Source organism: Achromobacter sp. F4_2707, from assembly GCF_047501535.1.
GTDB lineage: Bacteria > Pseudomonadota > Gammaproteobacteria > Burkholderiales > Burkholderiaceae_B > Yanghanlia.
Window position 1 is genome coordinate 170,043 of sequence record NZ_JAZDRJ010000005.1, and the last position, 44,550, is coordinate 214,592.

General features: G+C 59.1%; 41 protein-coding genes (1 of these 41 cut by a window edge). 24 read left to right on the forward strand and 17 right to left on the reverse strand.

What is annotated here, in order from left to right; translation table 11 throughout:
* Positions 1-585 carry the 3' portion of a YheT family hydrolase gene (locus VRY85_RS06905; RefSeq protein ID WP_414597870.1) on the forward strand. It extends 507 nt beyond the left edge of the window, so the window shows 585 of its 1,092 coding nt (coding positions 508-1,092); its start codon lies beyond the left edge, outside the window; its stop codon occupies positions 583-585.
* Positions 586-612: 27 nt separating this feature from the next.
* Here the strand turns inward: VRY85_RS06905 and VRY85_RS06910 are convergent, their stop codons facing one another.
* The 3 genes from VRY85_RS06910 to VRY85_RS06920 are packed head-to-tail and all read right to left on the reverse strand — an operon-like array spanning position 613 to position 3,378.
* Complete coding sequence (locus VRY85_RS06910; RefSeq protein ID WP_414597871.1) at positions 613-2,142, reverse strand: M48 family metalloprotease; 1,530 nt, start codon at positions 2,140-2,142, stop codon at positions 613-615.
* A gap of 15 nt (positions 2,143-2,157) precedes the next feature.
* Positions 2,158-3,015, reverse strand: a complete 858-nt coding sequence (locus tag VRY85_RS06915) for a cytochrome c oxidase assembly protein (protein ID WP_414597872.1) — start codon at positions 3,013-3,015, stop codon at positions 2,158-2,160.
* A gap of 27 nt (positions 3,016-3,042) precedes the next feature.
* Entirely contained in the window at positions 3,043-3,378 is a 336-nt protein-coding gene (locus VRY85_RS06920) for a hypothetical protein (RefSeq protein ID WP_414597873.1), read from the reverse strand.
* A gap of 502 nt (positions 3,379-3,880) precedes the next feature.
* On the opposite strand from VRY85_RS06920, the gene VRY85_RS06925 reads away from it, so the two are divergent.
* From VRY85_RS06925 to ruvA, 6 genes are all read left to right on the forward strand, one after another.
* Positions 3,881-5,047: an FAD-dependent monooxygenase gene (locus VRY85_RS06925; RefSeq protein WP_414597874.1), complete on the forward strand. Its 1,167-nt coding sequence runs from the start codon at positions 3,881-3,883 to the stop codon at positions 5,045-5,047.
* Positions 5,048-5,150: 103 nt separating this feature from the next.
* The gene (gene dusB, locus VRY85_RS06930) at positions 5,151-6,161 is read left to right on the forward strand and encodes a tRNA dihydrouridine synthase DusB (protein ID WP_414597875.1); all 1,011 of its coding nucleotides are present in this window, start codon (positions 5,151-5,153) and stop codon (positions 6,159-6,161) included.
* A 25-nt stretch (positions 6,162-6,186) separates the two neighbouring features.
* Complete coding sequence (locus VRY85_RS06935) at positions 6,187-6,426, forward strand: helix-turn-helix domain-containing protein (RefSeq protein WP_414597876.1); 240 nt, start codon at positions 6,187-6,189, stop codon at positions 6,424-6,426.
* A 25-nt stretch (positions 6,427-6,451) separates the two neighbouring features.
* Positions 6,452-8,044 carry a bifunctional phosphoribosylaminoimidazolecarboxamide formyltransferase/IMP cyclohydrolase gene (purH, locus tag VRY85_RS06940; protein WP_414597877.1) on the forward strand — a complete coding sequence of 531 codons (1,593 nt, stop codon included), beginning with the start codon at positions 6,452-6,454 and terminating at the stop codon, positions 8,042-8,044.
* Entirely contained in the window at positions 8,044-8,586 is a 543-nt protein-coding gene (gene ruvC / locus VRY85_RS06945; RefSeq protein WP_414597878.1) for a crossover junction endodeoxyribonuclease RuvC, read from the forward strand. Before purH ends, ruvC begins: the two co-directional genes overlap by 1 nt.
* Positions 8,587-8,613: 27 nt before the next feature.
* Positions 8,614-9,186 carry a Holliday junction branch migration protein RuvA gene (gene ruvA / locus VRY85_RS06950; protein ID WP_414597879.1) on the forward strand — a complete coding sequence of 191 codons (573 nt, stop codon included), beginning with the start codon at positions 8,614-8,616 and terminating at the stop codon, positions 9,184-9,186.
* Between the two features lie 36 nt (positions 9,187-9,222).
* Here ruvA and VRY85_RS06955 read toward each other — a convergent pair whose 3' ends face one another.
* Positions 9,223-10,194, reverse strand: coding sequence for a threo-3-hydroxy-L-aspartate ammonia-lyase (locus VRY85_RS06955; protein WP_414597880.1), 972 nt, complete (start codon positions 10,192-10,194; stop codon positions 9,223-9,225).
* Positions 10,195-10,355: 161 nt separating this feature from the next.
* Between VRY85_RS06955 and ruvB the strand changes: the two genes are divergently transcribed.
* Complete coding sequence (gene ruvB, locus VRY85_RS06960; protein ID WP_414597881.1) at positions 10,356-11,423, forward strand: Holliday junction branch migration DNA helicase RuvB; 1,068 nt, start codon at positions 10,356-10,358, stop codon at positions 11,421-11,423.
* 78 nt (positions 11,424-11,501) lie between these two features.
* Here ruvB and recQ read toward each other — a convergent pair whose 3' ends face one another.
* Together recQ and VRY85_RS06970 are read right to left on the reverse strand one after the other, a co-directional pair.
* Entirely contained in the window at positions 11,502-13,313 is a 1,812-nt protein-coding gene (gene recQ, locus VRY85_RS06965; protein ID WP_414597882.1) for a DNA helicase RecQ, read from the reverse strand.
* A gap of 6 nt (positions 13,314-13,319) precedes the next feature.
* Positions 13,320-14,495 carry a hypothetical protein gene (locus VRY85_RS06970; protein WP_414597883.1) on the reverse strand — a complete coding sequence of 392 codons (1,176 nt, stop codon included), beginning with the start codon at positions 14,493-14,495 and terminating at the stop codon, positions 13,320-13,322.
* Between the two features lie 35 nt (positions 14,496-14,530).
* Between VRY85_RS06970 and VRY85_RS06975 the strand changes: the two genes are divergently transcribed.
* Together VRY85_RS06975 and VRY85_RS06980 are read left to right on the forward strand one after the other, a co-directional pair.
* A complete protein-coding gene (locus VRY85_RS06975; RefSeq protein WP_414597884.1) occupies positions 14,531-15,232 on the forward strand; it encodes a response regulator in 702 nt (233 codons plus the stop codon).
* Positions 15,233-15,243: 11 nt separating this feature from the next.
* Positions 15,244-16,680, forward strand: a complete 1,437-nt coding sequence (locus VRY85_RS06980; RefSeq protein ID WP_414597885.1) for an ATP-binding protein — start codon at positions 15,244-15,246, stop codon at positions 16,678-16,680.
* On the opposite strand, the gene VRY85_RS06985 is transcribed toward VRY85_RS06980, so the two are convergent.
* Together VRY85_RS06985 and VRY85_RS06990 are read right to left on the reverse strand one after the other, a co-directional pair.
* Positions 16,623-17,672, reverse strand: a complete 1,050-nt coding sequence (locus VRY85_RS06985) for a cytochrome d ubiquinol oxidase subunit II (protein WP_414597886.1) — start codon at positions 17,670-17,672, stop codon at positions 16,623-16,625. The two genes, VRY85_RS06980 and VRY85_RS06985, sit on opposite strands and share 58 nt — an antisense overlap.
* A gap of 10 nt (positions 17,673-17,682) precedes the next feature.
* Positions 17,683-19,020, reverse strand: coding sequence for a cytochrome ubiquinol oxidase subunit I (locus VRY85_RS06990; RefSeq protein ID WP_414597887.1), 1,338 nt, complete (start codon positions 19,018-19,020; stop codon positions 17,683-17,685).
* A gap of 123 nt (positions 19,021-19,143) precedes the next feature.
* On the opposite strand from VRY85_RS06990, the gene VRY85_RS06995 reads away from it, so the two are divergent.
* The 4 genes from VRY85_RS06995 (at position 19,144) to minE (ending at position 22,892) form a co-directional block, all read left to right on the forward strand.
* Complete coding sequence (locus VRY85_RS06995; RefSeq protein ID WP_414597888.1) at positions 19,144-20,910, forward strand: glutamine--tRNA ligase/YqeY domain fusion protein; 1,767 nt, start codon at positions 19,144-19,146, stop codon at positions 20,908-20,910.
* Positions 20,892-21,722: a septum site-determining protein MinC gene (gene minC, locus VRY85_RS07000; RefSeq protein ID WP_414597889.1), complete on the forward strand. Its 831-nt coding sequence runs from the start codon at positions 20,892-20,894 to the stop codon at positions 21,720-21,722. Before VRY85_RS06995 ends, minC begins: the two co-directional genes overlap by 19 nt.
* A gap of 78 nt (positions 21,723-21,800) precedes the next feature.
* Positions 21,801-22,616 carry a septum site-determining protein MinD gene (gene minD / locus VRY85_RS07005; protein ID WP_414597890.1) on the forward strand — a complete coding sequence of 272 codons (816 nt, stop codon included), beginning with the start codon at positions 21,801-21,803 and terminating at the stop codon, positions 22,614-22,616.
* Positions 22,617-22,619: 3 nt separating this feature from the next.
* Positions 22,620-22,892 carry a cell division topological specificity factor MinE gene (gene minE / locus VRY85_RS07010; RefSeq protein ID WP_414597891.1) on the forward strand — a complete coding sequence of 91 codons (273 nt, stop codon included), beginning with the start codon at positions 22,620-22,622 and terminating at the stop codon, positions 22,890-22,892.
* Between the two features lie 122 nt (positions 22,893-23,014).
* Here the strand turns inward: minE and VRY85_RS07015 are convergent, their stop codons facing one another.
* The 4 genes from VRY85_RS07015 to ettA form a co-directional block, all read right to left on the reverse strand.
* Positions 23,015-24,373, reverse strand: coding sequence for an anti-phage deoxyguanosine triphosphatase (locus VRY85_RS07015; RefSeq protein ID WP_414597892.1), 1,359 nt, complete (start codon positions 24,371-24,373; stop codon positions 23,015-23,017).
* 154 nt (positions 24,374-24,527) lie between these two features.
* Positions 24,528-24,752 (reverse strand): glycine zipper 2TM domain-containing protein, encoded by a 225-nt coding sequence (locus tag VRY85_RS07020; RefSeq protein WP_414597893.1) that lies wholly within the window; start codon positions 24,750-24,752, stop codon positions 24,528-24,530.
* 126 nt (positions 24,753-24,878) lie between these two features.
* Positions 24,879-25,436, reverse strand: a complete 558-nt coding sequence (locus VRY85_RS07025; RefSeq protein ID WP_414597894.1) for an isochorismatase family protein — start codon at positions 25,434-25,436, stop codon at positions 24,879-24,881.
* Positions 25,437-25,472: 36 nt separating this feature from the next.
* Positions 25,473-27,146, reverse strand: coding sequence for an energy-dependent translational throttle protein EttA (gene ettA, locus VRY85_RS07030; RefSeq protein WP_414597895.1), 1,674 nt, complete (start codon positions 27,144-27,146; stop codon positions 25,473-25,475).
* A 214-nt stretch (positions 27,147-27,360) separates the two neighbouring features.
* On the opposite strand from ettA, the gene VRY85_RS07035 reads away from it, so the two are divergent.
* Positions 27,361-27,894: a hypothetical protein gene (locus VRY85_RS07035; RefSeq protein ID WP_414597896.1), complete on the forward strand. Its 534-nt coding sequence runs from the start codon at positions 27,361-27,363 to the stop codon at positions 27,892-27,894.
* Between the two features lie 11 nt (positions 27,895-27,905).
* On the opposite strand, the gene VRY85_RS07040 is transcribed toward VRY85_RS07035, so the two are convergent.
* Both VRY85_RS07040 and VRY85_RS07045 read right to left on the reverse strand, forming a co-directional pair.
* On the reverse strand, positions 27,906-28,829 hold the full coding sequence (locus VRY85_RS07040) for a glycosyltransferase family 2 protein (protein ID WP_414597897.1): 924 nt from the start codon (positions 28,827-28,829) through the stop codon (positions 27,906-27,908).
* A gap of 184 nt (positions 28,830-29,013) precedes the next feature.
* Entirely contained in the window at positions 29,014-29,142 is a 129-nt protein-coding gene (locus tag VRY85_RS07045) for a hypothetical protein (protein WP_414597898.1), read from the reverse strand.
* 129 nt (positions 29,143-29,271) lie between these two features.
* Between VRY85_RS07045 and uvrA the strand changes: the two genes are divergently transcribed.
* Both uvrA and VRY85_RS07055 read left to right on the forward strand, forming a co-directional pair.
* Positions 29,272-35,055 (forward strand): excinuclease ABC subunit UvrA, encoded by a 5,784-nt coding sequence (gene uvrA, locus VRY85_RS07050; RefSeq protein ID WP_414597899.1) that lies wholly within the window; start codon positions 29,272-29,274, stop codon positions 35,053-35,055.
* Positions 35,052-35,762, forward strand: a complete 711-nt coding sequence (locus VRY85_RS07055) for an aminotransferase class IV (RefSeq protein WP_414597900.1) — start codon at positions 35,052-35,054, stop codon at positions 35,760-35,762. Before uvrA ends, VRY85_RS07055 begins: the two co-directional genes overlap by 4 nt.
* A 4-nt stretch (positions 35,763-35,766) precedes the next feature.
* Here VRY85_RS07055 and VRY85_RS07060 read toward each other — a convergent pair whose 3' ends face one another.
* Positions 35,767-36,603, reverse strand: coding sequence for a ThiF family adenylyltransferase (locus tag VRY85_RS07060; protein ID WP_414597901.1), 837 nt, complete (start codon positions 36,601-36,603; stop codon positions 35,767-35,769).
* A 71-nt stretch (positions 36,604-36,674) separates the two neighbouring features.
* Between VRY85_RS07060 and VRY85_RS07065 the strand changes: the two genes are divergently transcribed.
* From VRY85_RS07065 to VRY85_RS07095, 7 genes are all read left to right on the forward strand, one after another.
* Positions 36,675-37,304 carry a gamma-glutamylcyclotransferase gene (locus tag VRY85_RS07065; protein ID WP_414597902.1) on the forward strand — a complete coding sequence of 210 codons (630 nt, stop codon included), beginning with the start codon at positions 36,675-36,677 and terminating at the stop codon, positions 37,302-37,304.
* 46 nt (positions 37,305-37,350) lie between these two features.
* A complete protein-coding gene (gene pdxH / locus VRY85_RS07070) occupies positions 37,351-37,983 on the forward strand; it encodes a pyridoxamine 5'-phosphate oxidase (protein ID WP_414597903.1) in 633 nt (210 codons plus the stop codon).
* A gap of 45 nt (positions 37,984-38,028) precedes the next feature.
* A complete protein-coding gene (locus tag VRY85_RS07075; protein ID WP_414597904.1) occupies positions 38,029-38,550 on the forward strand; it encodes a flavin reductase family protein in 522 nt (173 codons plus the stop codon).
* Positions 38,551-38,603: 53 nt separating this feature from the next.
* Positions 38,604-39,728 (forward strand): NAD(P)/FAD-dependent oxidoreductase, encoded by a 1,125-nt coding sequence (locus VRY85_RS07080; RefSeq protein WP_414597905.1) that lies wholly within the window; start codon positions 38,604-38,606, stop codon positions 39,726-39,728.
* Positions 39,729-39,894: 166 nt separating this feature from the next.
* Positions 39,895-40,737 carry an SH3 domain-containing protein gene (locus VRY85_RS07085; protein ID WP_414597906.1) on the forward strand — a complete coding sequence of 281 codons (843 nt, stop codon included), beginning with the start codon at positions 39,895-39,897 and terminating at the stop codon, positions 40,735-40,737.
* A 13-nt stretch (positions 40,738-40,750) separates the two neighbouring features.
* Positions 40,751-42,739, forward strand: a complete 1,989-nt coding sequence (locus VRY85_RS07090; RefSeq protein ID WP_414597907.1) for a hypothetical protein — start codon at positions 40,751-40,753, stop codon at positions 42,737-42,739.
* Between the two features lie 19 nt (positions 42,740-42,758).
* Complete coding sequence (locus VRY85_RS07095) at positions 42,759-43,766, forward strand: hypothetical protein (protein ID WP_414597908.1); 1,008 nt, start codon at positions 42,759-42,761, stop codon at positions 43,764-43,766.
* 51 nt (positions 43,767-43,817) lie between these two features.
* Here the strand turns inward: VRY85_RS07095 and VRY85_RS07100 are convergent, their stop codons facing one another.
* Together VRY85_RS07100 and VRY85_RS07105 are read right to left on the reverse strand one after the other, a co-directional pair.
* On the reverse strand, positions 43,818-44,138 hold the full coding sequence (locus VRY85_RS07100; protein WP_414597909.1) for a gamma-glutamyltransferase: 321 nt from the start codon (positions 44,136-44,138) through the stop codon (positions 43,818-43,820).
* A partial coding sequence (locus VRY85_RS07105; RefSeq protein WP_414597910.1) for an integrase core domain-containing protein occupies positions 44,135-44,550 on the reverse strand: 416 nt, incomplete at its 5' end. The genes VRY85_RS07100 and VRY85_RS07105, both read right to left, overlap by 4 nt.

The window sequence follows — 44,550 nt, forward strand, 5'->3', positions numbered from 1 at the left end:
CCACAGGGCCGCTGGCATGCCATCGGCATTTCGCTGGGCGGCAACGCCATGCTCAAATACCTGGGCGAACAAGAACAAAATGCCGCATGGCTGCTCGCAGCGGCGGCCGTCTCTGTACCCCTTGATCTGGTCGCCTGTGGGCGCGCGCTGTCTGAAACGCGTAGCGGCCGTCACGTGTACTGCCGCCACTTTTTACGGACGATGCGCCCCAAGGTGCTCGACAAGGCCCGCCGTTTCCCCGGCACGATCGACGCCCTGCGCCTGAGCCAGGTACGCAGCCTGCGGGAATTCGATGACTTATACACGGCTCCCATGCATGGCTACCGTAACGCTCTGGATTACTGGACCCGTGCCTCCAGCAAACCCTTGCTGAAAACTGTCGCTGTGCCCACCTTAGTGTTGAATGCCCGCAACGACCCTTTCGTGCCGGCCACCTCCCTGCCCGGTTCGCACGATTGTTCTGACGCCATATTGCTGCACCAGCCAGCGCAAGGCGGCCATGCGTCTTTTGTCACGGGAAGCTTTCCCGGCAATATCAACTGGCTGCCCACACGGCTGGCCTGCTACTTCGAAACGAAAACTTGAAAACGACGTACCGGTGCCAGTAAGCACTCAGCTTTTGAAACGCTCCAGTAGCGCACGTTCGGTGGTCAAACGATTCTTCAACTCGCGGATCCGCACATCCAGTGCAGATTGCTCGTAAAAGTCACGCGTCATGGCTCGGGCCTGCTGCAACTGCTCGACAGCGGCAGGCAAAGCACCTGTGAGTTCGTAGAAATGCGCCATAGATTGGCGCGCCTCGGCACGCAACCCTAACCTTTCCTGACTTTGCGCCAGCAACTGCCACAAGCGCGGGACTTCCGGCCACTGCTGGATGCGGGCTTTAAGGACATCAATCGCTTCTTCATAGCGGCCCGCCCCTTGTAAGGCCTCCACCTGCGCCAGCGCAACGCCTTGGCTGCCCGGCCAGCGCGCCGCCGCCTGCCTGCCCAAGCTGACGGCTGCCTCGGTATCGCCACGAGCCAGCGCGATTGCCACTTCCAGCCCGGATATCTGCGCAGAACTCTGCCCTTGAGCGCGAGCCTGTTCCAGGGCTTCTGTGGCTTGATCCAGATCGCGCCGCTTCCACGCTGAGTACGCCAGCCCGTACCACGCCGCCGACCGTTGCACGCCCTGAGCCTGCCGGGCGTCGGCTCGCAACTGATCTTCAGCAGAACGCAACGCTTGGCCCGCCCGGGCTTGCTCTATGCGCAACTTGGCTCTCACATACCAGAAGGCGTCGCTGCTGATATCGGGCCTGCGCTCAGCCCGCAAGGTACGGTTCTGGGCATCCGACATGCGCTGCACCGACAAAGGGTGGGTGCTGGTGTAGGCATTGCCGCCTGTGCCCTGATTGAGGCGGGAGGCATTGCTCAGCAACTCGAACATGCGCGCCATGCCCGCCGGGTCGTAACCTGCCCGCGTCATCATGGTCAGGCCCACGCGGTCAGCTTCTTGTTCTGCTTGACGAGAGAAGCCAAGCTGGCGGTCAACCGCCGCCGCTTGCCCGAAAGCCGCAACCCCCATGACCAGATCTGGGCTGCCAGAAAGGGCCGCCAGCAAGGCGCCGGCCAGGGCGGCCATCATGGCGTGATTAGTCTGAGCGCGCTGGGTCATGCCGCGCGCAATATGGCGTTGCAGCACGTGAGCGATTTCGTGAGCCACCACAGACGCGAGTTCTGATTCCGAGCGGGCTGCAACCACCAAACCACTGTTGATACCGATATACCCGCCCGGCAAGGCAAAGGCGTTGATCTGCGGATCACGCAGGGCAAAAACGTTAATACGCTCCGCCGTGGTATCTGCATGTGAGGCCAGCTTGCGGCCCATGTCAGTCAGGTATTGAAGGACATCGGGGTCGCCAATATACGTCGGGTCGCGCCGCCCCTGCTCCATGATTGCGTCGCCCAGCGTTCGCTCAACTTCTGGAGCAAGCTCTGACGCGGAGGCCAGCCCCATGCTGGGTATGCCCATGGGTTGCGCCGCAGCGGGTGCGACAGCCCAGCCGATCAGCACTGCGCTGATCGCACCACTGACCGCCAAGCGGTGGAACCGGGCCAGGCTGAAAAAACGAAAGCACCGCTTAATAGGGAGGGACTTCATAGTGAACGCAGCCATTCAGGACACCACAGGCATGCCCCGGGAAACCCTCCGCCTGGATCGCTGCGGTAAACGGTTCTTCTCTGACAGACGCATGACAGTGGACAACGCATAAAGCACGCCAAAGACCTCAATAAACCCTGCCAGCACCCACATCGTCAACCCCCCGATGGCCTGATCGGTGATGGCCGTCATGCCGGGAATGGCCCGACCACAGAGGTCGAAAATCGGGTAGAGGTCTTTCTCGGAAAACGTGATGACGGCGCCTACGATGATCTGCGGCACCATGGTGATGATGGGGCAAAAAACCCTGCCGCCAGGCGACAACACAGCAGGGGGGCTGGGGCGGCGATCAAGAATCAGATTCCAGTACATGAAGCCGCTGATCACCACCGACCAGTTCATCAGGCGATACAGGCGCCAATCAAGCATGGAATAGAACTGCACGGTTGGAATCAGGAAGCCCACAACCAGGATGACAAACAGGAAGGGCACCAGAATGCGATGCGTAAGCACGGCCTCAATTCCACGCCCCAGACGTGTGCGGCGGAAGTCGCGCAAGCGGATACGCCAGCGCATGGGCAGGCCGGCCCGCAGCACTTGCCCTGGGTAGGCGCCCATGATGAGCAAGGGCCCTAGATGGTGCAGGACCAGATGCTGCAAGCGATGAATGAAAAACATACGCTCGGCGTAGTAGTCGAGCCGGGTATGCATAGATAAATAAAGAATGAGCATGCCCGACCAGAACAGCGCCTGCCGCCAGCCGGACACTTTATGAACGCGCGTACCTCGTGCGAACAGCCATGCCCCACCCAGGAAAAAGAAGAGGAACAGAGGGGAGAATTCCCACGGGATGAGCCATTCGAGCAAATGCATGGATGTAAATCCGGGAGAGGAACTCCTCTAGTTTAAAACATGCTGGCGCTGCGCACCCCAGTGGATTTCATGAATACCGGGATGAGCTTGCAAGCGACGCGCCCGGGACATGAGTTCTGCACGTAAAACGGGAGGACAATCCACCGTTATGCTGGCGCGCACCATGCCGACCGGTTGACCATAATCGACGCTTAGCTGGGCAACCTGAATGCCGTCAGCGTGAAGATCGCGGTAAATCTGGCGACGCACGGCTGGAAGGTGTTCGCGTGGACACACAACGGTGAGTCGTGATGTGCTGCGCGGTGCGCGCGCAGTGGAAGCCGTTACGCCTGCACGGCGCAGAAAGAGATGAAACAAACGCATAATGACTCCTGCCCCCCGACAGAACACCGGGGAGATGGCCCAATCAAATGGCATGAGCCACAGTTATTGGATACGGCGGGAGTCAGCATGTACACATGCGAGAAGCTCCGCGCCCTGAAGGGAATCCAGGACGCGGGAGAGCAATATGGCTCTAGCGCCTGGAACGATAGGCGTCGATAGGTAATCGACTGCAACTTTCGCCGGGGTCGGTATTCACCACACAGCTCCATGAAGTTTCAACATTCGGAATTCTAACTGAAAAATACTTATTCAACAATGCCTTACGGCACTTTTCCCCATCAAAAAAACTACGCGGTGTGATGCGAGACCGGGCCACGTTGCTGCGCAGAGGGCCGCAACCCTTTAAAACTGAGTCAAGCGCGTAGGATTTTGAATGTAGCTCCCTGAGCATCGTCCATTGAAGCCGTCACGCCGGGAAATTGAAGCGGTCAAGCCGGGAAAGCCATTACAGGGGTAGCGTGAAGGCGTAGAATACGCTGCTATGAACACAGCCGATTTCGACGTCGTCATACTCGGGGCCGGTCCGGCGGGCAATGCCCTGGCGCTGGCTTTGGCACACAAAGCGCGCGACCCATCCCGCATCGCCCTGGCAAGCCCTGCCGCACCGCGGCTGCCCCAATCAGGCAATACGGCTTCAGCCGGGATAGACCCGCGCTGCCTGGCTCTCAATCACGGCAGCCGTGTATTCCTGGAAACGCTTAACGCTTGGCCGCAAGCCGCTGCCGACATTCAGCAAGTGCATGTCTCGCAACGGAACCGCCTGGGCCGCGTCATTATTGATCATCGCGAGCTCAACGTGCCGCGCCTGGGCAGCGTCGTGCGTTATGACGACGTGCTGGTCGCTCTACAGAACGCGCTCGAGAGCAGCGGCGTCACTCGTATCGAGGCGCGCGCCCAACCCCGCCTGAGCGGGCAACACGTCGAGTGCCGCTATGAGGGCGGTGTCGTTACCGCCCGGTTGGCTGTGCAATCCGATGGTGCCCGGCCCGAAGGTTTACAGCGCCACTACGGCCAACATGCCGTACTGAGTAACGTGCGGGCTTCGCGTCCGCAACCCGGCTGGGCTTACGAGCGCTTCACCCAGACCGGGCCACTGGCTGCCTTACCCCACCCCCAGGGTAACGACATCTACAGCATCGTCTGGTGTTGCAGCCCCGAACAGGCCGAAATGCTGCGCGGCTTGCCTGCCGCCGAGTTTGATCGCCTGTTGCACGAGCAGTTCGGCGACCGCTTGGGCTCTTTCGAAAGCGTCAGCCGGCGAGCTGTCTTCCCCTTGGCCCTGCATGCCGGGCCGTCACGCATCAATGCCCGCTGCATCGCCATTGGCAATGCAGCGCAAACCCTGCACCCTGTAGCCGGCCAGGGCCTGAACTTGGGCCTGCGCGATGTAGCTCAGCTTGCGCAAAGCCTGAGCCGTTGGCTGCTACGCCCGGAAAGCAATCCCGACCCGTTCTGTGTGGAGTTCACCCGCCGTCGGCGTGCGGATCGTTGGCTGACCATCGCCATTACCGACTTTTTGCCGCGCGTTTTTTCCACGCGCAACCCCCTGGTAGAACACGCAGGGGGCGCGGCGCTGCTGGCCATGGACATCTTCCCTCCGCTGCGCAACCAGCTGGCGCGCCAGCTCCTGGAAGGGCTGCGCAGTTGACCCTGCCCTAGCCCGCACTTGCTGCGTGCGGCGGCATCGCTTTGAAAGCAACCTTGATCAATCCCTGATCAGCCTTTCCAAAAGGGGGGTTAAAATCCCCCGAATGCGCATCGGCTCCTGGACTCTTTCCCATCCTGTCTTCGTTGCCCCCATGGCGGGGGTCACCGACCGCCCTTATCGACGCTTGTGCAAAGCGTTAGGGGCGGCTTATGCCGTGTCGGAAATGGCTGCCAGCAACCCCAAGCTCTGGAACAGCGTCAAAACGGCACGCCGGCTGGATCACCAGGGAGAAACCGACCCTATCGCCGTGCAGATTGCCGGCTCCGACCCCGAAATGATGGCCGAAGCGGCGCGCTACAACATCGAGAAAGGCGCCCACATTATCGACATCAACATGGGGTGCCCGGTGAAGAAGGTCTGCAATGTGGCTTCGGGTTCGGCCCTGTTGCGCGATGAGGCGTTGGTTGCCGAAATACTGAAAAGTGTCGTGGCAGCCTGCCGCCCCTACGATGTCCCCGTAACACTCAAAACCCGCACCGGCTGGGATCACGCTTCGCGTAATGCCGTACGCATCGGGCAGCTCGCTCAGGATATCGGCATTGCCGCCCTGACCCTGCACGGCCGCACGCGCTGCGACCTCTACCGAGGCGAGGCGGAATACGACACTATTCGCGAAGTCAAACTCAACCTCGATATCCCTGTTATCGCTAATGGGGATATCGATAGTCCCGAAAAGGCGCGCGAGGTATTAGAGTATACGGGGGCCGATGCCGTCATGGTCGGCCGCGCCGCACAGGGTCGGCCCTGGATCTTCCGCGAGATCAGCCATTACCTGGCAACGGGAACGCGCCTGGCGCCGCCTACTTGGGGCGAACTCCGGCACTGCCTGCTGGATCACCTGGAAGATCACTACCAGTTCTATGGCGAATATACGGGTGTGCGCACCGCCCGCAAGCACATCGGCTGGTATGTTGAAGGCCTCCCCCAGGCAGAGCAATTGCGACAACGCATCAACAAAAGTGAAACAACTCGAGATCAGGTTGCAGCACTGCAGTCTTGGCTCGACCAATTCTCCACCAATGAAACCATAGAGATTCACGCCATTGCAGCGTGAACCGCAACTAGAGCACTTCCTTATCATGAGCCACATCAATCCCCTGGAACAATCCGTGCGTGCCCAACTTGAGCGCTACTTCACGGATCTGGGCGACTCCGAGCCCCGCGACATGCTCGCCATGGTCCTGACCTGCGTTGAGCGCCCGGTTCTGCAGGTCGCCTTGGAAAAGTCCAACGGCAATCAATCCAAAGCCGCCACTATGCTGGGTATTACCCGCAGCACGCTGCGCAAGAAACTGCTGGCTCACGACCTGCAACCCTGATTCTTTCTTCCTTCACTGAAATCACATGAAAATCCAGACCGCCCTCCTTTCTGTATCCGACAAGTCGGGCATTGTCGATTTCGCCCAGGCGCTTGTCAGCCGTGGCGTGCGTATTCTTTCTACTGGTGGAACGGCCAAGCTGCTGGCCGAGTCCGGCGTCAAGGTAACGGAAGTCGCTCAGCACACGGGTTCCCCCGAAATTCTTGACGGTCGCGTCAAGACGCTGCACCCAAAAATTCACGGTGGTCTGCTGGCCCGCCGCGACAGTGCTGAACACATGCAGGCACTGGAAGAACACGGCATCGAGCGCATCGACCTGCTGGTTGTGAACCTGTACCCGTTTCGTGAAGCGATCGCCAAGGCGGGCTGCACCTTCGCAGACGCCATCGAAAACATTGATATCGGCGGGCCTGCCATGTTGCGCGCCGCCGCAAAGAATCACGGCACGCAGGTGGGCGGCGCCACTGTGGTCATCGACCCTGCCGACTACCGCCGTGTGCTGGCTGAAATGGACGGGCCACAAGGCGCGCCTTCATACGGCTTGCGCCTGGAACTTGCCGCCAAGGTCTATGCTCACACCGCCGCCTACGACGGTGCAATCGCCAGCTACCTCAGCAGCCTTGTGAGCAATGAGCCTGAACAAGACCAACCGGCGGAACGCAATGACTGGCCACGCGTCCTGACCCTGCAGCTCAAGCAGAATCAAGTACTGCGCTATGGCGAAAACCCGCACCAAAAAGCTGCTTTCTACGTCGACCCTTCCGTAGCTCCCGGCCTGCTGGGCAGCTACACCCAGTTGCAGGGCAAAGAACTGTCCTACAACAATATTGCTGACGCCGATGCCGGCTGGGAATGCGTGCGTGGCTTCGAGTCCGCCGCCTGCGTCATCATCAAACACGCCAATCCGTGTGGCGTCGCAATTGGTGCGACGCCCCTGGAAGCCTATGAAAAGGCGTTCAAGACCGACCCGACGTCCGCATTCGGCGGCATCATCGCCTTCAACCGCCCCATCGACGGCGCCACCGCAGAAGCGATCAGCAATCAATTTGTCGAAGTGGTTCTGGCACCCGAATACTCTTCCCAGGCTATGACGGTATTCGCAGCCAAGAAAAACGTACGCCTATTGCAGATACCGCTGGGCGACGGTCACAACGCCTTTGATGTAAAACGCGTGGGCGGCGGCTGGCTGGTGCAGAACCCCGATGATTTCCGCGTGCCTGACGCCGACTTCCGCGTCGTGACTAAGCTGCAGCCTACCGAGGCCCAAATGCAGGATCTCCGCTTCGCCTGGAAAGTGGCGCAATACGTGAAATCCAACGCCATCGTCTTCGCCGGCGGCGGTATGACACTTGGCGTAGGCGCGGGCCAAATGAGCCGGGTAGACTCCGCCCGCATTGCTTCCATTAAGGCTCAGAACGCCGGCCTGTCTCTGGCAGGTTCCGCTGTCGCTTCCGACGCCTTCTTCCCCTTCCGCGACGGTCTGGATGTCGTGGTCGATGCCGGAGCGGGCTGTGTAATTCAACCGGGTGGCAGCATACGCGACGACGAAGTTATCGCCGCCGCCGACGAGCGTGGCATACCGATGGTGTTTACCGGCACCCGCCACTTCCGCCACTGATGCGTATTCTGGGCATCGACCCTGGCCTGCGGCGCACGGGCTTTGGTGTCATCGACGTCCACGGCCCGCGGCTGCATTACGTAGCCAGCGGCACTATTGTCGTGCCCAGCAACCTTAGTCTGGCCGCTCGCCTCAAGACCATCCTGGACAACATCCGTGAAGTGGCCGGGCAACACCAGCCCGATATCGCGGCCATGGAAAAGGTCTTTCTGAACACCAACCCGACTTCTACCCTGCTATTGGGCCAAGCACGCGGCGCCGCCATGTGCGGCTTGGCCGACTCAGGGTTGGAAGTTCACGAATACACGGCGCTACAAGTCAAGAAAGCAGTAGTCGGCACGGGCCGGGCCGCCAAAGAACAAGTCCAGCACATGGTTCAGCGCCTGCTGGCCCTCAACGGCCTGCCCTCCGCAGACTCCGCCGACGCCCTGGCCTGCGCCATTTGCCATGCTCATACCCAGCCGTTGGCCGCCACCCTGGCTCAAGGCCATCTTGGCCAGAGCAGCATGCGGCGCATACGCAACGGCCGCCTGCTGGGCTGACACATGACTACGCCCTGAGAGAACCCCATGATCGGACGCATACACGGCACATTGCTGGAAAAGAACCCGCCTACCATCTGTATAGACGTGGGCGGCATTGGCTACGAGATCGACGTGCCTATGAGCACGCTTTACAAACTGCCGGACGTCGGCGCTCAGGTCACCCTGCACACCCATCTGCAAGTGCGCGATGACGCTCACATTATGTATGGATTTTCTTCCAAAGCTGAGCGCAGCGCATTTCGTGCACTCATCAAGGTAACCGGGGTCGGGGCACGCATTGCTTTAGCAGTGCTATCCGGCATGAGCGTGGAAGAGCTTTCCAGCGCCATCACGCTGCAGGAAACCGGGCGACTGACTCAAGTACCGGGCATCGGCAAGAAAACCGCCGAACGCTTGCTGCTGGAACTGCGCGGCAAACTGGGAGCGGATATTGGCATAGCCGCTACGCCCGTTGCAGGCGGGCAGTCGGATATTCTTAACGCCCTACTTTCTTTGGGCTATTCCAGCGCCGAAACTCAGAAAGCGCTCAAAGCCTTGCCCGCTGACGTAGACGTGGCGGAAGGCATTCGCTTGGCGCTGAAATCCATGGCGCGCTAAAAAATTGGGGCGCCGTTCGTTCACGCGCCCCATTTTTTATACCTCTTGCGCCATATAGGCCGCATAGCTGGCGAGATCCACATTTCCGCCACTGAGAATCACACCCACCCGCATGCCGCGCACCGGCACAATTTCGCGCAGCACTGCCGCCGCGCCCAAGCAGCCGGTCGGCTCCACCACAAGCTTCATGCGCTCGGCAAAAAATTGCATGGCGGCCACGAGCTTTTCATCAGGAACGGAAAGAATATCGTGAGCGTAGCGCTCGATAATGGGAAAGGTGAGTTCACCCAATGCCTGAGTCAGCGCACCATCCGCAATCGAACGAGGCGGGTCGATACGTACGATTTCGCCCTTGTTGAAGGATTGCTGGCCATCATTTCCCGCCTGAGGCTCCACACCGTACACCAGGCATTCCGGCGCCAACGCATGGGCGGAGAGCAGAGAACCCGCCAACAACCCGCCGCCGCCTAAGGGCACGAACAGCGCATCCAGCCCGCCTACGTCTTCGATAAGCTCCATCGCAGCCGTGCCCTGCCCGGCGATCACGTCCGCATGATCAAACGGCGGGATCAGGGTGAGCCCTTCTTTTTCCACCAGATCCTGCGCAACCTGTTCACGACTCTCGGTTTCACGATCGTAGGGAATAATGCGCGCGCCGTAGCTAGCTGCTGCATTGCGTTTGGCCTTGGGCGCATCCAACGGCATAACAATTGTGGCGGTCACCCCTAATGTCCGGGCGGCGCGGGCAATGGCCTGCCCATGGTTGCCGGAAGAATAGGTCACAACCCCTGCGGCTCGCTCGGCTTGGCTTAACTTGGCTATGGCGTTGTAAGCACCACGGAACTTAAAGGCGCCTACCCGTTGCAGGTTTTCACATTTGAAGAAAACTTCGGCATCCAGACGGCCGTTAAGTGTTTGAGATGTCAGTACGGGAGTGCGATGCGCAACACTGCGCAGGCGCTCAGCCGCTTCCTGGACATCTTGAAATTTAGGCAAAGCAAGGGACATTCCGGTTTCCGCTCCAACTTATAAAATTACCTCCATGATATATGAAGGATTGGTGCCGCTTGACCCTTCCCGCCTTTTTACCGCTCTTCCAAACGTATCCAGCCCCTCTCCGGCGTTCTATACTAGGGCGTCTATTCCTGTAAATATAAACAGCTGCTTTCATGGCCATACACTCCGACGCCCTGGCGCCCGCGGCCCAGCCCGAGCGCATCGTCACCCCCCAGAGCGCTTCCCCTAACGAAGACTCCATAGAACGCGCCCTGCGCCCGCGCGCCCTACAGGAATACATCGGGCAGCAGCGGGTGCGAGAACAGCTTGAAATCTTCATTCAGGCTGCGCGCGCACGCCAGGAAGCCCTTGATCACGTTCTGCTGTTCGGGCCGCCGGGCCTGGGCAAAACCACGCTAGCCCACATCGTCGCCCACGAAATGGGCGTGCAACTGCGCCAAACATCCGGCCCGGTGCTTGAGCGCCCCGGCGATCTTGCCGCCTTGCTCACCAACCTCGAAAAGAACGACGTACTGTTTATTGACGAGATCCACAGGCTGTCGCCGGTGGTGGAGGAAATCCTTTACCCCGCGCTGGAAGACTTCCAGATCGACATCATGATTGGCGAAGGCCCGGCAGCACGCAGCGTAAAAATCGACTTGCAGCCGTTCACCCTGGTGGGCGCCACAACGCGGGCCGGCATGCTGACCAACCCTCTGCGCGACCGCTTCGGCATAGTGTCGCGGCTGGAATTTTATTCAGCTGAAGATCTCGCCCAGATCGTTGAACGCAGCGCCCGGTTGCTGAACGCCGGCGCCAGCCGGGAAGGCGCCGCAGAAATCGCCCGCCGTTCGCGTGGCACACCACGCATTGCCAACCGTCTGCTGCGCCGTGTACGCGATTATGCCGAGGTCAAGGCCGAGGGCCGTATTGACACCGAAACCGCCTCGGCCGCACTCACCATGCTAGAGGTTGACCCTATGGGGCTGGATCTCATGGACCGCAAGCTGCTGGAAGCCATTGTGCATAAATTCGACGGCGGCCCGGTTGGGGTCGATAGCCTAGCTGCAGCGATTGGCGAAGAGCGCGACACAATCGAAGATGTCATCGAACCGTATCTGATTCAAACCGGCTTTCTGCAGCGCACTCCACGCGGGCGCATCGCCACGCGCGCCACATGGCAGCACCTGGGCCTGACACCTCCCACGGGCGCAGGCAGCGGCAGCGCAGAACTCTTCTAAGTTGCCTCTGAAATCCTTTGGCGGAAGGCCCACCGCCGCCAAAGACACATGCCGTGCAGTGGCTTATTCAGAGTTTTTTCAGACTTCGGCCACACACCCCAATAAAGCCTCACCATAGGCTTCCAGCTTGCGCACGCCTACCCCATGCACATGTGCCAGTTCACCCAGCGTTTGCGGGTTGCGGCGTGCCACTTCGCGCAGGGTGGCGTCGTGGAAAATAACGTAGGCGGGCACACCATGCTCACGGGCCACCGAAGCACGCCAAGCGCGTAAAGCCTCGAAGCGTTCCAGCTCGTCGGGTTCCAGCGCAGTATCAGCGGCCGCTTGCCGCCGCGTACTCGCCTTGGTCGTGGCGCGGGCAACCTCGCGGCGTAACATCAGAACGGTTTCGCCTTTTAGCACCGAACGGCTGTCGTCAGTCAGCATCAACGTGCCATGCCCTTCAAAATCCACTGCGACCAGCCCCTTGGCCAGCAGCTGGCGCAACACCCCGCGCCAAGCCTGGTCGGAGAGGTCGGCGCCCACACCAAAAACGCTCAAGGTATCGTGTCCTTGTTCGCGCACTCGGGGCGTCAGCTTGCCGCGCAGTATGTCAATGATGTGGCCGGCGCCATAGCGCTGGCCGCGTTCGCGCCACAGCCGGAAAATCGCTGATAGCAGTTTCTGGGCAGCCACCGTGCCATCCCAGGATTCGGGCGGTTCCAGACAGGTATCGCAATTCCCGCAAGGCTGAATATTCTGGCCAAAGTAAGCCAATAACTGCTGGCGGCGGCAATCGACGGTTTCGCACAGCCCCAGCATGGCATCCAGTTGGCGGCCCGAACGGCGCTTGAACTGTTCATCGCCATTGGATTCATCAATCATGCGGCGCTGCTGCACCACGTCCTGCAAGCCGTAAGCCATCCAGGCGGTGGCCGGTTCGCCATCGCGCCCCGCCCGGCCCGTTTCCTGGTAGTAACCTTCCACCGACTTGGGTAGATCGACGTGAGCCACAAAGCGCACATCCGGCTTGTTGACGCCCATGCCAAAGGCAATCGTGGCCGTCATGACCAGCCCTTCTTCACGCAAAAACCTGGCTTGGTGTTCGGCGCGTCGCGCCGCATCCATCCCCGCATGATAGGGCAGCGCCGGGATGCCGTTTTGCGACAGGAAGGCGGCGATATCTTCCACCCGGGAACGCGATAGGCAGTACACAATGCCGCTGTCGCCCATGTGTTCCTCACGGATGAAGGCCAGCAACTGGCGCTTGACCTCGTTTTTCTCAACAATGCGGTACAGAATATTTGGCCGGTCGAAGCTCGACACAAAATGCGCGGCATTTTCGAGAGCAAGCCGCCGGGCGATTTCCTCGCGCGTCGTGCCGGTTGCAGTGGCCGTCAGCGCAATGCGGGGGACGTCCGGCCAGTGTTCATGCAACACCGACAAACCCAGATACTCAGGGCGGAAATCATGCCCCCACTGAGACACGCAGTGAGCCTCGTCAATGGCAAATAAGGCAATACGTGATCGGCTCAGCAAATCCATGCAGCGGTCGGTGAGCAAGCGTTCCGGCGCCACATAAAGCAGGTCGAGTTCGCCATCCAGCATTTGTCGTTCGACTTCGCGCGCCTCCCGCCAGTCCTGCGATGAATTCAGATATGCCGCACGCACGCCCAATTCACGCAAGGCGTCTACCTGGTCTTGCATGAGGGCGATCAGGGGCGACACCACAATGCCGGTACCCCGGCGCAACAAGGCAGGAATCTGGTAGCAAAGGGATTTCCCCCCACCGGTAGGCATGAGCACAAGGGCATCGCCGCCTGCCAGCAATGTGTCGATAATGGCTTGCTGCTCGCCACGAAATGCTTCGTAGCCGAAGACGCGTTGCAGGGTTTCCAAAGGGGTGGACATGCGGATTCAATACAGGGGGACGGAGAAACGTAGCCCTATATCATAGTCGTCTGCCACTGTTTCGCGCTCTGCGTGGATACCGATGCGCAGATTCGGGCTATACCAAAACTGCTGACGCACCCTGAAACGACGCTTCTGAGTGCCTAACTTGTCTCGAGCCGTCTCGAAGCTGCCCGACCATTGCCCCCAAGTGCCCACATTCCAGGAAGCCGCCCAACGCTGCCGCTCGCCGCCCGCCAAGCCTGCACCGGCGGCATAGCGACTCACATCCATAAAGCCATCCGTGCGGCGTTCTCCCGCCCAACTCACGGTCCAATCGTCGGCAAGATCAAAATCCGCCAACGCCCGGTAACGCCATCCTTGATTGCCTCCCATGCTGGAATGAGCAAAGCCCGACTGCCAGCGGCCCCAGCTTCCCAAGTCATATTGCCCGCCCACCTCGGATGTCACCAAGTCGTCTGCAGCCTCGGCATGAGTCACCAGCTTCACCGTCGGGCTGTATTCGTAATTCAATGCAAAACGGCCTGCAGCCGGGCCAAAAGTCAGGTCTGAAGCATTGGCGGCGGATTGATCTACCACCCCAAGCGCCATGGAATAATTCCATTGCGGTGCCTGATCGGCCGGAGCGGGAACGCCTTGCCTGAATTGGATGCCGCCGAGTTTCAGGCTCTCATTCCAGCCCGGCGTTACGATCTCGCTGCTGCCCAAAGCAAAGTCAGTGGCTTCACCCAAGCTGGCTCGCCATTGCGCGGTACCGGCCTGCCACCCGCCGCTATCCGGCTTGGGCTGCCAGCGTGTCTCTGGCGTTTCCACCCCGACTTTCTCAAACCCACCCAGCAAGCCGGTAGAGTGTCTGGAAATGGCAAAGTGGCGCGCATAATCGAACGTTCGCAAACGCAAACCGTCCTCGGGACTCCAGAAATAGGAAGCTGGAATATCCGGTACAAACGGCTCTTCAAACCCATAGCCTATGTCAGACGCCTGGTGGGACGCCCCACGGGCCTGTAACGGCAGTTCCCTGCCCCTGGTCGCAGTGGCTGCTAATTCATCGGCTGGAGCGCCTGCATCGCGTTCTGGCGGCGTCTGCCGAGTGGTATCACTGTTGACGCTGGCGCAGCCGGCAAATAGCGCCATGCCCGCCCCTAATACGCAAGAGACGATTTCAATCCGTTTCCAAGTCATGGCGCATCGGCATCGCAAGAGTAAACTTGACCTCCATGGAAAAGCCACATACCAAAGTCCTTGTCGTGGACGACGACCCAGCCCTGTTGCAACTGTTGGCCGACTACCTGAACCGCCATCAGTACGACACTTTGCTCGCCCCCAACGCCAGCGATCTGGAAGCCCGTATTCAGCGCTACAGCCCGGATCTCATCGTGCTGGACCGCATGATGCCGGACGGCGATGGCGCCGAAGCCTGCCGCCGACTGCGCCAGCAAGGCGAGGATATTCCTATTATCCTCCTCACGGCCAAAGATGAAACCGTCGATCGCATCATCGGGCTGGAGGCCGGCGCTGACGATTATCTCGGCAAACCCTTTGACCCCCGTGAACTGCTGGCCCGCATCGAAGCGGTACTGCGCCGCAAAAAAGGGGCGTCGGCACTCATCAAAGATAAACCCGTCAGCTTCGGCCCGTTCGTGTTCAACCCCGTCACCCGGCAACTGCATCGTGGCGACACCCTAATCAAACTGACAGGCGGTGAGGTCAACCTTTTGGAAGCCCTGATCAGCAACCCGGGTAAACCGTTGTCGCGTGAGCGTCTTTTGGCTCTGGCACGCGATGATGAAGAAGGCGAACGCAACGACCGCGCCATCGACATTGCTGTACTCCGACTACGCCGCGCCTTGGAAGACGACCCAAAACAACCCCGCTGGATACAAACCGTCTGGGGTGTGGGCTATCGCTTCTCTCCCTAAGCGCAAACTCCATGCCCGCCTGGCGATCCCTCCTCCCCCGTTCCCTGCGTGCCCGCATGTTGCTGCTCACGCTGGGCACCATTGTGCTGGTGCAAGCAGCCACATTCGCAACTGTCAGCCATTACCGCAAACAGTTCACTGAAGATATTTCCGTTGAGCTGACAGCCACCACTATCCGCACCCTGCGGGCCGCACTGGCGGAAATCCCCTCAGAGCAACGGCCCGACTTCGTACGCGACGCGTCGCAGAACCAATGGCGGCTGTGGTCGCGTTCATTGCCTGCTAATGCCAGCCTGGAACGTCGTCGCCACCGTGCTCATGATGACTCGAACCGCCCCCCGCCGCCCGACGATATTCGCCGCAACTTGCGCGACTTTGTCGAAGCGCTCAACCAACGGCTAGATGATGACGCCCGCGTCGCTTTGTCGCGCGGCCCCGAGCCACGCCTGTACATCTCGCTGATTGAAGCGCCGGGCGTTGAGGAGAACGTCCGTTCGCGAGAATGGCTGGTGATTCCGTTGGATCGCATCACGCGGCCTGTCGCCACCCCCATGGTGATTGTCTGGCTGTCTGGCATGGCGCTATTGCTACTGGCTTCAGCCGCTTTCGCCTGGCATATCACCCGTCCCCTGACACGCTTGGCCCAGGCTGCCGACCAGCTGGCCGCCGGCCAACCCCAGCGCGTCGTGCCCTCCGGCCCCTCCGAAACGCGCAGCCTGGGAGAGCGTTTCAACGCCATGCTGGACACCCTGGCGGAATCTGCCGCAGTACAACGCACACTACTTGCAGGCCTGCCGCACGATTTAAAAGGCCCGTTATCACGCATGTGGCTGCGGATAGAAATGACGGATGACCCCAACTTGAAAGACGGCATGCGTCAGGACGTCCAGGATATGCAGCGCATGATCGACCAATTCATCAACTACGTCAGGGGTTCCGACCAGGGTTCATACCATTATGTGCCCCTTCCTGTGCGCCCCTGGCTGGAAGAACGTGTCGCAACATGGCAACAGGCCGGGCGCGACGTGCGCCTGCTGCGTATGCCGGAAGAAGACCTGATTCTGCCTGCCGACGAACTTGCATTGGGACGACTGATTGATAATCTTGTCACCAACGCCTTCAACCACGGCAAACCGCCGGTGGAAATTTCCCTGACGCAAGAACGGCAGAACGCCGTGCTGACTCTGCGCGATCATGGAGAAGGCATCTCCAAGGAACGCCGCGCCGAGGCTTTGCGGCCGTTTTCGCGCCTGGACGAAGCGCGGACACGCACGGGTTCAGTCGGGCTGGGCCTGGCATTGGCCGACATGATTACCCGCGCCCATGGCGGCACGCTAAGCCTGGATGATGCTGAAGGCGGCGGACTGCAAGTAAAAATCAGCCTGCCGCTTCAGCGCCCGAATTCCGGAGGCTCAGGCGGCATCGACAAACCGAACATGCGCCAATAGACCCGGGTGTTGAAGACCAGCGCAATCGGCAAAACAACCGCTACACCCACCAGCACCAGCTGCAATGATTCAGTTGCAGCCGCGGCATCCCAGATGGTGAGCTCATCCACCACCAGATAAGGGAAGAAACTGTACGCCAGGCCGCCGAACGTCATGCAAAAAACCAGCAGCGTCAGCACAAAAGGCAGTGCCGTATTGCGAAAGCTGGTGTTGATCATGCGTTGTAAGCGCATTTCTGTGCAAATAAAGGCTGCCAGCATGCAAACCCAGAAACCTGCCACCCCCCCGCGCACCCCGCTGCCGCTCCATTTCAGGAAAATCCCGGGATGCCCCATCGCCAGCACCACCGACACGCCCACCACCCCGGCTGCCGCCCACCGCACGCAACGCCGCGCCCAGAAAATGGCGCGGGCGCGCAATTCGCCGCCTTCCCTCATGATGAGCCAGGAAGCTCCCAGCAAACAATAAGCGGCCACGGCACAGGCTGCGGTAAATACCGCAAACCACACATGCCCGACCCCCCCCTGAGCCAGCCAGGCCATTTTGGCCAGCAGCAAACCATGAGACATGGCGGCCAACAACGCGCCCAGCCCGAACAGGCCTGTCCAATAGGCTTGCAACTCGCGAGGCGCGCGCAGACGCAGCTCGAAGCCTACAGAACGTAGCAGCGTACCAACTGCCAGTAGCGTGACCGGCAGATACAGCTCGCTCATGATGCGGCCCCAGGCCAGAGGAAAGGCTGCCATAAACAGCCCCAAGCCCAAAAACAGCCAGAATTCGTTGGCATCCCGCCACGGGCTGAGTAAGGCCAACATACGCGGCTTGAGATGTGCGGGCGCGAATACGCTCAGACACCCCACCCCGATATCGAAGCCATCAAGCACCGTTCCCGCCAGCACCACGATGAACAGCAGCGCCATGAAGGCCAGCGGTAACCAGAATTCGGGGGCTTGTGGATTTAGCCCCAGCGCTAAAGCGAGGGTATCTACCATATATCTACTCTTATGCTCGACCCCGATGACGTGCGATAGGCACTACGCCATAGCGCATGTAATGCCATAACAACTGGAGAAAACCCGCCATGCACAGTATGTACACGGCCAACAACGCCAGCCCCCCAGCGAGTAGCGAGGCCACAGAGACATCGGCAAGCACTTCGCTCTGCGTCACCGTCCCCGCCACAGCATAGGGATGAGCCCCCATAAAGACGTGCGCAAAGCCCAGCACGGCCACCAACCCGCTGCCAAAACCCGCAAGCACCAAAGCATGTAAAAGCCACCGCGACAGCGCTTGCGGATCGCCCCCGTGGGCGCGTACACGCCACCAGCCGATCGCGGCGACCAGCAACAGCATTGCCGTACCCAATACAGCCAGACGGAGGGTCCAGAACGTCAGCCCTGCGGGCGGCGCCATGCCGGAAAACTGATCCAAGCCCCGGTAACCGCCGTCAGCATCCCGGGCTAGAAAACCGCCGCCTACCCCGTGCCATCGCCAGGCCCAACGGTCACCCGTACCGTGTGCATCGGGTACCGCCAGAATCGCCACGCTGGGCTGCCCTGCCGACTGCCAATATCCCATTGCAGCGGCGGCCCGGCCCGGCTCATGAACCGCCAGCGCGCGTGCGGCCAGAATGGATACCACCGCCAGTGCCAGCAATGACATGACCGCCGCTCGCACCGAAACATTGAAAACGGCTTGTTCCGGCTCGCCCCAAGCACGCCATACCCCCTGCAAAGCCGCCACGCCCAGCATGAACAGGCAAGCTATAGCTAGAGCTAGCAGAATGAGCAGGCTGGCATACCAAGGGAATGAAGGATTGAAGAACACGCTGAACCAGTCGGTCACAACGTATTGGCCGTTGGAATACACCGCCCCCGCAGGGGTGCGCAGCCAAGCAAACAACATGACGGGCCACAAAGTGGCAAGCGTGACCCCTGCCGCTACCACGACCACAAGCGTCGCGTGCAGACGAGGCGATATATGCCTTTGCCCGAACAGCATCACGCCCACGAAACAGGATTTGAACAGAAAAACGGACAGCACTGCCACAGCCAGCAAAGGGCCGGCGACATTCCCGACTCGCTCCATCAGCATGGGCCACAAACTGCCAAATTGGATCATCACGGGCACAGCCGCGCCGAACGCCACGATAAACGCCATGGCGAAAACACGTACCCAGAAACGATAGGCCTCCAACCAGCGGCTATCGCCTCCCAGAGAGCGGAGCTTGAAATACACCAACGCCCACGCCAAGCCGATCTCCAGCAGGAGAAAAAGCAGCATGAACGACAGGCTCACGAAAAACTGTGCCTGCGAGATCCAGAGCGCCAAGTGGGTCATAATGGCCGCCAGTGTAAAGCGACAAGCCACATTCTGACCATGCCCGCGGGGCAAACCTTGACGAACGTGGCAAAATGCTTACTTTGGCATTTATCTCTCTTTTAAGTATTGGCGTCTTCCTGTATGAGTTCTGTACCCAGCCCAGGCGCGGTTTCCAACTTCCTGCGCACCCTTATCGAAAAAGATCTGGCTGAAGGCCGCCATGCGCAAAAATTGTGGGCCGGGCGGCCCGGCCCGGCCTCAGTGCAAAGGCAAGGTACCCCCGACCCTGCGCGTATCCGCACCCGCTTTCCGCCAGAGCCCAACGGCTATCTGCACATCGGCCACGCCAAAAGCATTTGCCTGAACTTCGGCTTGGCAAACGACTATCAAGGCGCCTGTCACCTGCGCTTCGACGACACCAACCCCGAAAAAGAAGAGCAGGAATACGTAGATGCCATCATCGACATGGTGAAATGGCTAGGCTTCGACTGGAAATTCCAGGACGAAGACAACCTGTATTTCGCCAGCGACTACTTCGGCTATATGTACGAGTTTGCCGAAGCACTGGTGCAAGCCGGCCATGCCTATGTCGACGAACAGAGCCCGGATGAAATCCGCGCCATGCGCGGCACCCTCACCGAGCCCGGCAAAGACTCTCCCTGGCGCGACCGCCCTGCGGAAGAGTCCCTGCAACTGCTGCGTGAAATGCGCGACGGCAAGCACCCCAATGGCAGCCTGTGTCTGCGAGCCCGCATCGACATGGCTTCGCCCAACATCAATATGCGCGACCCGGTGCTTTACCGTATTCGTCACGCCACCCACCATCGCACGGGCGACCAATGGTGCATCTACCCGATGTATTCCTGGGCCCATCCGGTGGAAGATGCCCTGGAAGGCATTACCCACAGTTTCTGCACGTTGGAATTTGAAGATCAGCGCCCCTTCTACAACTGGATTCTCGAGCGCTTGGCCGAACTGGACATGCTGTTGCACCCGCTGCCGCAGCAAACAGAGTTCGCTCGCCTGAACCTCAGCTATGTGGTCACCAGCAAGCGCAAGCTGCTGCAACTGGTGCGCGACGGCCACGTCAATGGCTGGGACGACCCACGCCTGCCCACATTGGCTGGTCTGCGCCGTCGCGGCTACACACCAGCCGCCATCCGCTTGTTCTGCGAACGCCTGGGCGTGACCAAGGCCGATTCACGCATTGATTACAGCGTGCTGGAGCAAGCCTTACGCGACGATCTCGACCCGATCGCTCCACGCGCCGTGGCGGTACTCGACCCGCTCAAACTGGTCATCACCAACTACCCGGAAGGCAGCAGCGAGCCTTGCCAGGCGCCTGCCAACCCGCACAACCCCGAAGCCGGCGTACGCCAGTTCTCGTTCGGGCGTGAGCTCTGGATCGAACGCGACGACTTCCGCGAAGAACCACCCAAAAAATACTTCCGGCTTTTCCCGGGCAATAAGGTCAGGCTCAAGTACGGGTACATCGTCGAATGCACCGGCTTCGTAAAGAATGAAGCAGGCGAAGTCATTGAAGTCCATGCCGAGTACCTACCGGACACCAAAAGCGGCACGCCGGGCGCGGATTCCGTCAAGGTCAAGGGGAATATCACCTGGGTGAACGCTGCTGAAGCCATCAGCGCTGAAATCCGGCTTTACGACCGTCTGTTCCTTGAGCCCCACCCCGATGCCGGAGACCAAGACTTCATCGCCGCCCTGAACCCTGACTCTTGCCAGGTGGTTCAAGCATGGTTGGAACCCTCCATACAGGCGGAACCCGGCGCGACATGGCAATTCGAAAGGTTGGGCTATTTCACCGCCGATCGCGAAGAGTCCAGCATCGAACGCCCTGTACTGAATCGGGCCACCACCCTGAAGGACTCATGGGGCAAGAACAAGTGAGCAAGCAGAATCCTCCACGCAAGGGGGCGCAGCCGCTCGACTTCAAAAGCGCCACGCTGTACGCCATACGCGTTGTTCTGCATGAAGCCGACACCAGCGCCCTGCTAGACGCCCTGGCCAAACGCATGAACGATGCCGGCGCCTTTTTTGAAGACGAACCGGTGGTGGTGGATGCCAGCCGCATCGAGTCGCCAGTCGACTGGCCCACGCTGATTGAGGCCTTACGCGAGCACAGTCTGCATCCAGTGGGTGTGGTCGCCACAGGTGAGCAGCGCGAAGCCGCCGTAGCTGCAGGCTTGCCCGCAGTCGAACTCGGTGGCGCCCCCACCCGCCCCGCCGCGGCTCCTGCTCCGGAACACGAAGTTCCCGCAGCAGCCGTCATTCCGGAAAAGGCAACGAACAGCACGCCTGCGGCCGAGGCCCCTAGCGAACAAGCTGCGGCGTCACAGCCTGCCCCAACCCTTGCCGAACCCGCCCCGGCGGCCATGATTGTTAACCGTCCCCTACGCTCTGGGCAACGTGTCTATGCGCGCAGCACCGACCTCATCGTCATCGGCATGGTCAGCCGAGGCGCCGAAGTGATCGCAGACGGCAACATCCATGTTTACGGGCCCATGCGTGGCAAAGCCATGGCAGGCGCACGTGGCGACAGCAACGCACGCATCTTTACCACTGAACTTGACCCGGAGCTCGTGGCCATTGCAGGGGTGTACCGAGTCATTGAAACCGGGCTTGAACCGGCCCTGAAGAACAAGCCCGCCATCATCAGTCTCAGTGGCGAAAGCTTGCAAATTGAATCATTGGGCAACTAAGGGGGTCGGCCAACTGAGGGCCGGCCGTTTTTTGCTTTACGATTACGTAAACTATCGAACTATAGGAATTCAATCGTCATGGCGCGAATCGTTGTGGTGACATCTGGCAAAGGCGGCGTCGGCAAGACGACCACCAGCGCAAGCTTTTCTGCTGGTCTGGCAATGCGGGGCCACAAAACCGTGGTCATCGATTTCGACGTCGGGCTGCGCAACCTTGACCTCATCATGGGGTGCGAGCGCCGCGTCGTCTATGACTTCGTCAATGTGATCCAAGGTGAAGCGACGCTGAACCAGGCTCTGATCCGCGACAAGCAACTGGAAAACCTGTTCATCCTGCCCGCTTCGCAGACTCGCGACAAAGATGCACTGACCAAGGAAGGCGTGGAAAAAGTTCTTGATGAACTGGCCAACATGGGTTTTGAGTACATCATTTGCGACTCCCCTGCCGGCATTGAAACCGGCGCCCTTATGGCTTCGTATTTCGCCGATGACGCGATTGTCGTCACCAACCCGGAAGTGTCGTCCGTCAGGGATTCCGACCGCATTCTGGGCATACTTTCCGCCAAGTCACGGCGCGCTGAACGGGGCGAAGAACCCATCAAGGAATACCTGCTACTGACCCGCTACAGCCCTAAGCGCGTGGCGGACGGTGAAATGCTGTCGCTGCAGGATATCGAAGACATTCTGCGCATCAAGCTGGTCGGCGTGATTCCTGAATCAGAAGCCGTTCTACAGGCTTCCAACCAGGGGATTCCCGCCATCCACCTGCGCGATACCGACGTAGCGGCTGCCTACCAAGACGTCATCTCCCGCTATCTGGGCGAAGAACTGCCGCTGCGCTTTACTGAATACGAGAAACCCGGACTCTTCAAGCGCCTGTTCGGGGGGAAATAAAATATGTCCTTTCTTTCATTCCTGCTGGGCCAGAAGAAAACTTCGGCAAGCGTGGCGAAGGACCGCCTGCAACTGATTCTGATCAACGAACGCGGCACGGGCGTCACGCCCGACTACCTGCCGCGCTTGCAGAAGGAACTCGTGGAAGTCATTTCACGCTATGTGAAGATCGACCCCAATGACATCAAAGTGAATCTTGACCGCCAGGACTCTCTGGAAGTTCTGGAGGTCAAAATTGAGATGCCGCAACCTGAAACCGCCCCGCCTGGAAAATAAGGTTTGGCCGGACGAACGAGATAAAGCCTGCGGGGATAGGCCGGGGGCTTGGGGGCACCGTGCAAAACAGGCTTTGCTGTGCGCCGTTCATACTGCTCCGAACCTGGTGCTGTACCCGCCTTTCAAAGCCGGTCGAATATCGAGCCCATGCGAGGTGCAAACAGGCGCTCATAGGTTTTAAGCAAGTGCATGTCGGTCATGCCTGCGACGTAATCGCAAATTACGCGGGCCGACCCTTCGGCGCGCCGAAACCGCGCCAGTATGTCGCTGGGCAGAAGACGTTCGGGCTCTGATTCAAAAGCTTCAAACACCGACACCACCATGCCCTGGCCCTTGAACTCAAGCTGCTGCACACTGGCGCTACGGATGACTTCATCCATAATGAATTGCTTCAGGGCGCCGAGAAAATCGCGAGCGGCCGAGTCAAGCACCAAGCGGTAACGCAACAAAGGTTCTTCAAATTCCGGCTTTTCATCAAAGCGGGCGGCCATAAGAAAATAATTGACCAGCCGGCTGATATAGCGCTTGCGCGTACTGCCATCGCCGAACAAGCCATTCACCATGGCGTCGTAGGGGTCGTGCGCCTCGCCTTGGTATTTTTGACTCAGTGTGTTCAAAAACGCTTCGCAGGCACTAGGCGGCACCTGCTCACGAAACCTCTCGGAACCCACCAGCCTGAGCGCAATGGCGTCTTCCAAGTCGTGTACCCCGTAGGCAATATCATCGGCGGCATCCATGATGCTGCAGTCCAGCGATTGATGCAGGGTGCGGCCATGCTTGCCCTCACGCGGTTGCCACGAAATGAAGGCATCTTTATCCCGGGCGCCCAGGGGCTGCAATATCCACTCGACGACATCATGCTCGCTATCCAGATAGCATTTAGGCGGTGTGGAGGCGTAAACGTCGATAGAGCGCAGAAACGAATGGCGATCCAGCAAGCGGGGCGCCAAACCGGGCTGATACAGCTTTGAATACGCCGCCGGATACTTCAAAACCCCCAATAAAGCGCGACGCGATAAATTGGCGCCGGCATTTTCAGAAAAATTCTCCAGCCGCGAGAGCAAACGCAGCGTCTGGCCATTGCCTTCAAAGCCGCCATGCTCACGCATGCAGTAATTCAAGGCTACCTCACCGCCATGACCGAAGGGAGGATGGCCTAAGTCGTGGGAACAGGCAATCGCCTGAATCAGGCTGCGATCCGGCAATACAGCCGTTGCCAGGTGCTGCGGGTGACTCTTGGCCACTTGTTTGACCAAACCGGAAGCGATCTGCGCAACTTCCAGAGAATGGGTAAGGCGGGTGCGATAAAAGTCGCTGTCGCCCAGGTTAAGAATCTGCGTCTTGCCCTGCAAGCGCCGGAACGATGCTGAATGAATCACCCGAGCGTAATCGATGTCGCCCGCCTCGCGTGCGTCTTCAGCCCGGGCCTGCCATGCTTCGCGGCGAGCCAGCCAGGCGTCGCCTCCTGTTGATGTAAGCACTGCTGTCTTGCTCCTTTCCCCTGCCCTGCAACGCCCACGATGCCGGGCTTGATCAAGGCCACATGATAATTCATGCAAAAAAAAGCCGGCTCGTAAAGAACCGGCGAGGGGAAGTTACTCTGCAGCCTTGGAGATTACCGTGGCTTAGCAGCCTTTAACGCTTGCCAACTTGGTCGCCAATGACGCCGCCAATGGCAGCTCCACCTACGGTGCCTAGCACGCCGCCACCCGAAATGGCTGCGCCGGCCACACCACCGATGCCTGCGCCGGTTACCGTGGCTTTTTGACGGCTACTCATGCTGTCCCAACTGGAACAGCCTGCCATCGTGACAGCCAGAATCGCTACCGCGCCCAAACGAACTAGCTTTTGCGTTTTCATTTTGGTACTCCATGTTGCTAAATCGATGTGGATACCTTACCGCAGGATGTACTTCGAAGGGTTTTCGAAAACCACCCAAGTAGTAAGTAGCAGAAACAATTGTATCTGCCACCGTGAAAGGCCGGTCTATTCAGGAATATTCTTGATAAGGGCCAGCACATCGCGAAACTGTGGATGACGCGCCGAACCCAGCCACTCGAACATGGCCATTTCGCTGCTGGCCACATTGCCGCCGCTGGCAAGCCAGCGCTGCAAGGCAGCCGCCCGGTCGCTTTCACGGCGTGAACCCACGCAGTCGCTTAACAACCAGGGCGTGAGACCCGCCTGAGCCAGCCCCAATGCTGTCTGCAGTACGCAAACATGGGCTTCCGTGCCAATTACCACCACATTGTGGCGCCCCACCGGAAGCTGCTCCACAAACCCCGTTTCACGGGTGGCGTTGAAGTGTTCTTTATACAGAACCAAATCGGTGTAACCCGCCAGACGCGGGTCTGTTGCACCGATTTTCTCAACACAGTGTTCTGTTGCGACCACCGGCACGCCTAAGATGCGGGCGGCTGATAGCAAGCGCTCAGCGCGTGCTACCAGCAGATCGCTGTCGTGGATGGCAGGCAACATTTTCTCCTGCATATCGACCAGCAACACCATGGAGTCGTGAGCGGCAAGAATACGGGGTTTCTGCATGGTGGGGCCTCCTGTTGCGGGTGGTTTTCGGGTGGGTTATTTCAACGGCTTGTAGCGCAGGCGACGCGGCTTGGCGGCTTCTTCGCCCAGACGCTGCTTCTTGTCGGCCTCGTATTCCTGGTAGTTACCTTCAAAGAACACCACCTGGGAATCGCCTTCAAAAGCCAGGATATGCGTGGCAATACGATCAAGAAACCAGCGGTCGTGGCTGATAACCAGAACCGTGCCTGCAAACTCCAGCAAAGCATCTTCCAGCGCACGCAAGGTTTCGACATCCAGGTCGTTGGAAGGTTCGTCAAGCAGCAGAACGTTCCCGCCCTTGCTTAAGGTGCTGGCCAAGTGCAGACGTCCGCGTTCACCGCCGGATAATTTGCCCACCGTCTTGTTCTGGTCGCCGCCGCGGAAGTTGAAGCGCCCCAGATAGGCCCGCGCAGGCATTTCAAAACGCCCCACGGTAATGAGGTCGGAACCGTCGGAAATCGCTTCAAACACGGTTTTGTCGTCGGGCAGGTTATCGCGCGACTGGTCGACATAGGCCAATTGCACCGTCTGGCCGATCTTGACTTCACCACTATCGGGCTGTTGCTGTCCGGCAATCATGCGGAACAACGTAGATTTGCCCGCGCCGTTGGGGCCGATGATGCCGACAATGGCGCCAGCCGGAATACGGAAGCTGAGGTCATCGATGAGCAGTCGATCACCGAATGCCTTGCTGACATTCACAAACTCAATCACCTCATTACCCAGGCGTTCAGCCACGGGGATGAAGATTTCCTGAGTCTCGTTGCGCTTCTGGTACTCGTGCGAAGACAGTTCCTCAAAGCGCGACATGCGGGCCTTGGCCTTGGCCTGCCGGCCCTTGGGGTTCTGACGCACCCATTCGAGTTCTTTCTGGATGGTGCGCTGGCGGGCGGATTCCGCCGCCTCTTCCTGCTTCAGGCGATTTTCTTTTTGTTCCAGCCAGGAGGTGTAATTGCCCTTCCAAGGGATGCCATGGCCCCGGTCAAGTTCGAGAATCCATTCGCAGGCGTTATCCAGGAAGTAGCGGTCGTGCGTGACGGCCACCACGGTGCCCGGAAAACGCTCCAGAAACTGTTCCAGCCATTCCACGCTTTCCGCATCAAGGTGGTTAGTGGGCTCGTCCAGCAGCAGCATATCCGGCTTGGACAGCAGCAAGCGGCATAGCGCCACGCGACGCTTTTCACCACCGGACAAATTGGCTACGGAAGCGTCCCAAGGCGGCAGGCGCAAGGCATCGGCAGCGATTTCCATCTGATGTTCAATATCGTCGGAACCACTGGACGCAGCTGCGGCAATAATAGCTTCCAGCTCGCCTTGTTCGGTCGCCAATGCGTCGAAATCGGCGTCCGGCTCGGAATAGGCGGCATAAACTTCATCGAGGCGTTTGCGGGCCTGGAATACTTCGCCCAAGCCCTCTTCCACCGACTGGCGCACAGTGTGTTCGGGGTTAAGCACCGGCTCTTGCGGCAAATAGCCGATCTTGATGCCCGGCATGGGGATGGCTTCCCCTTCGATCTCGGTATCAATGCCGGCCATGATGCGCAGCAAGGTGGACTTGCCGGAACCATTCAGCCCCAGCACGCCGATTTTGGCGCCGGGAAAGAAGGAAAGAGAGATGTCACGCAAAATCTGACGCTTGGGCGGCACGATTTTGCCCACGCGATTCATGGAAAAGACGTATTGGGCCATATACCAGAAAAAAGTTGAAAAGGCGGCCACCAGCGGCACGCCGGATGATCAAGAGTAATTGTGATTGTAGGCCGGGCCAGTGGAAAATGCCTGACATCCGCATTTCATGCCCGCCTAGCACCCGAAACGACACAACAAAACGAAAGCGTGCCGTGAGAACCGCCTGCCACGATTCGCACACTAAAATGGAGGGTGTGAATAAAGGAAGCCGCAAATGACCTCTGTACCTGATCTGACCTTCACCCAGGAAGAAATCGAACTAATTGGCCACACCGCCGACGCCATGAGCGCTTATATGGGCAAGCCAGTCATTGCCGAAATCATGGATAGTGAAGACACAGGCGCCGAGTGGGTTGCCTTCGGCGTGCCGTTGGATGTCAACGATGAAGTCGACGAAGAGGCCATGGTGGTCATACAGTTGGGCGGCCCCGGTGCGCGCTTTGCAGGCAACCGTGGCGGCCTGGGCGCCGGCAACGATGTCTACAGCTGCGAATGCTTGTGGATCATCCAGTTATCTGATGAAGAAGACGGGCGCTATATGAAGGTGGAGCCGCTGCATCAGGAATATGAGGCCGGCAACGACCTCCGGGAACTGCTGCCGTTTAATGTCAGCAACGACAATCTGGAGCCCCCGGCGGACGACGATGACGAGGGCATCGACGAAGAAGACGCTGAACAAGACGACGAAGCCCGCCGCATGGATCAGCTTTTGGACAGCCTGCCGCCTGCATCAAAACGTTTGCATTAACCCGCTACACCTTACATGCGCACGCGGTCGCGCATGTATAGCGCTGCTCCTACCGGCCACATCGCATACACCAGCAAACGTGACGCCGCCCCTTTCAAGCTGCGCCCACGCGGCTGCGGCAAGCTGGCCGCCCGCAAGTGCAGGTAGAAACGCGTGTAACGCGCTGCCGCCATCAGGAAAGCACGTGGCCGGTAACGGAACCAGGGCAAACATTCGACCACGGTATCCTGCGCCAGCAACCACAGCCCCAAGGCGTGTTGGTGACCATCGCGCTGGCGCGACAAAGAATCGCTGCTATCGTAGTAAACGCGGAACACCTTGTTCACAAACCGGGTCATGTACCCGGCCCGCGCAATCGCCCGCCACACCAGGCTTTCGGGAACAAAGCCGGCAATTTCTTCAGGGAAAGGAAACTTCAGCAGGACTTCAGTCCGCATACAGCCGAACTTTTCCCCCGACACATGATATTTGAACGTCATGTCCAGGGCCGTGGCATCCACAACGTCTTGAGGGTAACGATCACCGACAATGGTGCCGTCTGGTCGGGCGCAAAGCCCCGTGATGGCCACATAGCGGTCACGTTCTTCTTCGGGAATACCGTGCCAGATTGACATCATGGAGGCCAGGGCGTCTTTTTCCAGGGTGTCGTCGCTGTCCAGCGCCACGACCAGTTCACCCGACGCCTTACGCACACCACGATTGAACGCTGTTTTCTTGTGCAGGTTTTTCTGCCAGACATAATGGATGGGAAAACGCGCTTCGCGCTGCCATTCCAACACCATGGCCCGGGTACTGTCAGTCGACCCGTCATCGACGATAACCCATTCGAAATCCTGCCATGTCTGTTCGCGCAAAGAAGCATAGACCCGGCCCAGAGTATGGGCCCGGTTATACGTCGGCGTCACGACAGTGAACAGGGGGCTTTTTGATGACATGACACAAAAAAAAGGCTGGCAATGAGCCGATAATAGGTCAAAAAAAAACCGCAGATGTGAATCTACGGTTTTAATTGCCTAACTTACAATTAGCCACAGGCCTCCCCCTGGGGAAGCTGTAAAAAATGGCAAGCAGGCGGCGCCAAGAAAGGTATGTTCTAAGCGCCTGATACTTACTTCAAGCTTAAGCGCGCTTCACTTTTTCGAGCATTTTGAAGACGCCCTTGGGGGAGCCTACGAAAAGACGCTTGAAAGCCTTGCCCAGGCAACGACGTTCAAGGGTATTACGACGCGTACGTTTGATTTCTGCCATGATGATCTCCGCTATGAATCTTTGCCACAACCAGACTGGCTAGAACACAGCCTGTGGATAAACTGGGGGCGAATCCGCCATTTTAACCCAAAACCCGCCACACCCGAAAAGACCATTATCATTTACCCCATGAGCTCCCACATCCGCATCTTCGGCGCCCGCCAGAACAACCTCAAGAATCTTGATGTTTCCTTTGATACCGGCACATTCACCGTGATTACGGGCGTATCGGGTTCGGGCAAGAGTTCACTGGCCTTCGACACCCTGTACGCAGAAGGGCAGCGACGCTACGTCGAAACCTTTTCCCCCTATGCGCGTCAGTTTCTTGACCGCATGGACAAGCCGCAGGTTGAGCGGATAGAGGGAATATTGCCCGCCATTGCAATCGACCAAGTCAACCCGGTGCGGAATTCGCGCAGCACCGTGGGCACCATGACGGAGCTCAACGACCACCTTAAGCTGCTTTACGCACGTCTGGGAAAGCTGTTCTGCCGTTGCTGTGCACGCCCTGTGAAGCGCGATGACCCGGAATCTATCAGCCAAGATCTCGCCTTACAGGCTGGCCAACATGGTGACCCGCGTCTCGTCATCACGTTCCCCATCGCGATTCCTGCCAATTTCACCGAGGAAGAAGTCCGGGGCTTTCTCGACCAGCAGGGTTATGTTCGCATTCATCACGAAGAAACCCGCGAGCGCCCGGTGGAGCCCGTCTCAAATGGCAAAAACGCCAAAAAAGGCGGCGGCAAAAAAACCGCACAAACGGAACAACAGCGTATTCTGCATGTGGTGCAAGATCGTTTCCGCTATGGCAACGCCGAAGCGCAGCGCGTCATGGAGGCGCTCGACACCGCCCTTAAGCAAGGCGACGGCCATATCACCATTCATGCTCTAAACGACGAAGGCGGAGACGCTGCTGTGTGGCGCTACAGCAACCGGCTGCATTGCGCCCAGTGCGATATCGAATACAGCACTCCCTTGCCCAGCACGTTTTCTTTCAATTCCCCCTTGGGCGCGTGCGAACACTGTCGCGGTTTCGGGCGTGTTATGGGCATTGACTACGACCTGGTGGTTCCCGACGAGCGTAAAACGTTGAGAGAGGGTTGTGTGCGCCCCTGGCAGACACCCAGTTACAAGGAATGCCAGGTTGAGCTCGAACGCTATGCAGGGCCAGCTGGCGTGCGGCTGGATACGCCCTGGAAAGACCTGGATGAACACGAACGGCAATGGGTGATCCAGGGCGACCCGCTCTGGAAGGGGGGCAACGTTGCCTGGAAAACCCAGTGGTACGGAGCACAACGCTTTTTCGACTGGCTGGAGTCGCGCAGCTACAAAATGCACGTGCGCGTGTTGCTTTCAAAGTATCGCAGCTACACGCCCTGCCCGGCCTGCGGCGGCGCCCGCCTGAAGCCGGATGCCACCTTATGGCGGCTGGGCGGCCACTTGTCGCCCGACATCGAAGGCGGGCGCCCGCGTTTTCTGCCCGTCCATGCACGCTGGTCTGAAGACACCTTAAACAACTTGCCCGGGCTGGGCGTGCACGACCTCATGCGTCTGCCCATTGAGCGCGTGCGTAGCTTCTTCAATGCATTGACATTCGGCGCCCGCATGGATGCCGCGCTGGATCTGCTGCTCACCGAAGTGCGGGCCCGGCTGAAGTTTCTATGCGATGTCGGCCTGGGCTACCTGTCGCTCGACCGCCAGAGCCGCACTTTATCCGGGGGCGAAGTCCAGCGCATTAACCTCACAACGGCGCTTGGCACGTCGCTGGTGAATACGCTGTTCGTACTGGATGAACCCTCCATCGGCCTGCACCCGCACGACATGCATCGCATCGTCCAGGTCATGCACAGGTTGCGCGATAACGGCAACAGCCTGGTGGTAGTGGAGCACGACCCGCAAGTCATGGTGGCAGCCGACCGAATTATCGACATGGGGCCGGGGCCGGGCGAACGCGGCGGCCAAATCGTATTCGACGGCTCACCGGACACCCTGCGCTCTGCCAACACCCTGACCGGCCGCTACTTAGGGGGCCACTTAAGCGTGGAAGCGCCGCGCCCGCAGCCTGTGGCTGACAACACCCCCCGGCTGATTCTGGAAGGTGTGCGCGCCAACAACCTGAAGAATATTTCCGTCTACATCCCCTTAGGCCGCCTGGTGTGCATTACCGGCGTATCGGGTTCAGGAAAGTCCACCCTGGTTCAGGATGTCCTTTACCCGGCCATGTTGAAGAAACTGGGGCGGCCCACCGACGCACCGGGCGAATACGACCGCCTGCTGGGGGATGACCGCCTCTACGATGTCACACTGGTAGACCAAACCCCCATCGGTAAAACTGCCCGTTCTAACCCCGCCAGCTATGTCGGCGCCTTTGATGCCATCCGCAAGCTGTTCACCCAGGCACCGCTAGCCAAGCAACGCGGCTACACCCCCGGCACGTTCAGCTTTAACAGCGGCGACGGGCGCTGCCCCACCTGCGGCGGCACAGGGTTCGAACACGTGGAAATGCAGTTTCTTTCCGACGTCTATCTGCGCTGCCCGGATTGCGACGGCAAGCGCTTTCGCCCGGAAATCCTTGAAGTCAGGTTGGAGCACTTGGGCCGCACGGCATCCATCGATGAAGTGCTGGAAATGACAGTCAACGAAGCGCTGGAGTTCTTTTCCGGCCTGCGTGATGTCCAGCGTGCTCTGGCCCCCCTAGCCGACGTCGGTCTGGAATACCTGCGCCTGGGTCAGCCCGTACCCACGCTGTCGGGCGGCGAGGCGCAACGCCTTAAGTTGGCCGGCCACTTGGTGGAAACCAAGTCCGACGCCAAAGGTTTGGCAGTGAAGGGCAAACTATTCCTGTTCGACGAACCCACCACCGGCCTGCACTTCGATGATGTGGCGCGGCTCATGCGGGCCTTCCGTCGACTACTTGCGGGCGGCCACAGTTTGCTGGTTATCGAACACAACCTGGATGTCGTGCGCGCATCGGACTGGGTGATCGACCTTGGCCCGAATGGCGGCGAACAAGGCGGCCAAGTCGTGGGGGCCGGCACACCTGACGATTTGATGGCGATTACAGAATCCCACACCGGCCAGGCATTGAAAGAGTACGCCGACACCATTATCCGAGCCGGCGCAGAGGCGGCCGGGCATCAGGCCGGTGCGACATTAGCGGCCACTCCCCCGTACTCCGTCGCCGAACCGGCACACACCTACGCCAACCACATTGATGACGATGCCGACGGCAGCCCCTTGCAAAGCATTCTGCGACGCCGCCGCGCCGGGCAGAAGAATATCGACATACTGAACGCACGGGAACACAATCTGAAAGGCGTGGATGTCAGTATTCCGCGCGACACGTTTACGGTTATTACCGGTGTATCGGGCTCAGGGAAATCCACCCTGGCCTTCGACATCCTCTTTAACGAGGGCCAACGGCGCTACCTGGAGTCGCTCAACGCGTATGCCCGCGCCATCGTGCAACCTGCGGGCAAGCCCGATGTTGACGCCATCTACGGCATTCCGCCTACGGTGGCGATTGAACAGCGCACCAGCCGTGGGGGGCGAAAATCCACCGTCGCCACCATGACGGAAATCCACCATTTCCTGCGCCTGCTATACATGAAGTTGGGCACGCAATACTGCCCGCACTGCGATATTCCAGTCGAGCCGCAAAAGGCCGAGCAAATTGTCGCCCATATCATGCAGCACTACGCGGGCCGCCATATCGGCGTACTCGCTCCGCTGGTGAAAGCCCGCAAGGGTTATTACACCGACTTGGCTAAATGGGCCGGCGCACGCGGCCACAGCCACTTGCGGGTGGATGGCGAGTTCATCGCAATCAGCCCCTGGCCACGCCTGGATCGCTACAAGGAACACACCATAGAACTGCCGGTGGCTGATCTCATCGTGGACGCGCGCAATGAGCGCGAACTGCGCACAGCCGTTTCGACTGCGCTGGAGCACGGCCAGGGCACGCTGAGCATTCTGATCGACCTGACTAAAGAAGCCGCCACACTGGACGAACGCCGTGCCCAAGGCGTGTCAGCCGATGCCACCGTCCAGCAGTTTTCGGCCAAACGCGCCTGCCCGAGTTGCGGCCTGAGCTTTCCTGAGCCCGACCCACGCATGTTTTCGTACAACTCCAAGCATGGGTGGTGCACGAGCTGCTATGGCACAGGCCAGAAACTGGCGGGTTTTGACGCTGAACAAACCGGTGAGGAAACCAGTTGGAACGCAGGCTACGAAGGCACGGAAGAAGCCTGCCCAAGCTGCCATGGCGCACGGCTCAACCCCGTGTCGCTGGCCGTGCGTTGGCGTGACCGCTCCATCGCTGAACTGGCCTGCCTGCCCGTCACCGAAGCGCGTTCCTTCTTTACTGGGCTGGTCCTGCGAGGCCGTGAAGGGGAAATCGCCCGTGACATCCTGAACGAAATCCGCGGCAGGCTGAACTTCATGCTCAAAGTGGGCCTGGGGTATCTGGCGTTGAATCGCGCCGCACCCACGCTTTCCGGCGGCGAAGCCCAGCGCATCCGCCTGGCGGCCCAACTAGGCTCCAACCTGCAAGGCGTGTGCTATGTGCTGGACGAACCCACCATCGGCCTGCACCCGCGCGACAACCGCATACTGCTTGATGCGCTCGCTCTGCTGGAGGGCAATGGCAATACGCTGGTGGTGGTGGAACACGACGAAGACACCATTCGCCGCGCCTCCCATGTGATCGACATGGGGCCGGGTGCAGGGGTGCGGGGTGGAACGGTAGTCGCTGAGGGCACAGTGCAACAGCTGATGGAACACCCGCAATCCCTTACCGGGCGCTATTTGCGTCAGCCACTTCAACACCCGCTCAGGCCGCGCCGTGATATTGACGCCGACACCCCTGTGATCGAAGTCCACGGCGCACGGCTGCACAATCTGCGCGATGCCTCCGCCCGCATACCAATCGGCCGCCTCAGCGTTGTTACCGGCGTGTCGGGCTCAGGGAAGTCCACCCTGGCGCGCGAAGTACTGTTGGAGAATCTTTTCCGCGCAGTCAGCGAGCGCGCCGAACCTGCCTGGAGCGGTTGCCGGCAGATTACCGGTTGGGAAGCCATTGAACGCGTGCTGGAAGTCGACCAGACGCCCATCGGCAAAACGCCCCGCTCCTGCCCAGCCACCTATGTAGGTTTCTGGGATGACGTACGCAAACTTTTCGCCAGCACCCGCGACGCCAAGCTACGCGGCTGGACGGCCTCTCGCTTTTCATTCAACACCGGCCAGGGCCGCTGCCCCATTTGCGAAGGCCAGGGCCTGCGCACATTGGAAATGTCCTTTCTGCCAGACATCAAAGTGCCCTGCGACGCCTGCGAAGGGCAGCGTTTCAACCGCGACACTTTGAATGTGACGTGGCGCGATCTGTCTGCGGGCGATGTGCTGGCTATGGAAGTGGACGACGCCATTGGCCACTTCGCCGCCCACCCGCGCATTCTGCGCCCCTTGCAGCTTATGCAGGATGTCGGCCTGGGTTATCTGACACTAGGCCAGCCATCACCCACTTTGTCGGGCGGGGAAGCGCAACGCATTAAGCTCGTTACCGAACTTGCCAAGGCGCGGCTGGACGAAGGCATCACTCGTGGGGGCCGCGCCTCGCGCCTGCCGCACACTCTGTATGTGCTGGACGAGCCCACCGTGGGCCTTTCCATCGCCGACGTGGAAAAGCTTATCCATGTGCTGCACCGGCTGGTGGATGCGGGCAACACCGTGGTGGTGATCGAACATAATCTGGACATCATTGCCGAAGCCGACTGGATTGTTGATCTCGGCCCGGAAGGCGGCAGCGAAGGCGGGCAGGTGGTGGCTCAAGGCGCGCCGGAACACCTCATGGACAGGCGCAAGCAATCACATACCGGCGCGGCGTTGCATGAGTTCATGAAGGAAGCCAAGTCATGACGCTGCGCAAAGGCCAGGCTGCTGCAGCAAGGCCGCCTACCGCTTCCGAACCTGCCGCCCCGCCCAGCCTCATTGAAACCATGCGGATGGAGCCCGGAGGCCTCCTTCCCTTGCTGCCCGGCCATCTTGAGCGCTTGCAAGATTCCAGCGCCGCGCTGGGCTACGCCTGTCCATCCGAGCAGGAGATCCGCCAGCGCATCACACAGGCCACTGCCGGCCTGGATGCCGGGTGTTGGTGGCGGCTGCGTCTGCTGCTTTCAGCCAACGGCGACCTGAATCTGGAAACCGCGCCGCTTGAACCACCGAAGCCCCCGCTGCAAGTAGTAGTGCAAGGCCCCCGCATGAGCGGTGCGCAAGACTGGTTGCTGCACAAGACCACCCACCGCCCCTGGTATGAAGGGGCAGCGCAATGGCTGGCGGAACACCCGGGTGTGTTCGATGTGCTGTACTGGAATGACGCGGGCGAAATGTGCGAAGGCAGCCGCAGCAACCTGTATATGCAAAACGCGCAAGGCAGATGGCTGACCCCCAATCTGGAAAGCGGCGCCCTACCCGGCGTTCAGCGCCAAGCGCTGCTGCGTGCAGGGCTGGTGTCAGAAGCCCGCATTACCCGCGAGGACTTCCTGCAGGCAAAGGCCATCCGCATCTCCAACGCCCTGCGTGGCTGGTGCGATGGCGTGATTATTGCCCCCTGCCGCCAAGGGTAAAAACTCAAGTGATGGCGGGGGTGTATTGCCCATGCAACAGCCAGTGCGTCGCCTCATCGGCTGCAGCCAAACCCATGGCAGCCGTTACCATGACGACAGAGCCATAGCCCGCGCAGGACAACCCCTGTGGAGCACCCGTGCCCCCGGCAGCTTGCGTTTCAGCAGACCAGGCTGCGGGCAAAATGGCGGGCTGGTCGAACCACAATACCCGCACCCCCATGCGGGGCACCCGCTTAAGCGCCTTGCCCGCCGCATCCGCCCCACGTGGAAAGCCGTGCTGACGCCGCAAGGTATTGCGTAACCGAGACAGTAAAGCATCGTTCACGGCCTGTGAGAGATCGCCGCTACGTAACGCCAAGGGGCGGGTTTTACCGCCTGCTCCGCCGCACACCACCAACGCTTGTTTACGCTGGCGGGATTGCAGAATCAGCGCGATTTTGGCTGACGCTTGATCCGTGCAATCCACCACGACATCCGCATCGTCGGGCACAACGTCCTGCACGTTCTCTGGCGAGACGAAATCGTCCACGCATTCCACTACACAGTGGGGGTTGATATCTGCGATACGCTGCGCCATGGCTGCAACTTTGGACTGCCCCAACGTGCTGCCTAGTGCATGGATCTGGCGATTGACATTGGATTCAGCGACATGATCAAGGTCGATCAGGGTCAGCTTGCCCACACCACAACGCGCCAGTGCTTCCGCGCACCAGGAACCCACGCCGCCAATTCCGGCCACCACGACATGGCCTTCGCGCAGACGCGCAAAACCGCCCGCACCGTAAAGGCGGTCAAGCCCACCGAAACGGCGTTCGGCGTCGATAAAACAATTGTTATCCATAGAGACTGGATTTTAGCTGCTCTACAATAGATCACTACGAACTTTTGCTTCTCTGCGCACGCCTACGGAAAGTGGATACACAGTCGCCCCTTATCACCGCTCCCGCAGCCTCCAGTTTCCGGCTGCTCACCAATGCCGAAAGGCAAGCCTCGTTGCAAGCCACTATGGCTGCGTTGCCACCCGGGCGAGACATCTGGATCTACGGATACGGTTCACTCATATGGCGGCCCGAGTTCGACTACTTAGAACGGCGCCACGCCTTGCTGTACGGCTACCACCGCGCACTGTGCCTGTGGTCGCGCGTCAATCGCGGCACACCAGAAAAACCTGGCCTAGTTTTTGGGCTGGATATCGGGGGCTCATGCCGCGGCGTGGTGTTTCGCATCAACCCCGACCAAGCGCCGGAAATCATGGAAGCGCTGTGGCGCCGTGAAATGCCCAGCGGCGCTTATATACCCCGTTGGCTGAACTGCCGCACCGACCACGGCAACATCAGTGCGCTGACCTTCACCATGAATCGCAACAACGATGCCTACGTGCGCGACCTGCCGCAAGACCACCTGCTGGAAATTGTGCGCAACGCACATGGCACCTACGGGCCATGCATTGATTATGTTCTGGAGACGGCCGATGCGCTCATGAACCATAATATTGTTGATAAACGACTTTCCGCTCTCGCCTTACGCCTGCGGAAAGCCTGATACTGCCTGCTCTTTTTTATTGAATTCCGCCACCGAGAAACCGTTCATGTCCGTCGCTGATATCCGCCAAAAATACGGCAAATTCGAACTCCTGGAAACCGGCATGGCCGACACGCCCACCGAGCAGTTCACCCGCTGGTTCTCCGAAACACTGGAAGCCGGCGTGCCCGAGCCCAACGCCATGACTCTGGCCACCATCGGCGCGGATCAGCGCCCTTCGGCCCGCATTGTGCTGCTCAAGGGTTTCGACGAGCGCGGTTTTGTGTTCTACACCAATTATGAGTCGCGCAAAGGCCACGATCTGGCGGCCCACCCCCACGCCAGTCTGTTGTTTTTCTGGCAACCTCTAGAACGCCAGGTGCGTATAGAAGGCCGCATCGAAAAAACCTCTGCGGAAGAATCCGACGAATACTATCGCAGCCGCCCGCTAGGCTCGCGCATTGGCGCCTGGGTCTCCCCCCAGAGCCAGCCCATCACCCGCAATGCCCTGGAAAGTCGCAATGCCGAGCTCACCAGCTCGATGGGCGACGACCCGGCTCGCCCACCTCACTGGGGTGGTTATCGCGTCGTCCCGCATTATGTGGAATTCTGGCAAGGGCGCCCATCGCGCCTGCACGACCGCCTGGTCTATCGATTGCAGGATAATTCCAACTGGGCCTTAGAGCGGCTGGCTCCATGAAGCTTGGCCGTCCCGCGCTTACTGCGCACAACTTTTGAATCGCTCATGAAACCTTCCCCCCCAGACTTCGATCAGCGCTATTTCCGTTCTGCCCTTGGGCGCTTTGCAACCGGCGTCACCATCGTCACAACGGAAACGGCCGACGGCCGCCCCTGGGGGCTGACAGTCAGTTCCTTCAATTCCGTTTCACTCTCACCGCCAATGGTGTTGTGGTCGCTATCGAAGGAAGCCTCGGCGCTACCGCATTTCTTGGCAGCGCCGCGCTATGTCATTCATGTGTTGTCCGCCAGCCAATTGCTTCTGGCCAAACGTTTTTCCAAAGGCACACAAGAAGAGCGCTTTCACGGGCTGAAGATCAAACGCAGCCCTAACGGCGCACCCATGCTGGCCGACCCGGATACCGCTGCCTGGTTTGAGTGTTTCAACCATGCTCAGCATCCGGCAGGCGATCACACTATCTTTGTCGGCCAGGTCGAACACTGCGAGCGACGCTACAGTCAACCCCTGGTTTACCACGCCGGCGATTTTGACCTCACCCCTACCATTGAGCCTATTTCCGGGCATTAGACAAACAAGGCCGGCTAAACCGCCCGACCTCTTCTGTATATAAAAGTACCTATATGGCAGACATAGACTGTATCGTTATCGGCGCCGGCGTCGTTGGTCTGGCGGTTGCGCGCGAGCTCGCCATGGCGGGTCGGGAAACCTTGGTTGTAGAAGCCGCAGAAGGCATTGGTACAGGAACCAGCGCCCGTAATTCTGAAGTGATTCATGCCGGCATTTATTACCCACAGGGTAGCCTCAAGGCACAGCTGTGTGTGGAAGGCAAACAGTTGCTCTATGAGTACTGTGCCGCAAGGAGCATCCCTCACCAGCGCTTGGGCAAGCTGATTGTTTCTGCGTCCCCAGAACAAACGCAGAAGCTGTCCGACATCGCCCAGCAAGCGCGGCTCAATGGCGTAACCGACCTCTACCAGATCAGTGGTGCTCAGGCACGCGAGCTGGAACCGGCCTTGGTTTGCGACGCCGCCCTGGTGTCGCCTTCCACCGGCATTGTTGATAGCCATGGCCTGATGCTGGCTTTGCAGGGCGATGCGGAAAACGCTGGCGCCCAATGCGTATTTTTCACGCCTTTCCAAAAAGGCCGGGTGCTGGAAAATGGCGAATTTCTACTGTCTTTCGCAGGCGCAGAAGCGATGGAACTTACCGCCCGCTGCGTCATCAACGCTGCAGGTTTGTCGGCACCTTCTGTTGCCCAGCGCCTGACCGGGCAACCTTCCGCTCTGATTCCGACTGCTCACTACTGCAAGGGCAGTTATTTCACCCTGTCAGGGCGCTCACCCTTCAGCCGCCTTATCTACCCTATGCCCGATCACGCAGGGCTTGGCGTACACCTGACGGTAGACCTTGGTGGTCAAGCCAAGTTCGGCCCCGATACGGAGTGGGTCGACAACGAAAACTACGATATCGACCCAAGCCGGGCGGACAGCTTCTACGCCGCCGTGCGGCAGTACTGGCCAGACCTGCCCGATGGCGCACTGCAACCGGGATACACCGGCATCCGACCCAAAATTGTCGGCCCCGGCCAGCCCGCCGCGGATTTTCTCATTGCCGGGCCCGGCACACACGGCGTTGCCGGGTTGGTCAACCTGTTTGGCATTGAATCTCCCGGGTTAACTGCCAGCATGGCAATTGGACGCGAAGTTTTGGTCGCTTTATCGGCCCCGGCGATGCGCAGTGTATAGCTTCCCGCCACAGCCAAAAGACCCGACAAATAAAAACAATTCTCATTAACATTGAACCCCTTAACAAACGTACGCTAATATGTCGCCGCTGCATTGTGCGGCGCAACTCACATTGCGCAGGCTGTTCTGAGCACAGTCTGCGATTCAAAAAGAAGGTCATAGCTGTATGTTAAAGAGCAAAAAGGTATTGGCGACTCTCACCATCGCTTCCGTCGGTCTCTCTGGCTGCGCGACCACCGGCGAATGGGGTTCCAAGCAATCGATCGGAACCGTCATCGGCTCGCTGGGAGGGGCGCTCATTGGCTCGCAAATCGGAGGAGGCACAGGTCGTACAGTCGCCATCATTGCTGCCGCGCTGGCCGGCGGTGCACTCGGAAACTGGATAGGTTCAAATCTCGACAAGAAAGACCAAGAGGCTCTTGCCCTCAGTACGCAACAAGCGTTGGAAAGCGGCAAATCGGTTGCATGGGCGTCTGATCACAGCGGCGCCACCGCCACAATCAAACCCGTCTCCTCAAAGCAGGTGGCACAAACTGCAACCGTTAAACGCTCGGCGCGAATCGCCCGAGTCGACAACCTCTCTGTCATCAATCAACCCTACCAAGCCTTGCGCTCCGCGAATCTGCGCGCTGCTCCGAATACTTCGGCAGAAAAAGTTGGGGGGTTCAGCGTGGGGCAATCCTTCACCGCACTGGGTAAAACAGACAACAACTGGATTGCTGTTGGCCGCCAAGGCGTGACCATCGGCTATGTTCATGCGCCGCTCGTCGGACCAGTCGCCCGCGCCACCGCCGATCAGGCTACCGATCTGGACAGCCTCACCCTTGCCGATGCCCAAGTCCAGGGGTTCGATCTCGATGCCATTGAACCGACTTCTCCCGTCGTCGAGAACGTCGCAGTGCAGACAACCTGCCGCACGGTTCAATATGACATCAAGACAGCTAAAGGGACAGATTCGCGAACAGTAGACGCCTGCCAGGCAACAGATGGCGCTTGGCAAATCGGCTAAACAGTCAATACACATGAAAACTCGACTTCTTTACCTTGCAATTACGGCCGCATTTGCAAGTGGCCCGGTGCATGCAGAAAGCCATCGCCTGGCGTTTTCCAAAGCTGAACAAATCGAAATCTTTGTTGAGCATGATGCAGGCAAGAACTGGTGCTCACCCCATCTCGATTTGCGCGTCTCCTATCAAAGCACCCCCAACCCGGCAGGGCTGGCCGCGCTGATGCCAAAGCTTGGCGCATTGCTTGCGCAGCAATGTGCCGTCGCAGATAGCGTCTCGTGGACAAGTCAGGACTCGCAAGGGAAAACACTCGCCCGTGGTATCAGTTCTAAAGCCACGAATTGGGCGCTGTCTGTCACCCCTGACGCCAGTACGCAAGTTGCCACAACAACCGAACAGCAGGCGGCTCCACAAACTTCAGAATCCGCACCCGCGGCATCAACGGCGGAAGCAGCAGCGCCGGAGGTTGCGGCCTCAGCAACAACCGCCTCGGCCGCAGTGGCCGCCAGCGCAGCAGCACCCACCGCACCTGTGGATGTTGCCGCCGCACAGCGTCCCGCCGAAGCGGCAGCTCCTGCTGCCCCTGCTGCTCCAGCCACTGTCGCCGCCGCACCGCAGGCCGCCCAAGCTGCAGCGCCTACGGCTCCAGCGGCTCCTACTGCTCCTGCGGCTGCAGCGCCTCCTGTTGCTCCTGCGCCCGCCACTTTTGAAGTCAATGGCTGGAAGCCTGAAGGCGATCAACACATCCGTACTGCAGAGAATTTCCTAACTGTGTTGAAAGATCAAAACGGTTGCTCGGTTCTAAGCCGCTTTCAGCTGGGCGACAACGCACAATACCTCTCGCTTTTATCGGAAGGTATGACGTGCGATGCGAATGGTATGGCCACCGGAGAAGGCCAGCTTATCTTGCAACGTTCTGACGGCTCCATCATCAGCCGCACGAACAAAGTGTGGCTCAGAGACGGCGTTCCCTTCAACCAGCCTGTTCAACAGGCTTCGCTGGCCGCCACCAACGGCACAGATAAATTATGGCTGAGCTTAGGCGCCGACGCGGCTTCCCAATCCTATTATTTTTTGCGCACCGAACTGCGTAATTACCGAGGGATTGGGGTGTGGTATGTTGACCCGCAAGTCGACACGCTGACAGCGAATGTTGAAGCCTTTCGCGATGCAGCTCAGATCCAGGCAGCCATCTCGGGCGCGCTTCAAGCGCTTGATGCCCGTGCCCTCCCCCTCACCTCACACGCTCGTCTGGCTTTCTTCGACAAGTATGAAGAAGGCATGGTGAAGAACCAGTTGAACGGTGCTCTATACACGATCGATTCAAGCCGTCGTGTGGATCGCCGCAATCAACGTGCCGGCGACTGGCAATTCAGCCTCAATCGAGGGCGTAATTACGTCTTCGAGCGTGACCAAAGAGAGGCTGAAGAAAAACGCCGCGAAGAACAACGTCTCGCCTATGAAAAGCAACGCGAAGAGCAACGACTTGCCTTTGAAAAACGGCAGGCGTTGCAAAGAGCGAGCTACGAGGCGCAACGCAAACTTCACGCGTATGAAACCCTGGTCAAAGCCTACGAAGACCCCAAATCCGCACTGGCGAATCTTCAGAAAGATGCCTCGTTCAACCTGTTTGGCCGCAGCGGTTACGCCACAATGATGAAAGGCCGGGCTGTCGATGTCCAACTGATCGTGTACGTAAACGGTTCAGATGGCGGCGACGCAAAAGCCAACTGGCCTTACGATCTGCGACTGGTAGGCCACTCTTCGCTGGAAAAGAACTGGTATCTCGTCAAGGGCGAAAGCACGCTCGATACCCGACGTCGCGACAGTGAAGGCCTACCGCTCACGCTGGTGTCTGCCACGCCAGACAACATCACGCCGTGCGCAGAAAAAGGCTGCACAGACCTGATTGAACCGTTGTCCGCCGCCCGTAGGCAATTTGGCGAACCGGACTGGACGCCTGAAATCTCTCAGGAGATTATCGAAAAGGCAGGCCAACTCTAAATTTAATGACATCAGAAAAATGAACTCCAGAACAAAGGCCCTGGCGATCGGCGGCGGCGTTGCTGCCGCAGCCCTGATCGGTTGGATAGTGTTATCCAACATAGCGACAAGCCGCGCTGAAGATGCTCTCTATGAGGTTCTAGACGAGTACAACATCCGACAGAACGTCCATTGGCGAGACTTGTCTGCTTCTCCGTTTGGCAAAGTAGAAATCACAGACCTCTCTATTAACGTCATGGGTAAAACCGTGGCGACCATCGATAACGTAGAGATCGACGACTTCACCAATACCGCAAACAAAAAAAGCATAAGCTTGCAAGCAAAAAACATCGCGAATGCTGAAGGCCTGAGCCCATTGGCCGATACGGAATACCTGCTTGCTAGCGGCATGAGTGAAGCCCCACCGTTCTCACTGAATGCCAAATGGGATTTCGATTTACGCGATGATGAAGGCAAGGTCGAGATTGCTTTCAAGCAACCCAATGCCTTGGAAGGCAAGGTAAGCCTGGAACTCGAAAACATCAAGGTCGTTTCCAATATGCGGCAAAACCTCATGAACGCTTTTAGTAGCGGCTCAATGTTTGGCTCGTCTTCATTATTTGGCACACCTATCTGGATGTTGGGTGCTCAAAGCGCACTCGAAGCGCTGGGCTCAGTTGGCGTACGCAAAGCAGAAGCCAGTGTGAAAGACGACGGCTATGTAGAACGCGCCATCGCCTTACATAAACGCTACGAGATTCCCGTAACTCTTGACGAGAAAAACCCGGATAAGGCTCGGGACAAAATTTACGAGAAAACCATTGATGATCAGGTAGACGCTTGCAAGAAGGCAGCAGATACCCGGTTTAGAAATATTCCCAAGGCCGAGTCAAGCTGCAAGGCGATTGGAAAATTTCTACATGGGAAATCATCGAGCCTGACTTTAAAGAGTCAACCGAACCGGCCCGTCACCCTTTCCACATTCTTTGAAACGGCTTCCAACAGCCCGGATCAAGCTCTTCTTTTAATGGCTCCCGTACTGGATTAAGCCATCCACACCTGTTGCCGCGACATAAAGTCGCGGCAACTTCACGCCCTTTTACTTCCCTGCAGCCAACCCTTCCCGACGGGGATCAGCGCCACCTTGCAAGCTATCCGGTAACCACATCACACCGTGCAAGCCACTGGGGAAATCCACCTCTCGCACTTCGTGGCCCATGGCTTTGAGCGTGGCGATTACCCGGTTTAAGCCCGTACCCCGTTCAATTTCAGTCGCACGATTGCGGCTGCCCATATTCGGCAACTCTATGGCTTGCTGAATGTTTAGATCCCACAGCAAGGAGCCGACCAGAGTTTTGGCTACAAAATTGATGATGGCGCTCCCCCGGTGTTTGTCAACAATGATGTCCGTTTTCTTCATGCCGCGTGATTCAATTCTTGAGGCGCTGCGGCATGTTCCTTCGGCGGGTTTAACCACACCTCACCGACCGGGTTCCAGTCACGCGTATGGCGGCCTTTCCAACGCTGCGGCGTAACGCGTTTCGCTGCTTCGTAGACGCTACGGCGGCGCTCAAGAATTGCGTGCTCCTGCCCAAAATGCCGTTGCGCAGGCGTCACGAACTTGATGCCGCTGTGGCGATGTTCCGTGTTGTACCAGGTCACGAAGCGCAGCACCCACTGGCGGGCCTGGTCAATCGACGCAAACGGCTTCTTTGGGTACGCCGGTGTGTATTTCAGTGTCCTGAACAACGCCTCGGAATAGGGATTGTCGTCACTGACTGCCGGGCGGCTAAATGACGGTACGATACCCAAGCGCTGCAAGGTCGCCAACA

Bases quoted from the DNA above. Each gene is read 5' to 3' on its own strand.
- VRY85_RS06920 (WP_414597873.1), bottom strand. From the start codon at position 3,378: ATGCGTTTGTTTCATCTCTTTCTGCGCCGTGCAGGCGTAACGGCTTCC.
- VRY85_RS06955 (WP_414597880.1), bottom strand. From the start codon at position 10,194: ATGTCCCTTGCTTTGCCTAAATTTCAAGATGTCCAGGAAGCGGCTGAG.
- pdxH (WP_414597903.1), top strand. From the start codon at position 37,351: ATGTCCGTCGCTGATATCCGCCAAAAATACGGCAAATTCGAACTCCTG.
- VRY85_RS07095 (WP_414597908.1), top strand. From the start codon at position 42,759: ATGAACTCCAGAACAAAGGCCCTGGCGATCGGCGGCGGCGTTGCTGCC.
- VRY85_RS07100 (WP_414597909.1), bottom strand. From the start codon at position 44,138: ATGAAGAAAACGGACATCATTGTTGACAAACACCGGGGGAGCGCCATC.
- VRY85_RS06935 (WP_414597876.1), top strand. From the start codon at position 6,187: ATGAGCCACATCAATCCCCTGGAACAATCCGTGCGTGCCCAACTTGAG.
- VRY85_RS07020 (WP_414597893.1), bottom strand. From the start codon at position 24,752: ATGAAAACGCAAAAGCTAGTTCGTTTGGGCGCGGTAGCGATTCTGGCT.
- minC (WP_414597889.1), top strand. From the start codon at position 20,892: ATGGGGCAAGAACAAGTGAGCAAGCAGAATCCTCCACGCAAGGGGGCG.
- uvrA (WP_414597899.1), top strand. From the start codon at position 29,272: ATGAGCTCCCACATCCGCATCTTCGGCGCCCGCCAGAACAACCTCAAG.
- VRY85_RS06970 (WP_414597883.1), bottom strand. From the start codon at position 14,495: ATGACTTGGAAACGGATTGAAATCGTCTCTTGCGTATTAGGGGCGGGC.
- minE (WP_414597891.1), top strand. From the start codon at position 22,620: ATGTCCTTTCTTTCATTCCTGCTGGGCCAGAAGAAAACTTCGGCAAGC.
- recQ (WP_414597882.1), bottom strand. From the start codon at position 13,313: ATGTCCACCCCTTTGGAAACCCTGCAACGCGTCTTCGGCTACGAAGCA.
- dusB (WP_414597875.1), top strand. From the start codon at position 5,151: ATGCGCATCGGCTCCTGGACTCTTTCCCATCCTGTCTTCGTTGCCCCC.
- VRY85_RS07080 (WP_414597905.1), top strand. From the start codon at position 38,604: ATGGCAGACATAGACTGTATCGTTATCGGCGCCGGCGTCGTTGGTCTG.
- VRY85_RS07025 (WP_414597894.1), bottom strand. From the start codon at position 25,436: ATGCAGAAACCCCGTATTCTTGCCGCTCACGACTCCATGGTGTTGCTG.
- VRY85_RS06995 (WP_414597888.1), top strand. From the start codon at position 19,144: ATGAGTTCTGTACCCAGCCCAGGCGCGGTTTCCAACTTCCTGCGCACC.
- VRY85_RS06990 (WP_414597887.1), bottom strand. From the start codon at position 19,020: ATGACCCACTTGGCGCTCTGGATCTCGCAGGCACAGTTTTTCGTGAGC.
- VRY85_RS07075 (WP_414597904.1), top strand. From the start codon at position 38,029: ATGAAACCTTCCCCCCCAGACTTCGATCAGCGCTATTTCCGTTCTGCC.
- VRY85_RS06975 (WP_414597884.1), top strand. From the start codon at position 14,531: ATGGAAAAGCCACATACCAAAGTCCTTGTCGTGGACGACGACCCAGCC.
- VRY85_RS07040 (WP_414597897.1), bottom strand. From the start codon at position 28,829: ATGTCATCAAAAAGCCCCCTGTTCACTGTCGTGACGCCGACGTATAAC.
- VRY85_RS07055 (WP_414597900.1), top strand. From the start codon at position 35,052: ATGACGCTGCGCAAAGGCCAGGCTGCTGCAGCAAGGCCGCCTACCGCT.
- ruvC (WP_414597878.1), top strand. From the start codon at position 8,044: ATGCGTATTCTGGGCATCGACCCTGGCCTGCGGCGCACGGGCTTTGGT.
- VRY85_RS07035 (WP_414597896.1), top strand. From the start codon at position 27,361: ATGACCTCTGTACCTGATCTGACCTTCACCCAGGAAGAAATCGAACTA.
- VRY85_RS07060 (WP_414597901.1), bottom strand. From the start codon at position 36,603: ATGGATAACAATTGTTTTATCGACGCCGAACGCCGTTTCGGTGGGCTT.
- ettA (WP_414597895.1), bottom strand. From the start codon at position 27,146: ATGGCCCAATACGTCTTTTCCATGAATCGCGTGGGCAAAATCGTGCCG.
- minD (WP_414597890.1), top strand. From the start codon at position 21,801: ATGGCGCGAATCGTTGTGGTGACATCTGGCAAAGGCGGCGTCGGCAAG.
- ruvA (WP_414597879.1), top strand. From the start codon at position 8,614: ATGATCGGACGCATACACGGCACATTGCTGGAAAAGAACCCGCCTACC.
- VRY85_RS07090 (WP_414597907.1), top strand. From the start codon at position 40,751: ATGAAAACTCGACTTCTTTACCTTGCAATTACGGCCGCATTTGCAAGT.
- VRY85_RS06985 (WP_414597886.1), bottom strand. From the start codon at position 17,672: ATGGTAGATACCCTCGCTTTAGCGCTGGGGCTAAATCCACAAGCCCCC.
- VRY85_RS07045 (WP_414597898.1), bottom strand. From the start codon at position 29,142: ATGGCAGAAATCAAACGTACGCGTCGTAATACCCTTGAACGTCGTTGC.
- VRY85_RS07085 (WP_414597906.1), top strand. From the start codon at position 39,895: ATGTTAAAGAGCAAAAAGGTATTGGCGACTCTCACCATCGCTTCCGTC.
- VRY85_RS06915 (WP_414597872.1), bottom strand. From the start codon at position 3,015: ATGCATTTGCTCGAATGGCTCATCCCGTGGGAATTCTCCCCTCTGTTC.
- ruvB (WP_414597881.1), top strand. From the start codon at position 10,356: ATGGCCATACACTCCGACGCCCTGGCGCCCGCGGCCCAGCCCGAGCGC.
- purH (WP_414597877.1), top strand. From the start codon at position 6,452: ATGAAAATCCAGACCGCCCTCCTTTCTGTATCCGACAAGTCGGGCATT.
- VRY85_RS06925 (WP_414597874.1), top strand. From the start codon at position 3,881: ATGAACACAGCCGATTTCGACGTCGTCATACTCGGGGCCGGTCCGGCG.
- VRY85_RS06980 (WP_414597885.1), top strand. From the start codon at position 15,244: ATGCCCGCCTGGCGATCCCTCCTCCCCCGTTCCCTGCGTGCCCGCATG.
- VRY85_RS06910 (WP_414597871.1), bottom strand. From the start codon at position 2,142: ATGAAGTCCCTCCCTATTAAGCGGTGCTTTCGTTTTTTCAGCCTGGCC.